We start from the raw sequence: 47200 nt of genomic DNA, 5'->3' as shown, positions 1-47200 counted from the left end.
CCCGCCCCGGCCGCGGCAGCCCGGCCGGCACCTCCACGGCGGGTCCGTCGTGCGGGTGCGACAGCAGCACCTGCCGGACGCCGGTCAGGGAACGCCCGGCGCGTGCGGCGGCGAACGCGGCGCCGGGCGTCAGGTCGAGCAGCAGCGCCCCGTCCACCAGCAGCGCGGTCGCCGCGCGCGCGTTCGTGCCCTGCGCGGCGGCACAGGCCGCGCAGGGACAGTCGGGGCGGGGGAGTCCCGCGGGGGCACCGGTGCCGAGCAGAGTCACGTCCACGCCCCGATTTTCCCCGGTCACCCGGCGACGTGCGCGCCCGAGACCCCCTGTGGGGCGCGGGTGGTCCCGTTTCCCGTCTCCCCGGCCTTCTACGGCGCATCCGGTTCAGCGCATAGGCTGCGGTCGGAGGCCGGACCAAGATCCGGCTTCCGCTCTGCATGTGCTCACATCTTGGAGGCGTACATGGCGGCATGGACGTGGCGGTTCGAGACGGCCGGCGGGACTGAGGTCCAGCCCGCGGTGCAGCCCGAGGAGTTCACCACGCAAGGGGACGCCGAGTCCTGGATCGGTGAGTACTGGAAGGACCTCAAGGAGGGCGGGACCGACCAGGTGCGGCTGTTCGAGGACGCCACCGAGATCTACGGCCCGATGAGCCTGCACGCCGAAGAGGCCGAAGGGGCCGAAGGGGCCGAAGAGGCCGGAGCGGCCGCGGAACCGGAGGCCTGACCCGCGGGCGGACGGGGCCGGTCCCGACCGGACCGGCCCCGCCTCCGTCACTGCTCGCCCAGCGTCACCTCGGCGGTGCGCTCGTCGCCGTCGCGGGTGTACGTCACCTTCGCCCGGTCCCCCGGCCGCATGGACGCCAGCGCCTCGGCCAGCGAGGTGATGGTGGTGATGTCCGTGTCGCCCAGCCGGACGATGACGTCCCCGGGCCGCAGCCCCGCCTCGTCGGCGGCCCCGCCGTCACTGACCTCGACGACGGCCACGCCCGCGGGCCGGTAGCCGTCGTCGACGACCGTACGGGCGGTGACGCCGAGCGCGGCCCGGCCCGAGTCGGTGACCCGCCCGTCCTCGATGATCTGGTCGGCGACCGTCCTCACCATCGAAGCCGGGATGGCGAACCCGATCCCGGGCGCCGCGCTGTCGCTCATGCCCGGGTCGGTCGCGGCCAGCGTCGGGATGCCGATCACCTGGCCGTCGAGGTTCACCAGGGCGCCACCGCTGTTGCCGGGGTTGATGGCCGCGGACGTCTGCACCATGTTGCCGATGGTCGCGCCCGTACCGCCCCCGCCGCTGCCCTCGGTGACGGTCCGCCCGGTCGCCGAGACGATGCCCTGCGTCACGCTGGAGGACAGCCCGAGCGGCGAGCCCATCGCCAGCACGATCTGCCCGACCCCGGCCTTCGAGGAGTCCCCGAAGCGGGCCGCCTTCATGCCGTCGGGCACCTGGTCCAGCTTGATGACGGCGAGATCCTGCTCGGGGTACGAGGAGACGAGTTCCGCGGCCAGCGTGGCCTCGTTGCGGGCGGTCGTCACCCGGAAGGACTTGGTGTCACCGACGACGTGCGCGTTCGTGACGACGTGTCCCTCGTCGTCGTACACGACCCCCGACCCCAGGGAGTCGCCCGCCTGGATCTGCACGACCGACGGGAGTACGTCGTTGATCACCCGCTCGTAGTCGGCCTGCAGATCGTTGGCCGCGCGCGGGGCCGCGGCCTGTGCCGTGTCGCCCTCCCGCTCGCTCCGGGAGCCCGGAGCGGACCCGTCACCGGAGCAGCCGGCGACGAGCAGGAGGGAGCAGGCCAGCGCGGCGAGCGGGCTCAGCAGCCGTGGCGCACGGGTACGGGAGGCGTCCATGCCCCGAGTCTCACCGCGCACCGCGGACGCGGCCCCCGGGGAACCCCCGAACGGGCGCCGCGCGGTACTACCCCCGCACCCCGCACAGATGAAGCAGCGCGGCGACCTGGCGGTACGGGTCCGTCCGTCCGGCCCGTTCCTCGGCGGCCAGCAGCGTTTCGAGACCGTCCGGGACCCGGGCGTCGTCGGGAACCGTGTCCGTGAAGACCCGGACGCCGTACCAGGTGTGCAGCGGGGCGCCGATGCTCGCGAGCTTGGCCGTCAGCGTCGCCGGCCGGTCCGCGCGGACCTCCATGCCGAGACCGTCACGACAGACGGTGGTGTCGAAGGCGGCCAGGGCGTCGGCCCAGTCGCCGCGCAGGCCGGGGCGCATCGCGAGCGCGTCGCCGTTGCGCACCAGGAGTGACAGCAGTCCGCCCGGGGCGAGCATCCGGGCCAGCCCCGCGAGCAGCGGGTCGGGCTCCTCGACGTACATGAGCACCCCGTGGCACAGCACCACGTCGAAACTGCCCGGCAGGAAATGCACGCCGGTGTCCCGGCCGTCGCCCTCGACGATCCGCATCCGCTCCCGGATGCCCTCGGGCTGGCCGGCCAGGGCGTCGCGTGCCGCGGCGATCATCGTGACGTCCCGCTCGACGCCGGTCACCTGGTGCCCGGCCCGTGCCAGCCGGAGCGACTGGGCGCCCTGGCCCATACCGACGTCGAGCACCCGCAGCCGCTTGCCGACCGGGAAACGTCCGGCTATCTGCTCGTCCAGCTGCCGGGCCACCAGCTCCTGCCGTACGACGTCCCGCAGACCACCCGGAACGGCCGACCAGGCATCGGCCGCGCCGTCGGCGAACGGCGTCGTGCTCAGGGCCGCTCCCCGCGCTTGACCTGGGGCTTGGGCAGCCGGAGGCGGCGCATCTGGAGGGAGCGCATCAGCGCGTAGGCGACCGCGCCGCGTCGCCGCTCGTCCGGGAAGCGCTCGGCGAGACGCTTCTTCAGCCGGAAGCCGGTCACGATCGAGTCCAGCACGATCATCACGATCACGACCAGCCACAGCAGCAGCGCCACGTTCTGAAGCGAGGCCACCCGGACCATGCTCAGCACGAGGATGACCACGGCCATCGGCAGGAAGTACTCCGCGATGTTGAACCGCGAGTCGATGAAGTCGCGCGCGAACTTGCGGACCGGACCCTTGTCACGGGCCGGCAGGTACCGCTCGTCCCCCTTCGCCAGCGCCTCGCGCTGGCGTGCCATCGCGGTCCGGCGCTCCTCGCGCTGACGCTTGGCGGCGTCCTTGCGCGTCATCGGAGTGTTGGCGACGCTGCGGCGCTGGGACTGGGCCGCACTGCGCTTGGGCGTCGGCCTTCCCTTGGGGGCCTGCGGGTCACGGGGCTGATTGGAGTCGGTCACCGGCGTCTTGACGAGGCTCGGTGCCTTCTCTTCCTTGGCACGGCTACGGAACACAAAACCCAAGGGTACGGGGTGCCGGGGTGTGGGCCCCAGTCCGGTGGGGAACGATCCGGCAACGCCGGTCGTCTCCATGTGGACAGAGGGGACGTTGGGTACACCGCGGGGGACCGGGTCATTCCGGACAACCCCGGGGAGCACCTACTCCCTACGCCGGACCGGGAGCGCACGCAGTCGTCCTTGGGGATGAGCGCATCCGTCCCCGAACAGTGCGGTAATGGATGCAGGGCCCGTACTGTGGGTTCTGTTGCAGTCGCTGGAGCTGGAGTCGGTCAGAAGGGGGCGCGCGAAGCCCATGAGCGGTGTCATGAAGCGTATGGGGATGATCTTCCGCGCGAAGGCCAACAAGGCCCTTGACCGGGCCGAGGACCCGCGCGAGACCCTCGATTACTCGTACCAGAAACAGCTGGAGCTGCTCCAGAAGGTGCGCCGCGGTGTCGCCGACGTGGCGACCAGCCGCAAGCGCCTGGAGCTCCAGCTCAATCAGCTCCAGTCCCAGTCGACCAAGCTGGAGGACCAGGGCCGCAAGGCACTCGCGCTGGGCCGTGAGGACCTGGCCCGCGAGGCGCTCTCCCGGCGCGCGGCGCTCCAGCAGCAGGTCACCGACCTGGAGACGCAGCACGCCACCCTCCAGGGCGAGGAGGAGAAGCTCACCCTGGCGGCCCAACGCCTCCAGGCCAAGGTGGACGCCTTCCGCACGAAGAAGGAGACCATCAAGGCCACCTACACGGCCGCCCAGGCGCAGACCCGCATCGGAGAGGCGTTCTCCGGCATCTCCGAGGAGATGGGCGACGTGGGCCTGGCCATCCAGCGGGCCGAGGACAAGACCGCCCAGCTCCAGGCCCGGGCCGGCGCCATCGACGAACTGCTCGCCTCCGGCGCCCTGGACGACCAGTCCGGCATGCACAAGGACGACATCCAGGCCGAGCTGGACCGGCTCTCCGGTGGTACGGATGTAGAGCTGGAACTGCAGCGCATGAAGGCCGAACTGTCCGGGGGCAGCACCTCCGACCGGCAGGCCATCGAGGGCGGCCAGGACCAGGGCCAGGCGCAGTCCCAGCAGCAGCCGCAGGACACCCCGCGCTTCGACAAGCAGTAGCCCACGCCTAGGAGGCGACATGATCGTACGGATCATGGGGGAGGGACAGCTGACGCTGGCCGACGGCCGTCTCACCGAGCTGAACAAGCTGGACGACGAGCTCCTGGCCGAAATGGAGAACGGCGACGGCCCCGGTTTCCGCGCGACCCTCCAGGCCCTCCTGGATAAGGTCCGGGAACTGGGCGAGCCCGTCCCGGACGACTCCCTGGAGCCGTCCGACCTCATCCTCCCGTCCCCGGACGCCACCCTGGAGGACGTCCGGGAGCTACTGAGCGACGACGGCCTGATCCCAGGGGGTTCCTGACGGACACCGGTCGGTACTCCCAGTCCGTCCGGCACCTCCAGCCCGTCCGGCGTTCGAGGACGAGGCCGTCCAGGCCGACCGCGGGGGTCTGGGGGCGCAGCCCCCAGGTCGAGGGCCACTGCACGCTGGGCGCGACCCGGACCGACGCCCACTCCAGCTACCGTAAACAGCCGTGAGCACCCTCGCCCGCGCCCGCTGCACCATCGGCGCCCACCCCTCCGCCCTGGACGCGGCCATCGCCGCGGCCGTCCTGGTGTGCATGGTCGCCGGCTCCTTCGTGGACCCGCACGGTCCCGAGGGCGTGAGCTGGGGACTGCGCACCCCGGACGTACTCAGCCTGGCCCTCATGGCCGTCGGCGCCGCGGCGCTCGTCTTCCGCCGCCGAGCCCCGCTGGCGGTCCTCACGGTCACCGGCGGTGTCTCCGTCGTCGAGAGCGTCACCGGCGACCCCCGCGCGCCCGTTGTCATGTCCGCCGTCGTCGCACTCTTCACCGTCGCCGCATCCACCGACCGTTCCACCACCTGGCGGGTCGGCCTGCTCACCATGACGGTCCTGACCGGCGCCGCCATGCTGGCCGGGCCCCTGCCCTGGTACGCGCAGGAGAACCTCGCCGTCTTCGCCTGGACCGGCATCGGCGCCACCGCCGGGGACGCGGTCCGCAGCCGGCGCGCCTTCGTCCAGGCCATCCGCGACCGGGCCGAGAAGGCCGAGCGCACCCGCGAGGAGGAGGCCCGACGCCGGGTCGCCGAGGAGCGGCTGCGCATCGCCCGCGACCTGCACGACGTGGTCGCCCACCACATCGCCCTGGTCAACGTCCAGGCCGGGGTCGCCGCCCACATCATGGACAAGCGGCCCGACCAGGCCAAGGAGGCCCTCGCCCACGTACGGGAGGCCAGCCGCTCCGCGCTGGGCGAGCTGCGTGCCACCGTCGGCCTGCTCCGCCAGTCCGGCGACCCGGAGGCCCCGACCGAACCCGCTCCCGGCCTGGACCGCCTCGGCGAACTCGTCGCCACCTTCCACCACGCCGGACTGCACGTCGAGGTGGCCCGCACCGACCAGGGCACCGACCGGCCCACCGCAGTAGACCTGGCCGCCTACCGCATCATCCAGGAGGCGTTGACCAACGTGCAGAAGCACGCGGGGACGCGGGCGAAGGCCGAGGTCAGCGTCGTGAGGGTGGGGCCGAACATCGAGGTCACCGTGCTCGACGACGGGGCCGGCGAGGGCGAGGCCCCCGAGGCCCCGGCCGACGGCGGCGGCCACGGCCTGATCGGGATGCGCGAGCGGGTCACCGCAGTGAGCGGCACCCTCACCACCGGTCCCCGTTACGGAGGCGGTTTCCGGGTCCATGCGATCCTTCCGGTCAGGAACCGCACCGATACCGCGGAGGGCCCCGTATGACGATCCGTGTCCTGCTCGCCGACGACCAGGCGTTGCTGCGCAGCGCCTTCCGGGTGCTGGTCGACTCCGAGCCCGACATGGAGGTGGTGGGGGAGGCGTCCGACGGCGCGGAGGCGGCCCGGCTGGCCGCCGAGCAGCGGGCCGACGTGGTGCTGATGGACATCCGGATGCCCGGCACCGACGGCCTCGCCGCCACCCGCATGATCAGCGCCGACCCGTCCCTCGCCCACGTCCGCGTGGTCATACTGACCACCTTCGAGGTCGACGACTACGTGGTGCAGTCGCTGCGCGCGGGCGCCTCCGGCTTCCTCGGCAAGGGCTCCGAACCCGAGGAACTGCTCAGCGCGATCCGCGTCGCGGCCGGCGGCGAGGCGCTGCTGTCCCCGACCGCCACCAAAGGGCTGATCGCCCGCTTCCTCGCCCAGGAGGGCACGGCGGGCGAGGACCGCGACCCCGCCCGCGCCGAGCGGCTGGAGACGCTGACCGTGCGCGAGCGCGAGGTGCTGGTCCAGGTCGCCGGCGGGCTCTCCAACGACGAGATCGCCGAGCGGCTGGAGGTCAGCCCGCTCACCGTGAAGACGCACGTCAACCGGGCCATGGCCAAGCTGGGCGCCCGCGACCGCGCCCAGCTGGTCGTCATCGCGTACGAGTCCGGGCTGGTACGTCCGAGGGTGGAGTGACCTCTGCCCCGGTGTACTGCGGGGGGAGTATGCGCCGCATAAGGAAATGGACCTGGGACCTAGGGAACCGGGGGCGCTCATGGACCAGGGTGTCGGGGTGGGCGTACAGATGTGCCCCGTCCCCCACCGCTCGGCCACAGAAGAGAGACCCAGATCCATGTCCTGGCTGTCGAGATTCAGCCTCGCACAACGGGCCCTGATAGGCCTGATGTCGATCGTCGCGCTCGTCTTCGGCGCGATCGCCATCCCCCAGCTCAAGCAGCAGCTGCTGCCCACCATCGAACTGCCCATGGTGTCCGTGCTGGCGCCCTACCAGGGTGCCTCGCCGGACGTGGTCGAGAAGCAGGTCGTCGAACCGATCGAGGACAGCCTCGAAGCCGTCGACGGGATCTCCGGCATCACCGCGACGGCCAGTGAGGGCAACGCCGTCATCATGGCGTCCTTCGACTACGGCAACGGCACCCAGCAGCTCGTCGCCGACGTCCAGCAGGCCGTCAACCGGGCCCGCGCCCAGCTCCCGGACGACGTGGACCCGCAGGTCATCTCCGGCTCGACGGACGACATCCCCACCGTCGTCCTCGCCGTCACCTCCGACAAGGACCAGCAGGCGCTGGCCGACCAGCTCGACAAGACGGTCGTCTCGGAGCTGAAGGACATCGACGGCGTCGCCCAGGTCGTGGTCGACGGCGTCCGGGACGTGCAGGTCACCGTCACGCCCGATCAGGCGAAGCTGGCCAGGGCGGGCGTGAGCCCGCAGGCCCTCGCCCAGTCCCTCCAGGCCGGCGGCGCGACCGTCCCCGCGGGCTCCTTCGACGAGGCCGGTGCCAACCGCACCGTCCAGGTCGGCGGTGGCTTCACCTCGCTGAAGCAGATCCAGGACCTGATGGTCACCGGCGAGGGCGTCGACAAGCCCGTCCGCCTCGGCGACGTGGCCACCGTCGAGGAGGAGGAGGCCAAGGCCGACTCCCTCACCCGCACCAACGGTGAGCCGAGCCTCTCCGTCGCCGTCACGATGGACCACGAGGGCAGCGCGGTCGCGATCTCGGACGCCGTCGAGGACAAGCTTCCCGGCCTGCGCGAGCAGCTCGGCTCCGGCGCGACGCTCACCGTCGTCAGCGACCAGGGCCCGGCGGTGTCCAAGGCCATCTCGGGTCTGACCACGGAGGGCGGGCTCGGTCTGCTCTTCGCCGTCCTGGTCATCCTGGTCTTCCTGGCGTCGATCCGCTCGACCCTGGTCACCGCGGTCTCCATCCCGCTGTCCGTGGTGCTGGCGCTGATCGTCCTGTGGACGCGCGACCTGTCGCTGAACATGCTGACGCTGGGCGCGCTCACCATCGCCATCGGCCGGGTCGTCGACGACTCGATCGTGGTCCTGGAGAACATCAAGCGGCACCTCGGCTACGGCGAGGAGCGCCAGGAGGCCATCCTCAAGGCCGTCCGCGAGGTCGCCGGCGCGGTCACCTCATCGACGCTCACCACGGTGGCCGTGTTCCTGCCGATCGGCCTGGTCGGCGGCATGGTCGGCGAGCTGTTCGGCTCCTTCAGCCTGACCGTGACCGCCGCGCTGCTGGCGTCCCTGCTGGTGTCGCTGACGGTCGTCCCGGTCCTGTCGTACTGGTTCCTGCGCCCGCCCAAGGGCACCCCCGAGGACGCGGACGAGGCGCGCCGGCTGGCCGAGGAGAAGGAGGCGAAGAGCCGCCTCCAGCGGTTCTACGTCCCCGTCCTGCGCTTCGCCACCCGCCGCCGCCTGACCAGCGTGGCCATCGCGGTCGTCGTGCTGATCGGCACGTTCGCCATGGCGCCGCTGCTGAAGACGAACTTCTTCGACCAGGGCGAGCAGAAGGTCCTCAGCATCAAGCAGGAGCTGAAGCCCGGCACCAGTCTGGCCGCGACCAACGCCCAGGCCGAGAAGGTCGAGAAGCTGCTCGGCGACACCGAGGGCGTCAAGGACTACCAGGTCACCATCGGCTCGTCCGGCTTCATGGCCGCCTTCGGCGGCGGCACGGACACCAACCAGGCCTCGTACCAGCTGATGCTGGAGGACTCGGCGAACACCGAGGACGTCCAGGACCACATCGAGGACGGGCTGGCGAAGCTCGACGGCATCGGCACCACCACCATCGCCGCCGGTGACGGCTTCGGCAGCCAGGACCTGAGCGTCGTCGTCAAGGCCGCCGACGCTCAGGTGCTCCGCGAGGCCTCCGAGAAGGTCCGCAAGACGGTCGCCGGGCTCGACGACGTCACCGACGTCACCAGCGACCTGGCGCAGAGCGTGCCGCGCGTCTCGGTCAAGGCCAACGCGAAGGCCGCCGAGGCCGGGTTCACCGACCAGACGCTCGGCGCGGCCGTCGCCCAGGCGGTGCGCGGCACCCCGGCCGCCAAGGCGATCCTCGACGACACCGAGCGCGACGTCGTGATCAGGTCGGCCCGGCCGGCCGAGACGCTGGCCCAGCTGAATGCCCTGAATCTGGGCCCGGCGAAGCTCGGCGACATCGCCACGGTCGAGCTGGTGGACGGCCCGGTGTCGATGACCCGCATCGACGGGCAGCGCGCGGCGACCATCACGGCCAAGCCGACCGGTGACAACACCGGCGCGGTGGGCACGGAACTCCAGTCGGAGATCAACGGCCTGGACCTGCCGGCCGGTGCCACGGCCGAGATCGGCGGCGTCACCGCCGACCAGGACGAGGCGTTCGCCAACCTGGGCCTGGCCATGCTCGCGGCGATCGCGATCGTGTTCATGCTGCTGGTCGGCACCTTCCGGTCGCTGGCCCAGCCGCTGATCCTGCTGGTGTCGATCCCGTTCGCGGCGACCGGCGCGATCGGCCTGCTGCTGGCGACGGGCACCCCGATGGGCGTCCCGGCGATGATCGGCATGCTGATGCTGATCGGCATCGTGGTCACCAACGCGATCGTGCTGATCGACCTGATCAACCAGTACCGCAAGCAGGGCTACGGCGTCGTCGAAGCGGTCGTCGAGGGCGGCCGGCACCGTCTGCGGCCCATCCTGATGACGGCCCTGGCGACGATCTTCGCCCTGCTCCCCATGGCGCTGGGCGTCACCGGCGAGGGCGGCTTCATCGCCCAGCCGCTGGCGGTGGTGGTGATCGGCGGCCTGATCACGTCGACCCTGCTGACCCTGCTGCTGGTCCCGACGCTCTACGCGATGCTGGAACTGCGCAAGGAGCGGCGCGCGAAGAAGCGGGCGGCGAAGAAGGGCGGCGACGTGCCGTCGCAGCCCGCGGCTTCGGACGAGCCGGAGACGGCGAAGGTCTGAGCCCGCGAGAACGGCTCAGGTCCCGCCCGACACCGAAGGTGGTCGGGCGGGACCTGAGCCGTTTGAAACACCCCGCACGGACGGATGGGTGGGAAATCGCCCCCTACGGCAGGGCGAGCATCCGCTCCAGCGCCAGCTTCGCGAACGCCTCCGTCTCCTTGTCCACCTCGATGCGGTTGACGAGGTTGCCCTCGGCGAGCGACTCCAGCGCCCACACCAGGTGCGGCAGGTCGATGCGGTTCATGGTCGAGCAGAAGCAGACCGTCTTGTCGAGGAAGACGATCTCCTTGCCCTCGGCGGCGAAACGGTTCGCCAACCGTCGGACCAGGTTCAGCTCGGTACCGATGGCCCACTTGGAACCGGCCGGGGCCGCCTCCAGGGCCTTGATGATGTACTCGGTCGAGCCGACGTAGTCCGCCGCCGCGACGACCTCGTGCCGGCACTCGGGGTGCACCAGGACGTTGACGCCCGGTATGCGCGCGCGCACGTCGTTCACCGAGTCGAGGCTGAAGCGGCCGTGCACCGAGCAGTGACCCCGCCAAAGGATCATCTTCGCGGCCCGCAGTTCCTCGGCGGTCAGCCCGCCGTTGGGCTTGTGCGGGTTGTAGAGGACGCAGTCCTCCAAAGACATGCCCATGTCCCGCACCGCGGTGTTGCGGCCCAGGTGCTGGTCGGGCAGGAACAGCACCTTCTCGCCCTGCTCGAAGGCCCAGTCCAGGGCCCGCTCGGCGTTGGACGACGTGCAGATGGTGCCGCCGTGCTTGCCCGTGAACGCCTTGATGTCCGCGGACGAGTTCATGTACGAGACGGGCACGACCTGCTCGGCGATGCCGGCCTCGGTCAGCACGTCCCAGCACTCGGCGACCTGCTCGGCGGTGGCCATGTCCGCCATGGAGCAGCCGGCGGCCAGGTCGGGCAGGACCACCTTCTGCTCGTCGGAGGTCAGGATGTCGGCCGACTCCGCCATGAAGTGCACACCGCAGAAGACGATGTACTCGGCCTCCGGGCGCGCGGCCGCGTCCCGGGCCAGCTTGAAGGAGTCACCCGTGACGTCGGCGAACTGGATGACCTCGTCGCGCTGGTAGTGGTGACCGAGCACGAAGACCTTGTCCCCGAGCTTCTCCTTGGCCGCGCGGGCGCGCGCGACCAGGCCCGGGTCGGAGGGCGAGGGCAGGTCGCCGGGGCATTCCACGCCGCGCTCGCTCCTCGGGTCGGCCTCGCGGCCGAGCAGCAGCAGGGCGAGGGGCGACGGCTGTACGTCGAGCTCCTGGGTTTGGGCGGTGGTCACGACACGCACCCTTTCTACTTTTCGTCGAACTGACGCTATATATCATAACCGGTTCACGTCAGTTTGACGATGCCCATAGTGTCGGTGTGACGTGAATCCCGGTGTCCAGGCCGCCGTCCACAGCCGCTGTCCGCCGCCCGACGCGTGTGCGAGCATGAAGGGAAGGCCGAGGACGAAGACACGGGCCCGCCCGGAATGAATCCGCGGCCCCGCCGGTTGGAACCGTCGGCAAGCAGTCTCCGTACAACCTTGGAGAGATGTAGATGTCCGTATCGGACGAGACCACCACCGTCACCGACGGCATCATCCTGACCGACGCCGCCGCGGCCAAGGTCAAGGCCCTGCTCGACCAGGAAGGCCGTGAGGATCTGGCGCTGCGCGTCGCCGTCCAGCCCGGCGGCTGCTCCGGCCTGCGCTACCAGCTCTTCTTCGACGAGCGCTCGCTCGACGGCGACGTGGTGAAGGACTTCGACGGCGTCAAGGTCACCACCGACCGCATGAGCGCCCCGTACCTGGGCGGCGCCACCATCGACTTCGTCGACACGATCGAGAAGCAGGGCTTCACGATCGACAACCCGAACGCGACGGGCTCCTGCGCCTGCGGCGACTCCTTCAGCTAGGGGCTGCCCCGGCGGATCAGGCCGCCGGAAGAGCGCGGCGCCCGATCGGCGCGGTCCCTGGCCGCGCGGTGGGCACGCCACAGTCGTAAGAGGGCGGCGGCCCGGGACCGACCCCGGGCCGCCGCCCTCTTGCCTGCCCGCCTACGGGACCGCCGTCACCGGCCCCTGGACGGCGCCGGAAGCCGCGCGCCCGGCTTGTGCGGCGGAATCTCCTCGCCGTCCGAGCCCACGACCGTCCGGTCGCCGAGCGGCTCGTCGAGCGGCACCGTCCGCTCGTACTCCTTGGCGATCAGGATGCAGACCTTCTCCGGATGCGGGGTCTCGGTCACCGTGACGGTCACCTTGCCCGCGCTCTCCTCCGCCTTCGCCTCGTAGTCGGAGCACACCCCGCCCGTGAAGTGCACGGTCAGCTCCCCGCCCTCGGCCGTATAGCCGTTCACCTCGACGTCGCGGGGCTCACCCGGCGCCGAGGGCGGCTCGTCGGACGGGGCCGGGGACGGTGAGGCGGGGGCCGCGGACGTCAGGTACTTCGGGTCGACCGCCGGATACGTCACCGTGAAGGCGTCCCCCGTGCCCGGCGCCCGCACCTCGAACAGCCACGACGGCACCAGCGTCTGCCGCCCCCGCACCGGATGCGCGGCCAGCCCGAACACCGCGTCCTCGACCGTGATGGTCCGCTTCTCCGGCTGCTGCGGCTTCTCCGGAGTTCCCGTCGGCGGCTCGCAGGGCGTGTCCGCGCCGTCCTGATGCGGTACGGGGCTCGCGCAGCCCCCGATGCCGGCGCCCGGGCCGCCGCCCGGCGTGTTCAGCAGCGCCAGCGTTTCCTCCGCACCCAGGACGGGATACGTGTCCCCCTTGACCGGCACCTTCACCTGACCGCTGCCGCCGACCACATCGCCCTGCGCGCCGACGACCACACCGGTCGTCCAGCCGTACGTGGGCAGCCCGCCGACCTCGGGTTCGGCGTTCACGGCCCGCCGGGCGCCCATGACCTGGCCCGCGTCCAGCTTGGCGTCGTCCTGGCCCAGCGCCTTCAGCACCGGCGCCGCAGCCTTCTTCGCGGCCGCCTCGCTCACCGGGTCCCCGTCGGCGGACGGGCCCTTGCACGCGGCGCCCTTCTTGCAGTTGTCGGTACCGGGCGTGTAGCGGTGGAACGTCCAGGTGCCCGGGGCCTGCGTGTTCACCGTCAGCAGCGGACCCGAACCGTCGTTGGCGTTGCCGACCTTCCATGCCTCGCCCCGCACGCGCGGCGCACCGTCGACCCCGAGCGCCTCGGCCAGCCGGGCCACCTCCGCCTCGGTGACCTCGCCCTTCGCCCGGTACACGGGCGCCGAGCCGGGGCCGTCGGGCAGCGAGCCGTCGGCGCGGTAGGTGACGCCGTAGGGGTTGGGCTCGCCGGGCGCGATGCCGTTCGTACCGCCGCTTCCGGACGGCGCCGCGTGGTCGTCCAGGGTGAGCGGCGGGGGAGTGTCGTCGCCGGACGCACCGGAGGCCGTACCGCCGTCCGGGCCGCCGCCGGAGGCGGACGTGGCCAGATAGGCGCCGCCGGTCCCCACCAACAGCACGGCGGCGGCGACGGAGGCGACGGCGACCGCCCGGGGACGCCGCCGCGCGGGACGCCCGGCGCCGGCCTCGTCGGCGGCGTCGGCGTCGTCGTTGTCGGGTCGGTCGGTGTTCACCGCATCGCTCCTTCGGCTGTTACTGGGGACAGCGATGGGACGCGGTGGGGGAGGATCCGGTTCCCGGCTACGTCACGCGCCGCCCGAACGCCTCGAAGTCGCCGGACGGACCTCAGTCCCCGTAGTCCGACATCGCGTCCAGCAACCGGGCCGACGTCCGGGGCACCCGCACGCCGTGGATGAGGGAGACGGGGACGGGTCGGGTGGCGGCGTGGGCCGGCGCCTCCCAGCGCGGGGCCATCCGGGCGCAGTCGCCGCGCAGCGACGCCAGGTCGCCGTCCAGGTCGGCCGGGGCGGGGTCGGCGGTCCTCGTCAGGTTCGTCATAACAGAACCGTAGGCACGTCCCGGACCGTGAAGAAAGTTGTACTACCGGGTAGTTTTGCCTGCTTCGGACCCGGGGCTCTCCCGGGTAGCGTGAACTGTCAACCCGCCTCCCCTTCAGGAGAGAGTCCACGCCGTGCGCATCGCAGTCACCGGCTCCATCGCCACCGACCACCTCATGACCTTCCCCGGCCGCTTCTCCGACCAGCTCGTCGCGGACCAACTGCACACGGTCTCGCTCTCCTTCCTGGTCGACCAGCTCGACGTACGCCGGGGCGGCGTCGCCGCGAACATCGCCTTCGGCATGGGCCAGCTCGGCACCCGGCCGATCCTGGTCGGCGCGGCCGGCTCGGACTTCGACGAGTACCGGGCCTGGCTGGACCGGCACGGCGTCGACACCGGCTCGGTGCGCATCTCCGAGACCCTGCACACCGCCCGCTTCGTCTGCACCACCGACGCCGACCACAACCAGATCGGCTCGTTCTACACGGGCGCGATGAGCGAGGCCCGCCTCATCGAGCTGAAGACCGTCGCCGACCGGGTCGGCGGTCTCGACCTGGTCTCCATCGGTGCCGACGACCCGGAGGCGATGCTCCGGCACACCGAGGAGTGCCGCGCCCGGTCGATCCCGTTCGCCGCCGACTTCTCCCAGCAGATCGCCCGGATGAACGGCGACGAGATCCGGATACTGCTGGACGGGGCGACCTACCTCTTCTCCAACGAGTACGAGAAGGGGCTCATCGAGACCAAGACCGGCTGGACGGACGAGGAGATCCTCGGCCGCGTCGGCCACCGCGTCACCACCCTCGGCGCGCGGGGCGTCCGCATCGAGCGGGTGGGCGAGCCCACCGTCGAGGTCGGCGTGCCGGACGAGGAGCGCAAGGCCGACCCGACCGGCGTGGGCGACGCCTTCCGCGCGGGGTTCCTGTCGGGACTGGCGTGGGGGGTGTCGTTGGAGCGGGCGGCGCAGGTGGGCTGCATGCTGGCGACGCTCGTCATCGAGACGGTGGGGACGCAGGAGTACCAGCTGCGCCGCGGGCACTTCATGGAGCGGTTCACCAAGGCGTACGGGGACGAGGCGGCGGAGGAGGTCCAGGCGCACCTGGGCTGAACCGCCGGGTGAGGGTGCCGTTCAGGCCGACCGGCGGACCAGGTAAGCCGTTCCCTCCTCCGCCGGCTCCTCGCCCACGTACTCCTGCCCCCGCATCTCGCACCACGCCGGGATGTCCAGACGCGCCGCCTCGTCGTCGGACAGGACGCGGACCGTGCCCCCGACGGGCACGTCGCCGATGACCTTGGCCAGCTCGATCACCGGGACGGGGCAGCGCCGGCCGATCGCGTCCACGACGAGGTCGCCTCCGTTCTCGGGAGCGGCCTCCGTGGCCGCCGGCGCGCCCAGCCGCTCCCGAACCGCGGCCACCGTGCCCGGCAGCACCTCCAGGAACCGCTCGACGTCCTCCGGCGGCGTCCCCGGCGGCAGCGACACCCGGACGTTGCCCTCGCTGAGCACCCCCATCGCCTTCAGGACGTGGCTCGGCATCAGGGTGCTGCTCGTGCAGGACGACCCGGAGGAGACCGAGAACCCGGCACGGTCCAGTCCGTGCAGCAGGGTCTCCCCGTCGACGTAGAGACACGAGAAGGTGACGGTGCCGGGCAGCCTGCGCACCGGATCGCCGACCACCTCCACATCCGGCACCAGATCCGGCACCCGCGTCCGGATCCGCTCCGTCAGCTCCCGCAGCCGGGCAGCATCCTCGGCCGCCTCGGCCCGCACCGCCCGCAGCGACGCGGCCGCCGCCACGATCGCCGGGAGGTTCTCGAAACCGGGCGCCCGCCCCGACTCCCGCTCGTCCCCGGGTCCTTGCGGCGCGAACCGGGCCCCTTTCCGTACGACGAGCAGCCCGACCCCGGACGGCCCGCCCCACTTGTGGGCACTGGCCGCGAGCACGGACCAGTCGCCCGGCACCTTCCCCCACCCGAGCGACTGCGCCGCGTCCACCAGCAGCGGCACGCCCGCCGTCCGGCAGATCTCGGCGACCTCCGCCACCGGCTGCTCGGTGCCCACCTCGTGGTTGGCCGACTGGAGGCAGGCCAGCGCGGTGTCGCCGCGCAGGGCGGCCGCGTACGCCGCCGGGTCCACCGCCCCCGTCCGGTCCACGGGCACCTGCGTGACCGTCCCGCCGCCGGCCTCGTGCACCTCGGCCGCATGCAATACGGAGGAGTGTTCGACCGCTGACACGATCAGGTGGGCTCCGACGCGCCGACGCCCGGCCAGCGCTCCCGCGACCCCCGAATGCACCGCCCGCGTCCCCGAAGGAGTGAACACCAACTCGTCCGCCCGACACCCCACGGCCTCGGCGGCCGCCTCCCGGGCAGCGTCGAGCAGCATCCGGGCCCGCCGCCCTTCCCGGTAGAGCCGAGCGGGATCGGCCCACCCTTCGTCGAGCGAGGCCTGAAGGGCCTGCCGGGCGACGGGATGGAGAGGAACGGCGGAAGCAGCGTCGAAGTAGGCCACACAGCAACGCTATGACGTCCGGCAGGGAAGCGCCGACCAGGGGCGCGGGCCCGTGACATGTGCGGCTCCGGCACGCGGGCGCGAGCAACCGCGACGCACCGTCAGCCGCCCACAAACCCCCAGCTCCCACCCCCGAAGGCGCCCCCGTCCCACCCTTTCAGGGTGCCTCCCGGCGCGTATGCCACCCTCCCCGCGACCCCCCGGAGGGCGTCGGCTAGGGTTTGGTCCGCATAAACATCAAACCCCTGCCCGACGCAGGGCGGCGACCGACCAGCGAGAAGGCCGCAGCCGAACAGCGCGGGCGAGACTCTCGGGAAGGCGCTACGTGAGTCCCAACGGCTCCGACCGCTCGCCGCGGCGCCCGATGCGGCGGAAGCTGCTGCAGGCACTGACCGCGGGCCTGGTCCTGGCGACCGCCACCGGTTGCACATACGAGGACTTCCCCCGCCTCGGCATGCCCACCCCAACCACGGAAGAGGCTCCGCGGATCCTCTCCCTGTGGCAGGGCTCCTGGGCAGCCGCGCTGGCCACCGGCGTGCTGGTGTGGGGCCTGATCCTGTGGAGTTGCTTCTTCCACCGGCGCACCCGCACCAAGGTCGAAGTTCCTCCGCAGAACAGGTACAACCTGCCCATCGAGGCGCTGTACACCATTGTTCCGCTCGTCATCGTCTCGGTGTTGTTCTACTTCACCGCACGTGACGAGTCCGAGCTCATGAGCCTCAAGAAGAAGCCCGACGTCACGGTCAACGTGGTCGGCTTCCAGTGGAGCTGGTGCTTCAACTATGTCGAGAGCGTCGACGGTTCCACCGGCGACGCCAAGACCTCCAAGGAACTGGCCGCGATCCCGGACCGGTTCAAGGAGGACTTCCCGGCGAACGCCGGCGGCACGTACGACTGCGGTGTCCCCGGCACGGAGAACCCGCAGACCGGCAACCCCGGCCCGACCCTCTGGCTCCCCAAGGGCAAGACGGTCCGCTTCGTCCTGACCTCGCGAGACGTCATCCACTCCTTCTGGGTGGTGCCGTTCCTCATGAAGCAGGACGTCATTCCGGGCCACACCAATGCCTTCGAGGTGACCCCCAACAAGGAGGGCACCTTCCTCGGCAAGTGCGCCGAGCTGTGCGGCGTCGACCACTCCCGGATGCTGTTCAACGTGAAGGTCGTCTCCCCGGAGCGCTACGAGCAGCACCTCCAGGACCTCGTGAAGAAGGGGCAGACCGGTTACGTTCCCGCGGGCATCGCGCAGACGAGCCACGAGAAGAACCGGGAGACGAACAACCTGTGAGCATCCTCAACGAACCCCAGGGTGCCGCGGCAGGGTCCCACTACGAGGACGAACTGCCGGTCCGGCGCCAGAGGCGTGGCGAGGTCGTGGTGAAGTGGCTGACGACCACCGACCACAAGACGATCGGCACGCTGTATCTGGTGACGTCGTTCGCGTTCTTCGTGATCGGCGGCGTGATGGCGCTGTTCATGCGCGCCGAGCTGGCCCGTCCGGGTCTGCAGATCATGTCGAACGAGCAGTTCAACCAGGCGTTCACGATGCACGGCACGATCATGCTGCTGATGTTCGCGACGCCGCTGTTCGCCGGCTTCGCGAACTGGATCATGCCGCTGCAGATCGGCGCGCCGGACGTGGCCTTCCCGCGGCTGAACATGTTCGCCTACTGGCTGTACCTGTTCGGCTCGACGATCGCGGTGGGCGGGTTCCTGACCCCGCAGGGCGCGGCCGACTTCGGCTGGTTCGCCTACTCGCCGCTGTCCGACGCGGTGCACTCGCCGGGTATCGGCGGTGACCTGTGGATCATGGGTCTGGCCTTCTCCGGCTTCGGCACCATCCTCGGCTCGGTCAACTTCATCACCACGATCATCTGCATGCGCGCGCCGGGCATGACCATGTTCCGCATGCCGATCTTCACCTGGAACGTGCTGCTGACCGGTGTGCTGGTCCTGCTCGCCTTCCCGGTGCTGGCCGCGGCCCTGTTCGCGCTGGAGGCGGACCGCAAGTTCGGTGCGCACATCTTCGACTCGGCCAACGGCGGAGCGTTGCTGTGGCAGCACTTGTTCTGGTTCTTCGGGCATCCGGAGGTGTACATCATCGCGTTGCCGTTCTTCGGCATCGTCAGTGAGATCATCCCGGTCTTCTCCCGCAAGCCGATCTTCGGCTACATGGGTCTGATCGCCGCGACGATCGCGATCGCCGGTCTGTCGGTGACGGTGTGGGCCCACCACATGTACGTCACGGGCGGCGTGCTGCTGCCGTTCTTCTCCTTCATGACCTTCCTGATCGCGGTCCCGACCGGTGTGAAGTTCTTCAACTGGATCGGCACCATGTGGAAGGGATCACTCAGCTTCGAGACACCGATGCTGTGGTCCACCGGCTTCCTGATCACCTTCCTCTTCGGTGGTCTGACCGGTGTCATCCTGGCCTCGCCGCCGCTGGACTTCCACGTCTCGGACTCGTACTTCGTGGTGGCGCACTTCCACTACGTGGTGTTCGGCACGGTGGTGTTCGCGATGTTCGCCGGCTTCCACTTCTGGTGGCCGAAGTTCACCGGCAAGCTGCTGGACGAGCGCCTCGGCAAGATCACCTTCTGGACGCTGTTCATCGGCTTCCACGGCACCTTCCTGGTCCAGCACTGGCTGGGTGCCGAGGGCATGCCGCGCCGGTACGCCGACTACCTGGCGGCCGACGGCTTCACCGCCCTGAACACGATCTCGACGATCAGCTCGTTCCTGCTCGGCATGTCGCTGCTGCCGTTCTTCTACAACGTCTGGAAGACGGCCAAGTACGGCAAGCCGGTCAACGTGGACGACCCGTGGGGCTACGGCCGTTCGCTGGAGTGGGCGACCTCCTGCCCGCCGCCGCGGCACAACTTCCTCACGCTGCCGCGCATCCGCAGTGAATCCCCCGCCTTCGACCTGCACCACCCGGAGGTCTCGGCGATCGACCAGCTCGAGAACGTCGGTCACGGTGAGAAGACCCTCGCCGGCGGCAAGGAGGCCGGCAAGTGAAGATCCAGGGACAGCTCTTCATCTGGCTGAGCGTCTTCATCCTGGCCGTCGCGATCGTCTACGGCTACTGGTCGATGGAGCCGGCCGGCACCACGGCCCTCTTCCTGGCCTTCGGCCTGTCCATCATGATCGGCTTCTACCTGGCCTTCACGGCCAAGCGGGTCGACGTCGGTGCGCAGGACGACAAGGAAGCGGACGTCGCGGACGACGCCGGCGAGATCGGGTTCTTCAGCCCGCACAGCTGGCAGCCGCTGGCTCTCGGGTTCGGCGGAGCGCTCGCCTTCCTGGGCGTGGCGGTCGGCTGGTGGATCATGTACTTCTCGGCACCGATCCTTCTCGTGGGTCTGTTCGGCTGGGTCTTCGAGTACTACCGCGGTGAGAACCGCACCCAGTAGCACGCGCCCAGCGCCAAGGGGCCCGGACACTCCGTCAGGAGCGTCCGGGCCCCTTCGTATGCCGTACCCGCCTCACCCGTCCGGCTTACCCACCGTGCCGCCGCTGACGTGGCTCCCTAGCGTGAGGTCATGAGCGACACGGTTCACTTCCAGGCGCGGGGGCGTACGGTCGTCGGCTGCACCCTGCTGGTGATGGCCCTCGGCGCGTCCGTCACCGCCTGCAGCGGCGACGACGACAACCCGCTGTCCGCATCGCCCTACGACGCGGCCGGCCAGATCTCCTTCAGCGGCCCCACGGACGCCGGGAAGAAGGCCGACCCCGACAAACCCCTGGAGGTCGTCGCCGAGGGCGCCGACGGGCGCATCACGGACGTCACGGCCGTGGACACGGCGGGCCGCTACGTCGCGGGCGAACTCTCCGCCGACGGAGCCCGCTGGCACAGCACCTCACCGCTGGCCGCGGGCGCCGGCTACACGGTCCGGGTGAGCACCGAGGACGGCGACGGCGCGCCCGGCCGCAAGGTCCTCACCTTCGAGACCGGCCTGCCCAGCTCCAAGAAGACCCTGGACGTCTCCTTCGGGCCCAAGGCGGGCGCGTACGGCGTCGGCCAGCCCGTCACCGCGGAACTGAGCCAGCCGGTCGCGGACCCGGCCCAGCGGGCCATAGTGGAACGCGCCCTGAAGGTGGACTCCACGCCGGCCGTGGAGGGCGCCTGGCACTGGGTGGACGACAAGAAGCTCCACTACCGGCCCAAGGAGTACTGGCCCGCCCACGCCACCGTCCAGGTCCGCAGCACCCTCGACGGCATCAAGATCGGCGACCGGATGTGGGGCGGCACCGCCAAGCCCCTGAAGATCACGACGGACGACCACGTCGTGGCCGTCACCGACGCCGCCGCGCACACGCTGACGGTCTACCGGGACGGCCAGGAGATCAGGCAGATCCCCGTCACCTCGGGCAAGCCCGGCTTCGAGACCCGCAACGGCGTCAAGGTCGTCCTGGGCAAGGAACCCTTCGTACGCATGCGCAGCAGCACCGTCGGCATCGCCGAGGGTTCCTCGGAGTCGTACGACCTGCCCGTGTACTTCGCCACCCGGGTCACCTGGAGCGGCGAGTACGTGCACGCCGCCCCCTGGTCGGTCGGTTCCCAGGGCCTGGCCAACGTCAGCCACGGCTGCGTCGGCATGAGCACCGCCGACGCCGAGTGGTTCTTCGGCGTCGTCCAGGAGGGCGACCTCGTCGAGGTGGTCAACTCCGAGGGCGAGACGATGGAACCCTTCGGCAACGGCTTCGGCGACTGGAACCTCGACTGGAACAAGTGGCGCACGGGCAGCGCCCTGACCGGCGGTACCGGCAGTGCCCCGAACACCCAGGAGGCGGCACGGCTGCGGCCGACGGTGGTGTGAGGCGTCCGGCGGGCGCCCCTAAACGCCCTGCAGCCTCTTCTGCCGCAGCAGCGCGGCCAGCGCGCCCGCGAGCTCGACCGGCTCCACCGGCAGCGTCACAGCCGCCTCCGCGCGGCTCCACGTCGCCAGCCACGCGTCCTGCGGCCGGGCGATGAGCAGCAGCACCGGCGGGCACTGGAAGACCTCGTCCTTGATCTGGCGGCACAGGCCCATGCCCCCCATGGGCACCGCCTCGCCGTCGAAGACGCAGACGTCGATCCCGCCCTTGTCCAGCTCCTTGATCGCGGCGGCCGGGGTGGCGCACTCCAGGAACTCGACCACGGGCACGTCCGGAGCCGGCCGGCGACCGGTCGCCAGCCGCACCTGCTCGCGGGTGTTGGAGTCGTCGCTGTAGACCAGCACCGTGGCGGTCGGCTGCATGCTTCCTCCGATACGCAGTGAAACAGTCGTAGCCCGTTGCGCCGGATGCTACTCCTTTGAACACCTCGTCAACACTGGTTCGGACACGGCTTCGACGGGCCGTTCGATGGGCCATACGGGCAGTACAGACGGGGCGGACACTCCGAACGGCACCCCCCGGGGTGAGGGCGGGATAAGCGACCGACATAATGTCGGTCGTGGCGACAGCAACGACAGTAGAAACCGGGCACGCGCACCCGTCGGTCAATCGGCCGAACCTCACCAGCGTCGGAACCATCATCTGGTTGAGTTCCGAGCTGATGTTCTTCGCGGCCCTCTTCGCGATGTACTTCACCCTGCGATCGGTGACCGGCCCGGACTTCTGGTCCGAGAAGGCCGACGCGCTGAACTTCCCGTTCTCCGCGACGAACACCACGATCCTGGTGCTCTCCTCCCTCACCTGCCAGCTCGGCGTGTTCGCGGCCGAGCGCGGTGACGTGAAGAAGCTCCGGATGTGGTTCATCGTCACCTTCGTGATGGGTGCGATCTTCATCGGCGGTCAGGTGTTCGAGTACACCGAGCTGGTCAAGCACGAGGGCCTCTCGCTCTCGTCGGACCCGTACGGCTCGGTGTTCTACCTGACCACCGGCTTCCACGGACTGCACGTGACGGGCGGCCTCATCGCCTTCCTGCTGGTCCTCGGCCGCACCTACGCGGCCCGGAGGTTCACTCACGAGCAGGCGACCGCGGCCATTGTCGTGTCCTATTACTGGCACTTCGTCGATGTCGTCTGGATCGGCCTCTTCGCCACGATCTACATGATCAAGTAGTCGCGGCGCGCACCCGCCTCAATACCAGAAGCATCGACGCAGAAGATCCTGACACCGGGGTAATCCGTGAAAAAGCTCTCCGCACGACGACGCCATCCGCTGGCGGCGCTCGTCGTCCTACTCCTCGCGCTGGCATGCACAGGGGGGCTGTACGCCGTGTTCGCACCCGCGGACAAGGCGCAGGCCGATGAAACCGCCCAGTCCCTCGCCATCGACGAGGGCAAGAAGCTCTACGCCGTCGGCTGTGCCAGTTGCCACGGCACCGGGGGTCAGGGCACCACCGACGGTCCGAGCCTGGTCGGCGTAGGCGCCGCGGCCGTCGACTTCCAGGTGGGTACCGGCCGTATGCCGGCCCAGCAGCCGGGCGCGCAGGTCCCGGAAAAGCCGGTCGTCTACTCGCAGGCCGAGATCGACCAGCTGGCCGCCTACATCGCCTCGCTGGGCGCCGGTCCGGCCATCCCGTCGGAGGAGAAGTACGGCCCGGAGGGTGCGGACATCGCCAAGGGCGGTGAGCTGTTCCGCAACAACTGCGCGCAGTGCCACAACTTCACCGGCAAGGGCGGCGCCCTGACGCACGGCAAGTACGCGCCGAGCCTCGAGGACGTCGACCCGAAGCACATCTACGAGGCCATGCTGACCGGCCCGCAGAACATGCCCTCCTTCCCCGACGGCACGATGTCGGAGCAGAACAAGAAGGACATCATCGCCTACCTGGACGCGGTCAACAGCGACGACACCGTTGAGCCCGGTGGCCTCAGCCTCGGCGGACTGGGTCCGGTCAGTGAAGGTCTGTTCGCCTGGGTGTTCGGACTGGGCGCCCTGATCGCCGTCGCCGTCTGGGTCGCCGCTCGGACCGCAAAGGCCAAGAAGTCATGAGTAGCCAAGACATTCCAGAAGAGAACCTGCCCGCTGAGCAGGACGCCCCGCACGGGCACGGCTCGGTGCGCACCGCGGACGAGCAGAACCCGTTCGCCGACCCGGGACTGCCGCCCCACGAGCACCGGATCCAGGACACCGACGAGCGGGCCGCCAAGCGGTCCGAGCGCACGGTCGCCCTGCTGTTCACGCTGTCGATGCTGGCCACCGTCGGCTTCATCGCCTCGTTCGTGACGATCCCGGTCGACAAGTCGGTCTACATCTTCCCGCTCGGTCACATCAGTGCGCTGAACTTCGCGCTCGGCATGACGCTCGGCGTCGCGCTGTTCGCGATCGGCGCCGGCGCGGTCCACTGGGCCCGCACCCTGATGTCCGACGAGGAGGTCGCCGACGAGCGTCACCCGATCGAGGCCGACCCGGAGACCCGTGCCAAGGTCCACGCGGACTTCAAGCAGGGTGCCAAGGAGTCCGTGATCGGGCGCCGCAAGCTGATCCGCAACACGATGCTGGGCGCGCTCACGCTGGTGCCGCTCTCCGGTGTCGTCCTGCTGCGCGACCTCGGCCCGCTGCCCGGCACCAAGCTCCGCCACACCCTGTGGTCCAAGGGCAAGCTGCTCGTCAACATGAACACCCACGAGCCGCTGCGTCCCTCGGACGTCGCGGTGGGCTCCCTCACCTTCGCCATGCCCGAGGGCCTGGAGGAGCACGACGAGGAGTTCATGACCGAGATCGCCAAGGCGGCCCTGATGATCATCCGGCTGGAGCCGGAGGCCATCAAGGACAAGCGCGAACTCGAGTGGTCGCACGAGGGCATCGTGGCGTACTCGAAGATCTGCACCCATGTCGGTTGCCCGATCTCCCTGTACGAGCAGCAGACGCACCACGCGCTCTGCCCCTGCCACCAGTCCACCTTCGACCTTGCCGACGGCGCCCGGGTGATCTTCGGTCCCGCCGGTCACGCCCTGCCGCAGCTGCGCATCGGCGTGAACGACGAGGGTTACCTCGAAGCGCTCGGCGACTTCGAAGAGCCCGTCGGTCCTGCCTTCTGGGAGCGCGGATGAGCACTACAGCCAACGAAGCCCCCCGCTCTCGCGGGAAGGCACCGGCCGGCGAGCGCGTCGCCGACTGGGCCGACGGCCGGCTGGGGATCTACTCCCTGGCCAAGGCCAACATGCGCAAGATCTTCCCCGACCACTGGTCGTTCATGCTGGGTGAGGTCTGCCTCTACAGCTTCATCATCATCATCCTCACGGGTGTGTACCTGACGCTGTTCTTCCACCCCTCGATGAACGAGGTCACGTACCACGGCTCGTACGTGCCGCTGCAGGGCCAGCTGATGAGTGAGGCGTACGCCTCGACGCTGGACATCAGCTTCGACGTCCGCGGTGGTCTGCTCATCCGGCAGATCCACCACTGGGCGGCGCTGATCTTCCTCGCCGGCATGTTCGTGCACATGATGCGCGTCTTCTTCACCGGCGCGTTCCGCAAGCCGCGTGAGATCAACTGGCTGTTCGGCTTCCTGCTGTTCGTCCTCGGCATGTTCACCGGTTTCACCGGCTACTCGCTCCCGGACGACCTGCTCTCGGGCACCGGTATCCGCTTCATGGAGGGCGCGATCCTGTCCGTGCCGATCGTCGGCACGTACATCTCGTTCTTCCTCTTCGGCGGGGAGTTCCCCGGCCACGACTTCGTGGCCCGGTTCTACTCGATCCACATCCTGCTGCTGCCGGGCATCATGCTCGGCCTGGTGGTCGGCCACCTGATCCTGGTCTTCTACCACAAGCACACGCAGTTCGCGGGTCCCGGCAAGACCAACAAGAACGTCGTCGGCATGCCGCTGCTGCCGGTGTACATGGCCAAGGCCGGAGGCTTCTTCTTCCTGGTCTTCGGCGTGATCGCCGCCATCTCGGCCATCGCCACGATCAACCCGATCTGGGCCATCGGCCCCTACCGGCCGGACATGGTCTCCACCGGAGCCCAGCCCGACTGGTACATGGGCTTCTCCGAGGGTCTGATCCGTGTGATGCCGGGCTGGGAGATCAACTTCTGGGGTCACACGCTCGTCCTGGGCGTGTTCGTCCCGCTGCTGATCTTCCCGCTGGTCCTGGTCGCGATCGCGGTCTACCCGTTCATCGAGTCCTGGGTCACCGGCGACAAGCGCGAGCACCACATCCTGGACCGCCCGCGCAACGCCCCGACCCGGACCGCCTTCGGTGTCGCCTGGATCACCTGGTACATGGTGCTGCTGATCGGCGGCGGCAACGACCTGTGGGCCACGCACTTCCACCTGTCGATCAACGCGATCACCTGGTTCGTCCGCATCGGGTTCTTCGTCGCCCCGGTCGTCGCGTTCATCGTCACCAAGCGGATCTGCCTCGGCCTCCAGCGCCGGGACAAGGACAAGGTGCTGCACGGCCGCGAGTCGGGCATCATCAAGCGCCTGCCGCACGGTGAGTTCATCGAGGTGCACGAGCCGCTCAGCCAGGAGCAGCTGCACACGCTCACGGCGCACGAGCAGTACAAGCCGGCCGAGATCGGTCCGGAGGTCGACGAGAACGGCGTCCGGCGCAAGGTGAAGCGCACGGAGAAGCTCCGCGCCAAGCTGAGCAAGGGCTACTACGGCGAGGACTCGCAGATTCCGAAGCCGACCGTCGAGGAGTACAAGGAGATCACGAGCGGCCACGGCCACCACTGACCCTCCAGCGTCGCCACACCACGGTCGAAGGGCCCCGTCCGTTCCGCGGACGGGGCCCTTCGCCGTGCCCGGGGCTGGATAGGGTGGGACCACACTCCCTTTCCGCGATACACACGATTCAGGAGCGGCTCATGAGCGCTGTGACCCCCGCTGGAGGCGACACCGCGGCGGGCCGCTCCTGGCCCGCCCTGCTGAACGGACTCCTGGACGGCCGGGACCTCTCCGCGGACGACACCGCCTGGGCACTGGACGTGATCATGCGCGGTGAGGCGACCGACGCGCAGATCGCCGGCTTCGCGGTGGCGCTCAGGTCCAAGGGCGAGACCGTCGAGGAGATCTCCGGCCTCGTCCGCACCATGTACGCCCACGCCAACGTGATCGAGGTGCCGGGGGAGACGGTCGACATCGTCGGCACCGGCGGCGACGGCGCCAAGACGGTCAACATCTCCACCATGTCGGCGATCGTCGTGGCCGGTACCGGCGCCAAGGTCGTCAAGCACGGCAACCGGGCCGCCTCCTCGGCGTCCGGGGCCTCCGACGTCCTGGAGAAGCTCGGGGTCAACCTGGAGCTGACGCCGAAGCGGGTGGCGGAGGTCGCCGAGGAGGCCGGCATCACCTTCTGCTTCGCCGTGAAGTTCCACCCGGCGCTGCGCCATGTGGCGGCGGCGCGCGGTCAGCTGGGCATCCGCACCGTGTTCAACTTCCTGGGTCCGCTGACCAACCCCGCCAAGGTGAAGTCCCAGGCGATCGGGGTCGCCCACGCCCGGATGGCGCCGATCATCGCCGGTGTCTTCGCCGAACGCGGCCACTCGTCCCTGGTCTTCCGGGGCGACGACGGCCTCGACGAGCTGACCACGACGGCCACCTCCCGGGTGTGGGTCGTGCGGGACGGCCGGGTGACCGAGGAGACCTTCGACCCGCGGGACGTCGGCCTCGAACTCGTGCCGGTCCAGGCGCTGCGCGGAGCCGACGCCTCCTACAACGCCGACGTCGCCCGCCGCCTGCTGGCCGGCGAGACGGGCCCCGTGCGGGACGCGGTGCTGCTGAACTCGGCGGCGGCCCTGGTGGCCCTGGAGCCCGGCGAGGAACCGCTGGCCGAGCAGATCAGGGCCGGCATGGACCGGGCGGCCGAGGCGATCGACTCGGGCGCCGCCAAGGGCGCCCTGGACCGCTGGGTGGCCGCGAGTCACGCGTAGCGCTCAGAGGGCCCGTGGTGGGACGTGCGTCCCGCGATCCGGACTCGGGTTGCGGGGCGCCGATCATTTCCCCTAGGTTTTTCGTCAGGTCATGAGTGACAGTCATGAGGCCCCGGCCGACTGTCCGGCAACCCTCCGTCCGTGGCGGGGTGCCCCGGGTGAAGACCGGGCCGTGGACAGCAGGGTTCACGGCAAGCGCGGACCCCTCGCGGAACCAGGGGTCCTGGGTCGTCCGAGGGAGTCTCCCGTGAACCAGCGAATGCGATAGGGCCGCAGAGCCCCGCCTCCGCACACCTTCTTCTCTTTCACAGCGCCCTTCCTCGCGCTGGTCCTCACGGGAGTCCGCCATGTCCGTACCCACCGCTGTCGCCACCCCGCTGCCCGTTCTCGGCCGCGATGTCACCGTGCCGCTCGTCACCGGCGGGGAGGTCACCTACGCCGCGCTCGACTACGCCGCCAGCGCGCCCGCGCTCCAGCGGGTCTGGGACGACGTGGCGGCCTACGCCCCCTACTACGGCAGCGTGCACCGCGGGGCCGGATACCTGTCGCAGCTGTCGACCGACCTGTTCGAGAACGCCCGGGAGACCGTCGCCGGGTTCCTCGGGTGCCGGGAAGGGGACCAGGTCGTGTTCACCCGGTCCACCACCGACTCCCTGAACCTGCTCGCCGCCGCGCTGCCCGCCGGCTGCCGGGTCTTCGTCTTCGAGACCGAGCACCACGCCTCGCTGCTGCCCTGGCGGGACGCCGACGTGACCTGTCTGGACGCCCCGCGCACCCCGGCGCAGGCCGTCGAGACCCTGGAGCGCGCCCTCGCCGCCCGCGAGCCCCACGGGCCCGCCCTGGTCTGCGTCACCGGCGCCTCCAACGTCACCGGCGAGCTGTGGCCGGTGCGTGAACTGGCCGCCGCCGCGCACGCGCACGGTGCCCGGATCGTGCTGGACGCCGCGCAGCTCGCCCCGCACCACCCCGTTTCCGTGGCCGACCTGGACGTCGACTGGGTGGCCTTCTCCGGGCACAAGCTGTACGCCCCCTTCGGCTCCGGTGTGCTGGCCGGCCGCGCGGACTGGCTGCGCGAGGCGGAGCCGTACCTCGCCGGCGGCGGCGCCAGCCGCAGGGTCACCCGGCGCGCCGACGGCGGCGTGGACGTGGAGTGGCACGACAGCGCCGCGCGGCACGAGGCCGGCTCGCCCAACGTCATCGGCGCCTACTCGATCGCCTCCGCCTGCAAGGCCCTCACCGAGGCCGGGTTCGACGCGCTGGTCGCCCGCGAGGAGTACCTGATCGGGAAGGTGCGGGACGGGCTCGCCGAGGTGCCCGAGGTGCGGATCCTCTCCCTCTTCGGCGACGACGCCCCCCGCGTCGGCGTGCTCTCCTTCGTCGTCGAGGGCTGGAACAGCTCCCACTTCGCAGCCGCGCTCTCCGCCGAGTACGGCATCGGGGTGCGCGACGGCCTGTTCTGCGCCCACCCGCTGGTGCGCACCCTGCTCGGCAGCGACCCGCATGCGCAGGGCGAGTGCGGCGCCCCCGAGGCGGCGCCGGGGGAGAGGTCCCTCAACGCCATCCGCGTGAGCTTCGGCGCGGGCACCCCGGACGAGCACGTCGAGCGGTTCGTGAACGCCGTCAAGGAGCTGGTGAACGACGGCGCCCGGTGGAACTACCGGACCGAGGACGGGCGTTGCGTGCCCGACACGTCCGCCGCCGGCACCGCGGCCGCCGGTGCCGGGGCCTGACCCGGCAGCCGCGACCCCAGCAGGATCATCCGCAGCGCCCGCTCCGTGGCGTCCGTGAGGAGTTCGGCGGCGCGCAGCAGCGCGTCCGCCAGGGCCATCGGCGCCGGCATGATGCCGTGGAAGGCGTCCACCCCCGGCACCTCGTGCGCGCCCTCGCCGAGCGTGCCGGCCAGGGCGAGGACGGGACGGCCGTAGAGCTTGGCGCGGCGGGCGACCTCGGCCGGGACCTTGCCGCGCGGCGTCTGGTGGTCCAGGGCGCCCTCGGCGGTGAGCACCAGGTCGGCGTGGGCGAGGCGGGCGTCCAGGTCGAGGTGGTCGAGCAGCACGTCGAAGCGGGGCAGCAGGCGGCCGCCGACGGCGGCCAGCCCCGAGCCCAGCCCGCCGGAGGCGCCGGTGCCGGGGCCGTGGCGCAGGTCGGTGCCGATGACACCGAGGTCCCGGGTCAGGACGCGCGCCCAGTTCTCCAGACCGGCCGACAACTCCTCGACCTGCGCGGGTGTCGCCCCCTTCTGCGGGCCGAACACCCGGGCCACGCCCCGCTCGCCGCACAGCACGTTGAACGGGTTGCAGGCGACGACCAGCTCGGTGTCCTTCAGCCGGGCGTCGAGGCCGGACGGGTCGATACGGGCGAGGCGGCTCAGCTCCCGGCCGCCGTGCGACAGTTCGAAGCCGTCCGCGTCCAGCAGCCGGGCCCCGAGCGCCTGGAGCGCGCCCGCGCCACCGTCCGACGTGCCCGAGTCGCCGCAGCCGACCAGGACGCGCCGTACCCCGGTGTCCAGCGCGGCGCGGATCAGCTCGCCGACGCCGTACGTCGTCGTGGCTCCCGGGTCGCGCAGGGCGCTTGGGACCAGGGAGAGGCCCGCGACGGCCGCCATCTCCACCACCGCCGTATCCCGGGCGCCGAGCAGCGCGAAGTGGGTGCCGACGGGTTCGCCGACCGGGCCCGTGGCGGCCAGCGCGACCAGTCGCCCGCCGGTCGCGGCGGCCAGTGCGACGGCCGTGCCCTCGCCGCCGTCCACCAGCGGGACGCGGTCGATCTCGGCGTCCGGCAGGACCCGGCGGACACCCTCCGCGATGGCGTCGGCGGCGGCCTGCGCGGACAGCGACTCCTTGAAGCCGCTGGGGGCCACGACGACACGGTTCAGCAGCGAGGGCACGGCGGGCACGGAAGGCGCGGCGGGGATGGAGGACGCGGCGGGCACGGAAGGCACGGCGGGCACGGAAGGCGTGGCGGGGATGGAGGACGTGGCGGACATGGCGGGCTCCTTCAACGGGTCACGGGTACGCCGAGCAGCGGCCAGACGGCGGCGGCGAAGAACAGCACGAGGGCGGCGGTCAGCGGTGCCAGGACGGCGGACAGCCGCAGCAGGTCGCGCGGGGTGTAGGTGGGAGTGCCGGGGATGTCGGAGAAGAGCGTGACCGGCTTGGCGGAGGCCGGGAGGGTGTGGCAGAAACCGGCGGCGGCGGTGGAGGCGAGCGCGGCGGCGACCGGGTTGACCCCGGCGCCCACGGCCGCTGCGATCACCAGCGGGACCAGGACGGAGGAGCGGGCCGAGCGGGACTGGAGGACCAGGTGGGCCGCCGTGCTCACCGCCACCACGACCCCGAGGAAGACGGCCGGCGTGACGTGCGCGGGCAGCCCCGACACCAGCCATTTCGCCGCGCCGGAGTCGGCGAGCGCGACGCCCATCGCCATGGTCGCCGCCATGAACAGCAGCAGCGACCAGGGCACGGTCTTCAGCGCGTCCTTGAGCCGTACGGTGCCGAGCGCGGGGGAGGAGGCGACGACCGCCCCGATCAGCGCCACGACCGCGGGCGACACATGGTGCAGGGGCTCGCTGCACCACAGGGTCACCACCGTGGCCAGCAGCGCGGCGCAGCGCTTCTCCGCCTGCGTCCAGGGGCCGGTGACCGGACTCTCGGTGTGCCGCTGTACCTCCTCGGCGGTGATACGGACCGGGCCCTCGCGGTCCGCGCGCCGGGTCGTCGTCAACAGGACCGTCTCGGCGGCCAGATGGGAGGAGGTCACCGCCAGCGGCAGGCCGAGCAGCAGCCACTGGGTGAAGCCGATCCGGTCGCCGGTCGCCTCCCACAGCACCGACACCGTGATCAGATGCGCGCCCGCGCCGATCAGGGTCGCCACCGCCGACAGCAGGATCACGGTCGGGAACAGCAGCGCGAGCATCACGACCAGTCGCTTCCGGTCGGCCAGGGCCTTGGCGAGGGCCAGGAACACCGGCAGCGCCAGCGCCGCCCGGCCCGACGTGGCCGGCACCGCGAACGCGGTCACGACCAGCGCGGCCGTCGTCAGATGCACCAACTGCCGCACGCCGCGCGCCCCGCCGACCAGGAACGCCGCCGCCCGCCCAGCGAGCCCGGTCCGGGCCACCGCCGCCGCCAGCACGAAGGCGCAGATCAGCAGCCACACCGTGTCGTCGCCGAGGGTGCCGAAGAGGGTGTCGCTGCTGATCACGCCGGTCGCGGTCAGCGCGAGTCCGGCGCCCAGCGCGACGTACGTGTCGTCGATCGGCGTACCGATCCAGGCACACGTGGCCAGCGCGAACACGGCGAGGGTGAGGCGCGCGTCACCGCCGAGGGCGGGGAAGTTCGCGGGTACCGCGAGCAGCGCGCACAGGGACAGCGCCACGCAGAGGGCCGCCGCCAGGCGGAGGTTCAACGTCACGTCATCGAGGGTTGTCCCGGGCGGTGAGCCCTCAATGAGTCCGACATGAAGGAAACTTCACACAAAAGCCGGTCTGCCCGTCGGTGGCCGGGTGCGGGCCGGGTGCGTCAGCCCGGCAGCCGGTACCCCATGCCCCGTACCGTCTCCACCCGTTGCGCCCCCAGCTTCTTGCGCAGCGCCCGCACGTAGACGTCCACGATGTTGGAGCCGGGGTCGAAGTCGTAGCCCCACACGTGGGAGAGGATCTGCTCCCGCGACAGGACCTGCCCCGGGTGGCGCAGGAACAGTTCGAGCAGCACGAACTCACGGGCCGTCAGGTCGACCGTCCGCTCCGCGGCACGGGCGCGGCGGGTGCGCAGGTCCAGGGAGAGGTCGCCGGACCTGAGCACCGTCACCTCCGGTGCCCTGGCCGCCGTACGCAGCCGCAGCCGTACCCGGGCGAGCAGTTCCTCGAAGCGGAACGGCTTGGTCATCCAGTCGTCGGCGCCGCCCTCCAGGCCGGCCACCGTGTCCCGCACGGAGTCCCGCGCGGTCAGCACGATCACCGGGGTCGTCACCCGGGACTCGCGCAGCTCCCGCAGGACCGTGAAACCGTCCCGGCCGGGCAGTCCGATGTCCAGGACGACCAGGTCGAAGCCGCCGGTGAGGGCGTACTCGTAGGCGGCGTCGCCGTCGGCGACGGCCGTGGTGGTGAAGCCGTTGGCGCGCAGGCCCTTCTCGACGAAGGAGGCGATGCGCTCCTCGTCCTCGACGATGAGGATGCGGTTCATGGGCGTGCCTCTTCCAGAGTGAGTACGAAGGTGGCGCCGCCGCCCTCGGTGGCGTGCAGGCCGACCCGGCCGCCGTGGCCCTCGGCGATCGCCTTGACGATCGACAGCCCGAGCCCGGCGCCCGTTCCGCGCACCCCGCGCCGGGCCGTGCCGCGCCGGAACCGCTCGAAGACGACTTCGGCGTCCTGTGGCTGGACCCCGGGTCCGGAGTCGGCGACGTACAGCTCGATGCGGGTGCCGTCGGCGCGGGAGCCGATGCGGATGGACTGGCCGGTGGTGGTGTGCTGCACGGCGTTCTGCGCGAGCTGCACCATGGCCTGGGTGATGCGCTGGGGGTCCAGCCGGGCCTCGCGGTCGGCGACCCCGTCCAGTACCCACTCCCGGTCGCCGAGGGTGCGGGCCTTGACGTAGACGTCGGCGGTGAGTTCGGCGAGCTGGACCGGCTCGGGGGTGACGAAGTCGGGGCGTTCGGCCTTGGCGAGGAGCAGCAGGTCCTCGACGATGCGGCTCATCCGGTCCAGTTCCTCGGTGACCAGGCGGACGGTCTCCTCGCGTTCGGCCGGGTCGTCGCCCATCAGCTCCAGGTGGCCGCGCACGATGGTGATCGGGGTGCGCAGCTCGTGGCTGGCGTCGTCGACGAACCGGCGCTGGGTGGCGAAGGCGCGTTCCAGCCGGTCCAGCATGGCGTTGAAGGTCTCGGCGAGCGCGGCCACGTCGTCGTGGCCGTGCACCGGGATGCGCCGGGTCAGGTCCTGCTCGGTGAGTTGCGCGGCCGTGGTGCGCACCAGCCGTACCGGTTTGAGGATCCGGCCCGCGACCACCCAGGCGATGCCGGTCGTCATCAGCAGGGCGACGCCGGAGATGGCGAGCAGGACGCGGAACACCTCGTCCGCGCGGGCCTGTTCCCGCCCGGGATGGAAGGCGACCACGAAGGCGGCCGCCGGTTCGCCGCCGTACCGGGCGACGGTGACCTTGGCCCAGCGGATGTCCCCCTCCGGCCGCTCCAGGGTGCCGGTGGAGTCCGGGGAGGCGTAGACGCGGCGCCTGGCGTCGGCGTCCTTGTGCAGGGGCAGCCCGACCGGGATCTCGCGCTGCTGGATGATCTGCGTGGGCCTGCTGCCCACCTCGCCCACCAGGCCGACCAGTTCCTCGTCCAGGTCGGCGTACTGCCTCTCCAGGAAGACCTTGAGCAGCCGCTCCGGGTCGGTGAACGGGCGGCCGGTCTCCGGATCGAAGCCCTGCTCCTCGAAGTTGGCGAACTCGCCGGCCTCCTGGGCGAGCAGCCCGTTGATCCGCTGGTCGGTGTCGCGCAGCAGGATCGAGCGGGTGGTCGCGGCCACCGAGGCGAGGGCGACCGCCATCACGAGCAGCAGCCAGAGCAGGATGCGGACCCGGGCCGAGATCCGGCGGCGCTCTCGGTCAGCCGTCGTCGCCGGCTCCGTCGTCGGCGCCCCGGTCGTCTCCGGCGTCGTTGCCTCGGTCGTCGTCATCGTCGTCATCCGGAGCGCTGTCGGTCACCGGTGGCCGGGTCACCACCTGGTCGCTGGGCGTCGGCTCGGGCGAGGAGGAGGAAGAGGTGGGGGCCGGGGTGGGGGAGCCGCTCTCCAGCTCCACCTTGGCCGGGACCTTGGGTTCCTGCGGACTGTCGGTGAGGGCGAAGCTGGTCGCCGCGATGCCGAGCGGGATCAGGACGACGGCCGCCAGGGCCGCCATCCGGCGTGAGAAGACCATGCCCCTGATCCTGCGCCCGCTACCCCGCGTCCCGGATGAGTCCGGGATGAAGAACTCTTCATCAGCGTCCTCGCCGGACGCTAGTTGTCGAGCCCGATGGCGAACGCCGCCTCCAGGTCGTGCTGGGAGTACGTCCGGAACGCCACGTGCGTGTCCGTGCCCTCCACGCCCGGGATCTTGCTGATCCGGCCGGGGATGACCTCCGCCAGGTCCTCGTGCTCGTTCACCCGCACCATGGCGATCAGGTCGTAGGTGCCGGTGACGGAGAAGACCTCGCTGACGTTCTCCAGCGCGGCGATCTGCTCCGCGATCTCGGGGATCCGGTCCACGCTGGTCTTGATGAGGACGATCGCGCTGATCACGGCTGTTTGTCTCCCTCGGAAGCCGCCACTGGAACGCTCTTCACTCTAGTCGTACGCCCGAACCGCACCCAGGCGAAGGCGAAGCCCAGCCCGAAGCCGACCAGGTGCGCGAGGTACGCCACCCCCGGTCCGTCGCCGGCCCGCCCCGCCGCCGTCCACTGGAGGCCGGCCCAGAAGGGCAGGACGACCCAGGCCGGGAAGCGCAGCGGCAGGAAGAAGAGGAAGGGCAGGAGGCTGGTCACGCGGGCGCGCGGGAAGAGGAAGAGGAAGGCGCCGAGGATCGCGGAGATGGCCCCCGAGGCGCCGACCAGGGACTGCTGGGAGTGGGCGTTGGCCCCCGCGTAACCGAGCAGCGCCAGGTAGCCGCAGCCGAGGTAGAACAGGGCGAACTGGAGTCTGCCCATCCGTTCCTCGGTCATCGCGCCGAAGACGTAGAGGAAGAGCATGTTGCCCAGCAGGTGCACCCAGCTGCCGTGGACGAACAGCGCCGTGGCGGGGGTGAGGGCCGATCCGGGGGAGTCCTCGAACAGTTCTGCGGGGATCACGCCCCAGCGCCGGAAGTAGGCGCGCTGCGCGGCGAGCAGTTCGTCGCCGGTGCCGTACACCGGATTCAGGCCCGCCGCCGGGCTGACCAGGAACAGCAGACAGCACAGGGTGATCAGTCCGTACGTCACCGGTGCCGACCGGCCCCGGCTCGTGCGGGGCGTGCCCGGTGTCCTGATCGTCTTCACCGTCCTGGTGAGGGCCGCCGTGCTCCAGTTGCGGATCATGGACACAGAGCATGACGTAACGGGACGCAACCGCCCGGACCGCCTCGCCGCCGTGGACACGCGGGCGTCGGGTACCCGCCAGGCCGTAGGGTTACGAGCCACACGCACCGGGGGCGCCCGGCGCGGCACCGACACTGGAAGAGAGCGAACAGCCACGATGACGGTTCCCCTGCCGACCGACACGACGCGGTGGCGCTGCACCCTCTGCGGCAACCTCACCCGCTTCGACGTGACCCGGGCCTCGAAGGTCGTCGAGTACGTGCACCTCGATCTGGCCGGTGAGCCGAAGGTCGAGGAGCGCGAGGTGCTGAGTGAGACCATCGAGTCGGTGCGGTGTCGCTGGTGCAACGCCGTGGACCAGGTGGAACTCGTGGACAGGCCGGGTGCCGCCTCCTGACCGGAGCGGCCCCCGCATGAGGTGACCCCGGCAGGGGATCACGCAGAGGCATTGGGGTGACGGATGGTGGAGACACATGGCGGGGAGCCGGGCGACGGCACCGCCGAGGTGCTCGACCGGCCGCTGCCCGACGGCGTGCGCCGCAGGGTCGTGCAGATCGTGTCCGACGGCTTCGGCGGACTCACCCTCGGCGAACTGCCGGCACAGCTGAGACAGTACGCCCGGTTCGCCCCGAACCGCAGGGCGAAGTTCGCCGGCAACGCCATGGCCGCCGCCGTGGAGACCGACCCCCTGTTCCGCCAGCGCATCGGTGAGAAGCTCAGAGAGGCCCAGCCGGAACTGGCCGGGGCCCTGGACGCCGCCTCCCCGCCGCCCGCCGCGGACCCGCTCGACGTGGCGGCCGCGGCCTACGTGCTGCGCCCGCACGGCTGGGTGAAGCTGGTGACCGCCGCCGGCGAGGAGGCGCAGCGCGCGGACGCCGAGCGCGCCGACGAGGAGAGCCGCGCGGAGCTGGAGCGGTTGCAGGAGGAGCTGGCCCGGGCCCGGGAGCACACCAGGACCGAGACCGAGCGGCTGCGCGCCGAGCTGGACGCGGCGAAGAAGGAGTCCGAGTCGCTGCACCGCAAGCTGCGCTCGGCCCTCAGCGACGTCAAACGCGGCGAGGCGGCGCTGCGCAAGGTCCGGGCCGAGATGGACGCGGTCCGCGCCGAGGGGCACGCGCAGGTCTCCGCCGCCGATAGCGAGAGCCGGCGGCTCAAGACCCGGCTCGGGGAGGCCGAGGCCGCCCTGGAGGCCACCCGCAAGGCGGCCCGTGAGGGGCGCAGCGTCGAGGACATGCGGGTGCGGCTGCTGCTGGACACGCTGCTGGACGCCACGCAGGGGCTGCGCCGGGAACTCGCGCTGCCTCCGGTGTCGGTGCGGCCCGCCGAGACGGTGGACGCGGTGGAACCGGGCCGGATGACGCCCAAGGACATCGCCGCCCGCGCCCTGTCCGAGAACGACCCCGCCATCCTCGACCAGTTGCTCGCGCTGCCCCAGGCGCACCTGGTCGTCGACGGCTACAACGTCACCAAGACCGGCTATCCGCAGATGCCGCTGGAGAAGCAGCGGCTGCGGCTGCTGGGCCAGCTCTCCCAGCTCGCCGCGCAGACCGGCGCCGAGATGACCTGCGTCTTCGACGGGGCCGAACTGGTGGCGCCGGTGCTGCTCGCGCCGCCGCGCGGGGTGCGGGTGCTGTTCTCCAAGCCCGGGGTCACGGCCGACGAGCTGATCCGCCAGCTGGTGCGGGCCGAGCCGCCGGGCCGGCCGGTCATCGTCGTCTCCACCGACCGCGAGGTCGCCGACGGCGTGGCGCGCGCCGGCGCACGACCGGTGGCGTCCGCGGTGCTCCTCAAGCGGCTTTCCTAGCCGCTCGCCGGTCTCCTCCTTCACTTTCGTGGCAACCGTAACGTAGGTGTTCTATGCCCGAATTGACGGAACCGTCACGCAACGTAGCGTCAAGTGAGGGTCACTGCAGGTGAGTTGTGGCAAAGAATGCGGTGCGTAACCGGGATTTTTCGGCGGAGGATTTGAACTGATCACGAGTGGGTCACTAGGGTCAGCCCTCGAACCCTCGCACGGGTGATCCCTCTCAAGAAGGAGCTCGTCTCCGTGGCGTCCCACCGTCGTCCCAAGCAGCCGAGCCGCACGCGCGTGACCGTGCTCACCACCGCTGCCGCAGCCGCTGTCGCTCTCAGCTCGCAGGCCGCCAACGCCGCCCCGAGTGAGAAGCCGAGCAAGGACGAGGTCAAGGCCAAGGTCGACAAGCTCTACACGGAGGCCGAGCAGGCCACCGAGAAGTACAACGGCGCCAAGGAGAAGCAGGAGAAGCTCCAGAAGGAGATCTCCACCATCCAGGACAACGTCGCCCGCGGCCAGGAGGAGCTCAACGAGCTGCGCGACGGCCTCGGTTCGATGGCCAGCGCCCAGTACCGCTCCGGCGGGATAGACCCCTCTCTCCAGCTGTTCCTGTCCGCCGACCCGGACGACTACCTGGACAAGGCGTCCACCCTCGACCAGCTGAGCGGTCAGCAGGTCGAGGCGCTGAAGAAGATCCAGGACAAGCAGCGCGACCTCGCCCAGCAGCGCTCCGAGGCCACCGAGAAGCTCAAGGACCTCGCCTCCACCCGCACCGAACTGGGCAAGAAGAAGAAGGAAGTCCAGGGCAAGCTCTCCTCCGCGCAGAAGCTGCTCAACACGCTCACCGCGAAGGAGAAGGCCGCCCTCGCCGCCGAGGAGCAGCGCGCCACCCGCAGCAGCGAGCGCGAGGTCCTGACCGGCGGTAGCGGGAAGCCCGCCTCCGGCCGGGCCGCCGCCGCCTTCGCCGCCGCCCAGAGCAAGATCGGCACGCCCTACGTCTACGGCGCCACCGGTCCCTCCTCCTTCGACTGCTCGGGCCTGACCTCCTGGGCCTACGCCCAGGCCGGCGTCGGCATCCCGCGCACCTCCGAGGCGCAGACCGGCGCGGGTACCCGCATCTCCTCGATGAGCGACCTCCAGGTCGGCGACCTGGTCTTCTTCTTCAACGACCTGCACCACGTCGGCCTCTACGCCGGCAACGGCCAGGTCCTGCACGCGCCGCGCACCGGCACGGTCGTCCGCTACGAGTCGATGAACACCATCGGCGGCCCGTTCATGTTCGGCGTGCGGGTCTGAACCGCCGCCTCCCGTAAACCCCTCAGTCGCCCTCGCCGTGCCGCCCGTTCGGGCGAATCACGGTACGGCCTTCTGACCTCCGCCCCGCCGGTGACCTGCGTCAGCGGCGGGGCGTCGTGCTGCGCGCGCCTCCGAGGTCGTTGGCCGGTGCCCGGCCACGGGGTTACTGTCTGCCGCGTTTCCCTGTCCGCCAGCGGAAGGAGTGCGGCTTCCCGTGGGGTTCCATCGCCGCCTTGCACCAACCGGGCTCGACCGCGGCGCCACCGCCGCCGTCGGCCTGCTTTCCGTCGCCGCCGCGGCCCTGGGCGCCGTACCGGCCACGGCCACCCCGCACGACGACCGGCGGGCGGAGGTGGACCGGCTCTACACGGAGGCGGAGCAGGCGACCGAGGCCTACAACAAGGCCGACGCGCGCACCGACGCCCTGCGAGAGGAGGTCAGCACCGCGCAGGACTCGATCGCCCGGCAGCAGGAGCGGATCAACACCATGCGGGACGCGCTCGGTTCGCTGGCCGGCGCCCAGTACCGCTCCGGCGGCATCGACCCGTCGCTGGCGCTGCTGCTCTCCGCCGACCCGGACGACTACCTGGACAAGGCCTCCGTGCTCGACCGGATCACCAGCCATCAGGCCGGTGAACTGAGGGAACTCCAGGGCGCCATGCGCGACCTCGCCCAGGACCGTGCCGAGGCCGGCCGCAAGCTCACCGAGCTGGAGAAGGGCCGCAAGGCCGTCGCCGCCCACAAGAGGACCGTGGAGCGCAAGCTCGCGAAGGCCCGCGAGCTGCTCAACTCCCTTCCGGACGGCGAACGCGCCGCCTACGACCGCGGCTCCCGCTCCGGCCGTGCCGACCTCCCCGCCCCCGCCGGCCCCGTCTCCGGCCGCGCGGCGGCCGCCGTCGCCGCCGCCCAGTCCGCCCTCGGCAAGCCCTACGTCTGGGGCGCCAACGGGCCCACCGGCTTCGACTGCTCGGGCCTGACCCAGTGGTCGTACGCGCAGGCCGGGGTCGGGCTGCCGCGCACCTCGCAGGCGCAGTCCGGCGCCGGGCAGCGGGTGTCCCTGGCCCAGGCCCGGCCCGGCGACCTGGTCGCCTACCGCGACGACGCCAGCCACATCGGCATGTACGTCGGCAACGGCCAGGTGATCCACGCGCCCTACCCCGGTGCTCCCGTGCGCTACGACCCGGTCGGCATGATGCCGGTCTCCTCGGTCACCCGGGTCTGACCCTCGCGGCCCTTCCGGTCCCTCCGCACGCTGCCCCCTCCGGCCGGCCGCCCGTACGATCGGGAGGTGGCTGGTCGAAGGCGGGTCTCGGGTTCCTCGGTGGTGGCGCTGTGCCTGCTGCTCGTCTCCCTCGTGGGCTGCGGCGGCCGCGCCGCCGCCGACCCCGTCCCGGCCGAGGTGCAGCGGGTACTGGACCGGCGCGCGGAAGCCGTCCTCGGCCGCGACCGGGCCGCCTACACGCGCACGGGCACCGGGGCCGGCTTCGGCAACCTGGGCGAGGTGCCGCTGGCCGCCTGGTCGTACCGCGTGACGGGCGTGGACCGCACCGGCGACACCGCCACCGCCGACGTCGAGCTGCGCTACCGCATCGAGGGCCACGACCGGGGACCCGTCACCACCGGCCGCACCGTGCGGCTGAGCCGGGACGGGGAGGACGGCCGGTGGACCGTCGACTCCGACCGGCCCGCGAAGCGGTCCGGCCAGCAGCCGTGGGACCAGGGCGCGGTCGAGGTCGTCCGGGGCACGCACAGCCTCGTGCTCGGCGTCGGACAGTCCGCCGGGGCGCTGCGCCGCTACGCGGACCTCGCCGACCGGGCGGTGCCGGCCGTGTCGGCCGCCTGGGACGGCGACTGGGCCCGCCGGGTCGTCGTACTCGTCCCGAAGTCGCTGGAGGGGATGGCGGGCCTGCTCGGCTCGCCCGCCTCCTCCTACCGGGGCATCGCGGCGGTCACCACCGGCGAGACGGGCGGCCGGGAGCAGGCACCGGCGGACCGGATCATCGTCAATCCCGACGCGTACGGGCTCCTCGGCGACCTCGGCAAACAGGTCGTGCTCACCCACGAGACCACGCACGTCGCCACCCGCGCCGACACCACCGCCGCCACTCCGCTGTGGCTGTCCGAGGGCTACGCGGACTGGGTCGGCTACCGCGACGGCGACCGTGCCCCCGCCGAGGCCGCCCCCGAGACGGCCGGCGCGGTCGCCGAGGGCCGGGTGCCCGCGAGTCTTCCGACCGACGAGGACTTCGGCTTCACCGCCGACGCGGACGAACTGGCCCGCGCCTACGAGGGCGGCTGGCTGGCCTGCCGCATGATCGCCGACCAGTGGGGCGAGGACCGCCTGGACGCCTTCTACCGCGCCGTGGGCGGGCACGAGAAGCGCCCGGGCGCGGTCGAGGACGCGATGAACGAGGTGCTCGCGACGACGCCGGAGGAGTTCACGGCACGGTGGCGGGAGTATCTGCGGGCGGAGTTCGACTGAGGTCGCTTCGCCGTCGTCGCCTCACGGGTCCGTGCGGACGCCGTCCGTTCAGGAGGAGACCGGTGCCTTGTCGGTGCGGGCGGAGCGGGACGGCGGCGTCGGTACGGGCGTCCGGCGCGGCGCCGTGTCGCGCCACAGGGCGCGGGCCGCGAGGAGCGCCGCGGCGACCAGCAGGCCGTTGCGGACGAACAGCAGCGCGATCCCGAGCGGGTCGCTCGCGACGACCTGCGCGAACCAGACCGGGAACTCCAGCACCGTCACCAGGCTCGCCGCCAGCACCAGGGTGACCGGTACCCGCATGCGGCTCGCGCGAAAGCACCGGCAGACCGCGGCGACGCCGATCAGCCACACCATGTACTGCGGACTGATCACCCGGCTCGTGACCGTGAACATCAGCACCGCCACGAAGGCCGCGTCCGCCGCCGTGTGCGCCGCGAAGCGCGAGGCCGCCAGCCGCCACAGCAGCAGCCAGCCGAAGGCCAGGGCGGTCAGCGCGAGGGCGACCGTGCTCACCGCGCCCACGTACGGGCCGAGGAACTCGACCGAGCCGTAGTTGAGCAGGACCTCGCCGTCCCAGCCGAAGTGCCGGGCGACGTGGAAGACCAGCGCTCCCAGCGACTCCACCTCGGTGCCCCGGTCCCGCTGGAACGTCAGGAACGCGAACGCCCCCGGCATCGTCACCGCGAACAGCGCCGCCAGCCCGGCCCCGCTCAGCGCCGCCGCGGCCCACGGCGCCCGCCCGCGCATCCCGAGGAGGACCAGCGCGGGCCACACCTTCAGCAGCGCCCCGAGCGCCGCCAGGGCGCCCGCCACGCGCGGATGCCGGCCGGCGGCGAGCAGCGCCGCCACCGCGACGGCGGTGACCATCACGTCGTAGCGGGCGTACACCGTCGGACCGAGCAGCGGAACGCCCGCCACCCACACCCACGCCCCGCGCGACGAGCGCCCGCAACCGCGCCCCGCGCGCCACAGCAGCGCGAGGACGGCCAGGTCCGCCGCACAGGCCAGGACGAAGAAGGCCGTCGCGTACTCCAGGAAGGGCAGCAGCGCGGGGGAGAGGATCGCGAAGGCCGCCGCGGGCGGGTACTGCCAGGTGACGTCGTCCAGCGGAAACGTTCCGGTGCGCAGTACGTCGTACCAGTCCCGGTAGATGACGGACACGTCGCCGGTGACGTCCGGACCGGGGAAGACCAGCACCTTCAGCACGAACAGCAGCAGCACCAGCCGGGTGGCGCCCCAGGCCGTCAGCAGCCGCGCCGCCGGCCGTCTCGCCTCCGTCGTCTCCACGTGCTCCCTGCCCGTCCGCGTGCCGTGCTTCGCGGCCATGATGACCCGGACACCTGTGCGTGTGCCACCGGGGGGCGGCCGGGCCCCCGGCCCGCGCGGCGGGTTCGGTAGGGTCGGCGGCGTGCGCAAGACCTTGATCGTGACGAACGACTTCCCGCCCCGCCCGGGCGGCATCCAGGCCTTCCTGCACAACATGGCGCTACGGCTGGACCCCGAGCGGCTGGTCGTCTACGCCTCCACCTGGAAGCGCGGCCGCGAGGGCACCGAGGCCACCGCCGCCTTCGACGCCGAGCAGCCCTTCACCGTCGTACGCGACCGTACGACGATGCTGCTACCGACGCCGGGCGCGACCCGTACGGCCGTCCGGCTGCTGCGCGAGCACGGGTGCACGTCGGTGTGGTTCGGGGCGGCGGCGCCCCTCGGGCTGATGGCCCCGGCGCTCCGGAAGGCGGGGGCCGAGCGGCTCGTCGCCACCACCCACGGTCACGAGGCCGGGTGGGCCCAGCTGCCCGCCGCCCGGCAACTGCTGCGCCGGATCGGGGAGTCCACGGACACGATCACCTACCTCGGCGAGTACACGCGCTCGCGGATCGCGGGCGCGCTCACCCCGGACGCCGCCGCGCGGATGGTGCAGCTGCCGCCCGGCGTCGACGAGAAGACCTTCCACCCGGGCAGCGGCGGCGAGGAGGTGCGGGCCCGGCTGGGACTCACCGAGCGGCCGGTCGTGGTCTGCGTCTCGCGCCTGGTGCCGCGCAAGGGCCAGGACACCCTGGTCCGGGCGATGCCGCGCATCCTGGCCGCCGAGCCCGACGCCGTACTGCTGATCGTCGGTGGCGGCCCCTACGAGAAGGACCTGCGCCGCCTCGCCGCCGAGACCGGCGTCGCCGCCTCCGTCCGCTTCACCGGCGCCGTCCCCTGGTCCGAGCTGCCCGCGCACTACGGTGCCGGGGACGTTTTCGCCATGCCGTGCCGGACCCGGCGGGGCGGCCTCGACGTCGAGGGCCTCGGCATCGTCTACCTGGAGGCCTCCGCGACCGGCCTGCCCGTGGTCGCGGGCGACTCGGGCGGCGCGCCGGACGCGGTACTCGACGGCGAGACCGGCTGGGTGGTGCGCGGTGACTCCGAGGAGCAGACCGCCGACCGCGTCGTCACCCTCCTCGGCGACGCGGAGCTGCGCCGCAGGATGGGCGAACGCGGCCGGGCGTGGGTGGAGGAGAAGTGGCGCTGGGACCTGCTCGCGGAGAACCTGAGAACACTCCTGTAGGGCAGCACCGCCGAGGGGCGCGGGGCTGTGTCACTGTGCGGCTCCGCCGCGTGGGCGCGACAAGCCCCGACGCGCCCGCACCCGCCCACGGCGACAAGGGGGCACCTCCATGGGCCCCCCGCCCCACTACTTCGCGTAGATCGCCTCGATCTCGTCCACGTAATCCCTGGCCACAACACTCCGCTTCAGCTTCAGCGAAGGCGTCAAGTGCCCGGAGTCCTCCGTGAACTGAGCCTCCAGCACCCGGAACTTCCGCACCGACTCCGCCTTGGACACCGCCGAGTTGCCGTCGTCGATCGCCGACTGGATCGTGGCGAGCAGATCCGGGTCCTCCCGCAGCGACGCCGCCGTCGAACCGGCCGGCTTGCCGTTGTCCGCGCACCACCGGCCGAGGAACTCCTCGTCGATGGTGACCAGCGCGCCCACGAACGGCCGCCCGTCGCCGACCACCATGCACTCCGCGACCAGGGCGTGCGCGCGGATGCGGTCCTCTATGACGGCCGGGGCGACGTTCTTGCCGCCGGCGGTGACGATGATCTCCTTCTTGCGCCCGGTGATCGAGAGGTAGCCGTCCTCGTCGAGGGTGCCGATGTCGCCGGTGTGGAACCAGCCGTCGGCCAGCGCCTCGGCGGTCGCGCCCGGGTTGTTCCAGTACTCCTTGAACAGGTGCTCGCCGTGCAGCAGCACCTCCCCGTCGTCAGCGATGCGCACCACGGAGCCGGGCAGCGGCTGGCCGACCGTGCCGATCTTCTGCCGGTCCCAGGGGTTGAAGGCGGTGGCCGCGCAGGACTCGGTCAGGCCGTAGCCCTCCAGGACCGTGAAGCCGATGCCGCGGAAGAAGTGGCCGAGGCGTTCGCCGAGCGGGGCGCCGCCGGAGATGGCGTACTCGCCGCGTCCGCCGAGGACGGTGCGGAGCTTGCCGTAGACCAGCTTGTCGAAGACCTTGTGCTTGATCTTCAGGCCGACGGACGGCCCCGAGGGGGTGTCCAGGGCCTTGCTGTACGCGATCGCCGTGTCGGCGGCCTTGTCGAAGATCTTGCCCTTGCCGTCGGCCTGCGCCTTGGCGCGCGCCGAGTTGTAGACCTTCTCGAAGACGCGCGGCACACCGAGGATCAGCGTGGGCCGGAACGCGGCCAGTTCGTCGGTGAGGTTCTTGATGTCCGGGACGCAGCCCAGCTTGATCGGCGCGATCATCGGCGCCACCTGGACGAGGCGGCCGAAGACGTGGGCGAGCGGGAGGAAGAGGAGGACGGAGCACTCGCCCGTGCGGAAGAGGGGACGCAGGCGCTCGACGACGTTGCCGCACTCGGCGAAGAAGCTGCGGTGGGTGAGCACGCAGCCCTTGGGGCGGCCGGTGGTGCCGGAGGTGTAGACGATGGTCGCGGGGTCGTCGGCCTTCGCGATCGAGCCGCGCTCCTCGACGGCCTGGTCCGTGACGTCCTGGCCCAGGCTCCCCAGCTCCTCCACGGCCCCGGAGTCGATCTGCCAGACGTGCTTGAGGGCGGGCAGCCGCTCGCGCACCGACTCGACGGTGGCGGCGTGCCCGGCCGACTCCACGACGCACGCCGTGGCACCCGAGTCGCTGAGGATCCACTGCACCTGCTCGGGCGAGCTGGTCTCGTACACCGGCACGGTGATCGCGCCCGCGCACCAGATCGCGAAGTCCAGCAGGGTCCACTCGTAGCGCGTACGGGACATCAGGCCGACCCGGTCGCCCGGCTGGACACCGGAGGCGATGAGGCCCTTGGCGGCGGTCTGCACCTCGGCGAGGAAATCGCGGGCGGTCACGTCCTGCCACGCGCCGGCCACCTTGCGGGAGATGACGGCGACGTCCGGGTGCTGCGCGGCGTTTCTGCGGACGATGTCGGTGAGATTTCCGTCCGCAGGGACCTCGTACAAAGCCGGAAGGCTGAACTCGCGCAAGACTGCTGCTCCTCATAAGGCGCCGGCGCCACGACGTTGTGCGATGCGACGGTGCGGTCCAAGGCTCGGGCAAGTGCTCGGGAGATCACCACGCTGATCACATGTTGGACCACATGCCGATTCACATGTTGAAAACCAGAGCACGACTGGACTGCCCGGACGTTACCCGCCGGTATGCCTTCTCCGACAGGGGGTCCCCGCGAGATGTTCGCTGCGTCACACGGATGGGGTTTCCTTTGCGCACAGTAGTCGACGGATCAACCGACCAGCCAGTAACCGCAGGTCCGGTCGCCACTGTTCACGAGAGCCACGCGCTGCTTACGCTTGATCGTCATGGCACCCACACCGCCCGGTAACACGAGGACCCGCGTCCATGTGGTCAGCGACGTCCATGGCAACGCCCGCGACCTGGCCAGGGCCGGCGAGGGCGCCGACGCCCTGATCTGCCTCGGCGACCTGGTCCTCTTCCTCGACTACGCCGACCACACGCGCGGCATCTTCCCCGACCTGTTCGGCGCCGAGAACGCCGACCGCATCGTCGAGCTGCGCACCGCCCGCCGCTTCGCCGAGGCGCGGGAGTTCGGGGCGCGGCTCTGGGCCGGCGTCGGCGGGGACCGGCGCGAGGTGATCGAGGAGGCGGTGCGCAAGCAGTACGCCGAGCTGTTCGCCGCCTTCCCCACCCCGACGTACGCCACCTACGGCAACGTCGACATGCCGCCCCTGTGGCGTGAGTACGCCGGCCCCGGCACCACCGTGCTCGACGGCGAACGGGTGGAGATCGGCGGCCGCGTCTTCGGCTTCGTCGGCGGCGGCCTGCGCACCCCCATGCGCACGCCGTACGAGATCGGTGACGAGGAGTACGCCGCGAAGATCGAGGCCGTCGGCGAGGTGGACGTGCTGTGCACGCACATCCCGCCGGAGGTGCCGGAGCTGGTCTACGACACGGTGGCGCGGCGCTTCGAACGGGGCAGCCGCGCGCTGCTGGACGCGATCCGCCGCACCCGTCCCCGCTACTCCCTGTTCGGGCACGTCCACCAGCCGCTGGTGCGGCGGATGCGGATCGGGGCGACCGAGTGCGTGAACGTCGGGCACTTCGCGTCGACGGGGCGGCCGTGGGCGCTGGAGTGGTGAGCCGGGGTGGCGTCCCGGCGGCCGGACCTGCGCAGGTAGGTGGTGACCTTCTCGCCGCCCGTGCGCGATAGCCTTCACGCGGCACACACGTGCGCGCAACGGGCATACGGCGACCCGGCGCACGACGACCCTCAGTACCGGCCCGCATCTGGAGGAGCCACAGCGATGGCGGAACACACCAGCTCGAGCATCACGATCGAGGCGGCACCGGCCGACGTCATGGCGGTGATCGCCGACTTCGCCCGCTACCCGGACTGGACCGGTGAGGTGAAGGAGGCGCAGGTCCTCGCGACCGACGCGCAGGGGCGTGCCGAGCAGGTCCGACTCGTCATGGACGCCGGGGCGATCAAGGACGACCAGACGCTGGGGTACACCTGGACCGGCGAGCACGAGGTGTCCTGGACGCTGGTGAAGTCCCAGATGCTGCGCTCCCTGGACGGCTCCTACCTGCTCCGCCCGGCCGGCACGGGCACGGAGGTCACCTACCGGCTCACGGTCGACGTCAAGATCCCGATGCTGGGCATGATCAAGCGCAAGGCGGAGAAGGTCATCATCGACCGAGCCCTGGCAGGCCTGAAGAAGCGGGTGGAGTCGGCCTAGCCGCGGCCGGCCGTGCCTCCCCCAGTGCCCGAACGACCCCGGGAGATACCCCCCGGGGGCGGCACGGGCGG

43 protein-coding genes, 1 pseudogene and 1 riboswitch are annotated in these 47200 nt (G+C 71.3%); of the genes and pseudogenes, 26 read left to right on the top strand and 18 right to left on the bottom strand.

The genetic code is table 11. The features are described 5' to 3' along the window. Positions 1 to 274: pseudogene (locus EBH09_RS38715) on the bottom strand (adenosylcobinamide kinase/adenosylcobinamide phosphate guanyltransferase); the annotation flags it as partial. A 183-nt stretch (positions 275 to 457) separates the two neighbouring features. Here EBH09_RS38715 and EBH09_RS09730 point away from each other — a divergent pair. After that, positions 458 to 721, top strand: a complete 264-nt coding sequence (locus EBH09_RS09730) for a hypothetical protein (RefSeq protein WP_121746617.1) — start codon at positions 458 to 460, stop codon at positions 719 to 721. Positions 722 to 768: 47 nt separating this feature from the next. Here the strand turns inward: EBH09_RS09730 and EBH09_RS09725 are convergent, their stop codons facing one another. From EBH09_RS09725 to EBH09_RS09715, 3 genes are all read right to left on the bottom strand, one after another. Next, positions 769 to 1851, bottom strand: a complete 1083-nt coding sequence (locus EBH09_RS09725; RefSeq protein WP_121746616.1) for a trypsin-like peptidase domain-containing protein — start codon at positions 1849 to 1851, stop codon at positions 769 to 771. Positions 1852 to 1918: 67 nt separating this feature from the next. After that, positions 1919 to 2620, bottom strand: a complete 702-nt coding sequence (locus tag EBH09_RS09720) for a methyltransferase domain-containing protein (RefSeq protein ID WP_121746615.1) — start codon at positions 2618 to 2620, stop codon at positions 1919 to 1921. Positions 2621 to 2703: 83 nt separating this feature from the next. Beyond that, positions 2704 to 3381 carry a DUF3043 domain-containing protein gene (locus tag EBH09_RS09715; protein WP_121746614.1) on the bottom strand — a complete coding sequence of 226 codons (678 nt, stop codon included), beginning with the start codon at positions 3379 to 3381 and terminating at the stop codon, positions 2704 to 2706. Positions 3382 to 3613: 232 nt separating this feature from the next. On the opposite strand from EBH09_RS09715, the gene EBH09_RS09710 reads away from it, so the two are divergent. From EBH09_RS09710 to EBH09_RS09690, 5 genes are all read left to right on the top strand, one after another. Further along, positions 3614 to 4405: a PspA/IM30 family protein gene (locus tag EBH09_RS09710; RefSeq protein WP_274595131.1), complete on the top strand. Its 792-nt coding sequence runs from the start codon at positions 3614 to 3616 to the stop codon at positions 4403 to 4405. Between the two features lie 19 nt (positions 4406 to 4424). Then, positions 4425 to 4709: a hypothetical protein gene (locus EBH09_RS09705; RefSeq protein WP_121746612.1), complete on the top strand. Its 285-nt coding sequence runs from the start codon at positions 4425 to 4427 to the stop codon at positions 4707 to 4709. A 172-nt stretch (positions 4710 to 4881) separates the two neighbouring features. Beyond that, entirely contained in the window at positions 4882 to 6111 is a 1230-nt protein-coding gene (locus tag EBH09_RS09700; protein ID WP_121746611.1) for a histidine kinase, read from the top strand. Beyond that, on the top strand, positions 6108 to 6791 hold the full coding sequence (locus EBH09_RS09695) for a response regulator transcription factor (protein WP_121746610.1): 684 nt from the start codon (positions 6108 to 6110) through the stop codon (positions 6789 to 6791). Before EBH09_RS09700 ends, EBH09_RS09695 begins: the two co-directional genes overlap by 4 nt. A 157-nt stretch (positions 6792 to 6948) precedes the next feature. Beyond that, entirely contained in the window at positions 6949 to 10068 is a 3120-nt protein-coding gene (locus EBH09_RS09690; protein WP_121746609.1) for an efflux RND transporter permease subunit, read from the top strand. 103 nt (positions 10069 to 10171) lie between these two features. On the opposite strand, the gene nadA is transcribed toward EBH09_RS09690, so the two are convergent. Next, entirely contained in the window at positions 10172 to 11356 is a 1185-nt protein-coding gene (nadA, locus tag EBH09_RS09685) for a quinolinate synthase NadA (protein WP_121747322.1), read from the bottom strand. A gap of 263 nt (positions 11357 to 11619) precedes the next feature. Here nadA and EBH09_RS09675 point away from each other — a divergent pair, with 263 nt between their 5' ends. Beyond that, positions 11620 to 11976, top strand: coding sequence for an iron-sulfur cluster assembly accessory protein (locus EBH09_RS09675; RefSeq protein WP_053129615.1), 357 nt, complete (start codon positions 11620 to 11622; stop codon positions 11974 to 11976). A gap of 155 nt (positions 11977 to 12131) precedes the next feature. On the opposite strand, the gene EBH09_RS09670 is transcribed toward EBH09_RS09675, so the two are convergent. Together EBH09_RS09670 and EBH09_RS09665 are read right to left on the bottom strand one after the other, a co-directional pair. Next, entirely contained in the window at positions 12132 to 13655 is a 1524-nt protein-coding gene (locus EBH09_RS09670) for a hypothetical protein (protein ID WP_121746607.1), read from the bottom strand. Positions 13656 to 13767: 112 nt separating this feature from the next. Next, a complete protein-coding gene (locus EBH09_RS09665) occupies positions 13768 to 13980 on the bottom strand; it encodes a hypothetical protein (RefSeq protein ID WP_121746606.1) in 213 nt (70 codons plus the stop codon). Between the two features lie 133 nt (positions 13981 to 14113). On the opposite strand from EBH09_RS09665, the gene EBH09_RS09660 reads away from it, so the two are divergent. After that, positions 14114 to 15088: a carbohydrate kinase family protein gene (locus EBH09_RS09660; RefSeq protein WP_121746605.1), complete on the top strand. Its 975-nt coding sequence runs from the start codon at positions 14114 to 14116 to the stop codon at positions 15086 to 15088. A gap of 21 nt (positions 15089 to 15109) precedes the next feature. Here the strand turns inward: EBH09_RS09660 and EBH09_RS09655 are convergent, their stop codons facing one another. Then, positions 15110 to 16492: a cysteine desulfurase/sulfurtransferase TusA family protein gene (locus EBH09_RS09655; RefSeq protein ID WP_121746604.1), complete on the bottom strand. Its 1383-nt coding sequence runs from the start codon at positions 16490 to 16492 to the stop codon at positions 15110 to 15112. Between the two features lie 325 nt (positions 16493 to 16817). Here EBH09_RS09655 and coxB point away from each other — a divergent pair, with 325 nt between their 5' ends. From coxB to EBH09_RS09635, 4 genes are all read left to right on the top strand, one after another. After that, entirely contained in the window at positions 16818 to 17777 is a 960-nt protein-coding gene (gene coxB / locus EBH09_RS09650; RefSeq protein WP_121746603.1) for a cytochrome c oxidase subunit II, read from the top strand. Beyond that, positions 17774 to 19507 carry a cytochrome c oxidase subunit I gene (gene ctaD, locus EBH09_RS09645; protein WP_121746602.1) on the top strand — a complete coding sequence of 578 codons (1734 nt, stop codon included), beginning with the start codon at positions 17774 to 17776 and terminating at the stop codon, positions 19505 to 19507. Before coxB ends, ctaD begins: the two co-directional genes overlap by 4 nt. Then, positions 19504 to 19902, top strand: a complete 399-nt coding sequence (locus EBH09_RS09640) for a cytochrome c oxidase subunit 4 (protein ID WP_121746601.1) — start codon at positions 19504 to 19506, stop codon at positions 19900 to 19902. The genes ctaD and EBH09_RS09640 overlap by 4 nt, the downstream gene beginning before the upstream one ends. 129 nt (positions 19903 to 20031) lie before the next feature. Next, positions 20032 to 21309, top strand: coding sequence for an Ig-like domain-containing protein (locus tag EBH09_RS09635; RefSeq protein ID WP_121746600.1), 1278 nt, complete (start codon positions 20032 to 20034; stop codon positions 21307 to 21309). Between the two features lie 18 nt (positions 21310 to 21327). Here EBH09_RS09635 and EBH09_RS09630 read toward each other — a convergent pair whose 3' ends face one another. Next, positions 21328 to 21729: a response regulator transcription factor gene (locus EBH09_RS09630; RefSeq protein ID WP_121746599.1), complete on the bottom strand. Its 402-nt coding sequence runs from the start codon at positions 21727 to 21729 to the stop codon at positions 21328 to 21330. Positions 21730 to 21917: 188 nt separating this feature from the next. Between EBH09_RS09630 and EBH09_RS09625 the strand changes: the two genes are divergently transcribed. The 6 genes from EBH09_RS09625 to EBH09_RS09600 all read left to right on the top strand — a co-directional run bounded on the left by EBH09_RS09625 (position 21918) and on the right by EBH09_RS09600 (position 29035). After that, positions 21918 to 22538: a heme-copper oxidase subunit III gene (locus EBH09_RS09625; RefSeq protein WP_029393865.1), complete on the top strand. Its 621-nt coding sequence runs from the start codon at positions 21918 to 21920 to the stop codon at positions 22536 to 22538. A gap of 66 nt (positions 22539 to 22604) precedes the next feature. Further along, a complete protein-coding gene (locus EBH09_RS09620; RefSeq protein WP_121746598.1) occupies positions 22605 to 23414 on the top strand; it encodes a c-type cytochrome in 810 nt (269 codons plus the stop codon). Then, positions 23411 to 24475: a Rieske 2Fe-2S domain-containing protein gene (locus EBH09_RS09615; RefSeq protein ID WP_121746597.1), complete on the top strand. Its 1065-nt coding sequence runs from the start codon at positions 23411 to 23413 to the stop codon at positions 24473 to 24475. Before EBH09_RS09620 ends, EBH09_RS09615 begins: the two co-directional genes overlap by 4 nt. Continuing rightward, the gene (locus tag EBH09_RS09610) at positions 24472 to 26109 is read left to right on the top strand and encodes a cytochrome bc complex cytochrome b subunit (protein WP_121746596.1); all 1638 of its coding nucleotides are present in this window, start codon (positions 24472 to 24474) and stop codon (positions 26107 to 26109) included. Before EBH09_RS09615 ends, EBH09_RS09610 begins: the two co-directional genes overlap by 4 nt. 131 nt (positions 26110 to 26240) lie before the next feature. Further along, on the top strand, positions 26241 to 27305 hold the full coding sequence (gene trpD / locus EBH09_RS09605; RefSeq protein ID WP_121746595.1) for an anthranilate phosphoribosyltransferase: 1065 nt from the start codon (positions 26241 to 26243) through the stop codon (positions 27303 to 27305). A gap of 87 nt (positions 27306 to 27392) precedes the next feature. Continuing rightward, a riboswitch (SAM riboswitch) is annotated at positions 27393 to 27509 on the top strand. 143 nt (positions 27510 to 27652) lie between these two features. Then, entirely contained in the window at positions 27653 to 29035 is a 1383-nt protein-coding gene (locus EBH09_RS09600; RefSeq protein WP_121746594.1) for an aminotransferase class V-fold PLP-dependent enzyme, read from the top strand. On the opposite strand, the gene EBH09_RS09595 is transcribed toward EBH09_RS09600, so the two are convergent. From EBH09_RS09595 to EBH09_RS09565, 7 genes are all read right to left on the bottom strand, one after another. Continuing rightward, positions 28960 to 30183, bottom strand: coding sequence for a glycerate kinase (locus EBH09_RS09595; RefSeq protein WP_121747321.1), 1224 nt, complete (start codon positions 30181 to 30183; stop codon positions 28960 to 28962). The genes EBH09_RS09600 and EBH09_RS09595 overlap by 76 nt on opposite strands. 119 nt (positions 30184 to 30302) lie before the next feature. Further along, positions 30303 to 31718 (bottom strand): SLC13 family permease, encoded by a 1416-nt coding sequence (locus EBH09_RS09590; protein ID WP_193776215.1) that lies wholly within the window; start codon positions 31716 to 31718, stop codon positions 30303 to 30305. Positions 31719 to 31825: 107 nt separating this feature from the next. Further along, entirely contained in the window at positions 31826 to 32488 is a 663-nt protein-coding gene (locus tag EBH09_RS09585) for a response regulator transcription factor (protein ID WP_121746593.1), read from the bottom strand. Beyond that, complete coding sequence (locus EBH09_RS09580; protein WP_121747319.1) at positions 32485 to 33849, bottom strand: HAMP domain-containing sensor histidine kinase; 1365 nt, start codon at positions 33847 to 33849, stop codon at positions 32485 to 32487. The genes EBH09_RS09585 and EBH09_RS09580 overlap by 4 nt, the downstream gene beginning before the upstream one ends. Before the next feature lie 58 nt (positions 33850 to 33907). After that, the gene (locus EBH09_RS09575; RefSeq protein ID WP_121746592.1) at positions 33908 to 34219 is read right to left on the bottom strand and encodes a small secreted hydrophilic protein; all 312 of its coding nucleotides are present in this window, start codon (positions 34217 to 34219) and stop codon (positions 33908 to 33910) included. 80 nt (positions 34220 to 34299) lie between these two features. Beyond that, the gene (locus EBH09_RS09570) at positions 34300 to 34581 is read right to left on the bottom strand and encodes an Lrp/AsnC ligand binding domain-containing protein (protein WP_055416531.1); all 282 of its coding nucleotides are present in this window, start codon (positions 34579 to 34581) and stop codon (positions 34300 to 34302) included. Further along, entirely contained in the window at positions 34578 to 35351 is a 774-nt protein-coding gene (locus EBH09_RS09565) for a rhomboid family intramembrane serine protease (RefSeq protein WP_121747318.1), read from the bottom strand. Before EBH09_RS09565 ends, EBH09_RS09570 begins: the two co-directional genes overlap by 4 nt. Positions 35352 to 35508: 157 nt before the next feature. Between EBH09_RS09565 and EBH09_RS09560 the strand changes: the two genes are divergently transcribed. From EBH09_RS09560 to EBH09_RS09540, 5 genes are all read left to right on the top strand, one after another. After that, complete coding sequence (locus EBH09_RS09560) at positions 35509 to 35748, top strand: hypothetical protein (RefSeq protein WP_031030820.1); 240 nt, start codon at positions 35509 to 35511, stop codon at positions 35746 to 35748. Positions 35749 to 35811: 63 nt separating this feature from the next. Next, entirely contained in the window at positions 35812 to 37155 is a 1344-nt protein-coding gene (locus tag EBH09_RS09555; protein ID WP_121746591.1) for an NYN domain-containing protein, read from the top strand. 243 nt (positions 37156 to 37398) lie between these two features. Next, positions 37399 to 38442 carry a C40 family peptidase gene (locus tag EBH09_RS09550; protein ID WP_121747317.1) on the top strand — a complete coding sequence of 348 codons (1044 nt, stop codon included), beginning with the start codon at positions 37399 to 37401 and terminating at the stop codon, positions 38440 to 38442. A 214-nt stretch (positions 38443 to 38656) separates the two neighbouring features. Further along, the gene (locus EBH09_RS09545; protein WP_121746590.1) at positions 38657 to 39664 is read left to right on the top strand and encodes a C40 family peptidase; all 1008 of its coding nucleotides are present in this window, start codon (positions 38657 to 38659) and stop codon (positions 39662 to 39664) included. A gap of 66 nt (positions 39665 to 39730) precedes the next feature. Beyond that, positions 39731 to 40924, top strand: a complete 1194-nt coding sequence (locus EBH09_RS09540) for a hypothetical protein (RefSeq protein ID WP_193776213.1) — start codon at positions 39731 to 39733, stop codon at positions 40922 to 40924. 48 nt (positions 40925 to 40972) lie between these two features. On the opposite strand, the gene EBH09_RS09535 is transcribed toward EBH09_RS09540, so the two are convergent. After that, positions 40973 to 42211: a glycosyltransferase 87 family protein gene (locus EBH09_RS09535; RefSeq protein WP_238697301.1), complete on the bottom strand. Its 1239-nt coding sequence runs from the start codon at positions 42209 to 42211 to the stop codon at positions 40973 to 40975. 121 nt (positions 42212 to 42332) lie between these two features. Here EBH09_RS09535 and EBH09_RS09530 point away from each other — a divergent pair, with 121 nt between their 5' ends. Then, positions 42333 to 43475, top strand: a complete 1143-nt coding sequence (locus EBH09_RS09530; protein WP_121746589.1) for a glycosyltransferase family 4 protein — start codon at positions 42333 to 42335, stop codon at positions 43473 to 43475. A gap of 126 nt (positions 43476 to 43601) precedes the next feature. Here EBH09_RS09530 and EBH09_RS09525 read toward each other — a convergent pair whose 3' ends face one another. Then, positions 43602 to 45398 (bottom strand): AMP-dependent synthetase/ligase, encoded by a 1797-nt coding sequence (locus EBH09_RS09525; RefSeq protein ID WP_121746588.1) that lies wholly within the window; start codon positions 45396 to 45398, stop codon positions 43602 to 43604. Positions 45399 to 45731: 333 nt separating this feature from the next. Between EBH09_RS09525 and EBH09_RS09520 the strand changes: the two genes are divergently transcribed. Together EBH09_RS09520 and EBH09_RS09515 are read left to right on the top strand one after the other, a co-directional pair. Then, positions 45732 to 46529 (top strand): metallophosphoesterase, encoded by a 798-nt coding sequence (locus EBH09_RS09520; RefSeq protein ID WP_121747314.1) that lies wholly within the window; start codon positions 45732 to 45734, stop codon positions 46527 to 46529. A gap of 165 nt (positions 46530 to 46694) precedes the next feature. Beyond that, the gene (locus EBH09_RS09515; RefSeq protein WP_121746587.1) at positions 46695 to 47129 is read left to right on the top strand and encodes an SRPBCC family protein; all 435 of its coding nucleotides are present in this window, start codon (positions 46695 to 46697) and stop codon (positions 47127 to 47129) included. Positions 47130 to 47200: the final 71 nt, after the last annotated feature.

The organism is Streptomyces sp. E2N166 (assembly GCF_003671715.1).
In the GTDB taxonomy this organism is placed as follows: Bacteria; Actinomycetota; Actinomycetes; order Streptomycetales; family Streptomycetaceae; genus Streptomyces; species Streptomyces thinghirensis.
This window is presented reverse-complemented; position numbering and strand designations above follow the sequence as displayed.

What these genes read in the sequence shown, in the direction of transcription:
- EBH09_RS09690 (WP_121746609.1), top strand. Translation starts at nt 6,949, where the DNA reads ATGTCCTGGCTGTCGAGATTCAGCCTCGCACAACGGGCCCTGATAGGC.
- EBH09_RS09615 (WP_121746597.1), top strand. Translation starts at nt 23,411, where the DNA reads ATGAGTAGCCAAGACATTCCAGAAGAGAACCTGCCCGCTGAGCAGGAC.
- EBH09_RS09560 (WP_031030820.1), top strand. Translation starts at nt 35,509, where the DNA reads ATGACGGTTCCCCTGCCGACCGACACGACGCGGTGGCGCTGCACCCTC.
- EBH09_RS09710 (WP_274595131.1), top strand. Translation starts at nt 3,614, where the DNA reads ATGAAGCGTATGGGGATGATCTTCCGCGCGAAGGCCAACAAGGCCCTT.
- EBH09_RS09725 (WP_121746616.1), bottom strand. Translation starts at nt 1,851, where the DNA reads ATGGACGCCTCCCGTACCCGTGCGCCACGGCTGCTGAGCCCGCTCGCC.
- EBH09_RS09635 (WP_121746600.1), top strand. Translation starts at nt 20,032, where the DNA reads ATGAGCGACACGGTTCACTTCCAGGCGCGGGGGCGTACGGTCGTCGGC.
- EBH09_RS09695 (WP_121746610.1), top strand. Translation starts at nt 6,108, where the DNA reads ATGACGATCCGTGTCCTGCTCGCCGACGACCAGGCGTTGCTGCGCAGC.
- trpD (WP_121746595.1), top strand. Translation starts at nt 26,241, where the DNA reads ATGAGCGCTGTGACCCCCGCTGGAGGCGACACCGCGGCGGGCCGCTCC.
- EBH09_RS09630 (WP_121746599.1), bottom strand. Translation starts at nt 21,729, where the DNA reads ATGCAGCCGACCGCCACGGTGCTGGTCTACAGCGACGACTCCAACACC.
- EBH09_RS09520 (WP_121747314.1), top strand. Translation starts at nt 45,732, where the DNA reads ATGGCACCCACACCGCCCGGTAACACGAGGACCCGCGTCCATGTGGTC.
- EBH09_RS09705 (WP_121746612.1), top strand. Translation starts at nt 4,425, where the DNA reads ATGATCGTACGGATCATGGGGGAGGGACAGCTGACGCTGGCCGACGGC.
- EBH09_RS09555 (WP_121746591.1), top strand. Translation starts at nt 35,812, where the DNA reads ATGGTGGAGACACATGGCGGGGAGCCGGGCGACGGCACCGCCGAGGTG.
- EBH09_RS09730 (WP_121746617.1), top strand. Translation starts at nt 458, where the DNA reads ATGGCGGCATGGACGTGGCGGTTCGAGACGGCCGGCGGGACTGAGGTC.
- EBH09_RS09715 (WP_121746614.1), bottom strand. Translation starts at nt 3,381, where the DNA reads ATGGAGACGACCGGCGTTGCCGGATCGTTCCCCACCGGACTGGGGCCC.
- EBH09_RS09565 (WP_121747318.1), bottom strand. Translation starts at nt 35,351, where the DNA reads ATGATCCGCAACTGGAGCACGGCGGCCCTCACCAGGACGGTGAAGACG.
- EBH09_RS09600 (WP_121746594.1), top strand. Translation starts at nt 27,653, where the DNA reads ATGTCCGTACCCACCGCTGTCGCCACCCCGCTGCCCGTTCTCGGCCGC.
- EBH09_RS09675 (WP_053129615.1), top strand. Translation starts at nt 11,620, where the DNA reads ATGTCCGTATCGGACGAGACCACCACCGTCACCGACGGCATCATCCTG.
- EBH09_RS09580 (WP_121747319.1), bottom strand. Translation starts at nt 33,849, where the DNA reads ATGGCGGTCGCCCTCGCCTCGGTGGCCGCGACCACCCGCTCGATCCTG.
- EBH09_RS09585 (WP_121746593.1), bottom strand. Translation starts at nt 32,488, where the DNA reads ATGAACCGCATCCTCATCGTCGAGGACGAGGAGCGCATCGCCTCCTTC.
- EBH09_RS09575 (WP_121746592.1), bottom strand. Translation starts at nt 34,219, where the DNA reads ATGGTCTTCTCACGCCGGATGGCGGCCCTGGCGGCCGTCGTCCTGATC.
- EBH09_RS09665 (WP_121746606.1), bottom strand. Translation starts at nt 13,980, where the DNA reads ATGACGAACCTGACGAGGACCGCCGACCCCGCCCCGGCCGACCTGGAC.
- EBH09_RS09625 (WP_029393865.1), top strand. Translation starts at nt 21,918, where the DNA reads ATGTCGGTCGTGGCGACAGCAACGACAGTAGAAACCGGGCACGCGCAC.
- EBH09_RS09610 (WP_121746596.1), top strand. Translation starts at nt 24,472, where the DNA reads ATGAGCACTACAGCCAACGAAGCCCCCCGCTCTCGCGGGAAGGCACCG.
- EBH09_RS09515 (WP_121746587.1), top strand. Translation starts at nt 46,695, where the DNA reads ATGGCGGAACACACCAGCTCGAGCATCACGATCGAGGCGGCACCGGCC.